The organism is Agrilactobacillus yilanensis, from assembly GCF_003946725.1.
GTDB classification, from domain to species: domain Bacteria; phylum Bacillota; class Bacilli; order Lactobacillales; family Lactobacillaceae; genus Agrilactobacillus; species Agrilactobacillus yilanensis.
This window is the reverse complement of record NZ_RHOY01000017.1, coordinates 1-56,831: the sequence shown is the minus strand read 5'-3', so window position 1 is coordinate 56,831 and position 56,831 is coordinate 1. Positions and strand designations below refer to the sequence as shown.

General features: G+C 42.8%; 65 protein-coding genes, 6 tRNA genes and 4 pseudogenes (1 of these 75 running past the window's edge). 13 read left to right on the top strand and 62 right to left on the bottom strand.

Annotated features, from left to right (window positions below):
* Positions 1–1,338: the 5' portion of a hypothetical protein gene (locus tag EKM93_RS13680; RefSeq protein ID WP_225423705.1), read on the bottom strand. It extends 51 nt beyond the left edge of the window; only the first 1,338 of its 1,389 coding nucleotides appear in the window; it begins with the start codon at positions 1,336–1,338; the stop codon falls past the left edge of the window.
* Positions 1,339–1,477: 139 nt separating this feature from the next.
* Here EKM93_RS13680 and EKM93_RS13730 point away from each other — a divergent pair, with 139 nt between their 5' ends.
* Positions 1,478–1,654: a hypothetical protein gene (locus EKM93_RS13730; protein WP_263853580.1), complete on the top strand. Its 177-nt coding sequence runs from the start codon at positions 1,478–1,480 to the stop codon at positions 1,652–1,654.
* 23 nt (positions 1,655–1,677) lie between these two features.
* Here the strand turns inward: EKM93_RS13730 and EKM93_RS13815 are convergent.
* The 5 genes and pseudogenes from EKM93_RS13815 to EKM93_RS10845 form a co-directional block, all read right to left on the bottom strand.
* Positions 1,678–2,151 (bottom strand): annotated as a pseudogene (locus tag EKM93_RS13815) (relaxase/mobilization nuclease domain-containing protein); the annotation flags it as partial.
* A complete protein-coding gene (locus tag EKM93_RS10860) occupies positions 2,117–2,668 on the bottom strand; it encodes a hypothetical protein (protein WP_125715611.1) in 552 nt (183 codons plus the stop codon). The pseudogene EKM93_RS13815 and the gene EKM93_RS10860, both read right to left, overlap by 35 nt.
* Positions 2,669–2,987: 319 nt before the next feature.
* Complete coding sequence (locus EKM93_RS10855) at positions 2,988–5,291, bottom strand: hypothetical protein (protein WP_125715610.1); 2,304 nt, start codon at positions 5,289–5,291, stop codon at positions 2,988–2,990.
* Positions 5,292–5,425: 134 nt separating this feature from the next.
* Positions 5,426–5,677, bottom strand: coding sequence for a hypothetical protein (locus tag EKM93_RS10850; RefSeq protein ID WP_125715609.1), 252 nt, complete (start codon positions 5,675–5,677; stop codon positions 5,426–5,428).
* Positions 5,678–5,829: 152 nt separating this feature from the next.
* Positions 5,830–6,060: a helix-turn-helix domain-containing protein gene (locus tag EKM93_RS10845; RefSeq protein WP_125715608.1), complete on the bottom strand. Its 231-nt coding sequence runs from the start codon at positions 6,058–6,060 to the stop codon at positions 5,830–5,832.
* Positions 6,061–6,251: 191 nt separating this feature from the next.
* Here EKM93_RS10845 and EKM93_RS10840 point away from each other — a divergent pair, with 191 nt between their 5' ends.
* From EKM93_RS10840 to EKM93_RS10835, 3 genes are all read left to right on the top strand, one after another.
* The gene (locus EKM93_RS10840; RefSeq protein WP_225423702.1) at positions 6,252–6,665 is read left to right on the top strand and encodes a helix-turn-helix domain-containing protein; all 414 of its coding nucleotides are present in this window, start codon (positions 6,252–6,254) and stop codon (positions 6,663–6,665) included.
* A gap of 67 nt (positions 6,666–6,732) precedes the next feature.
* Complete coding sequence (locus EKM93_RS13725) at positions 6,733–6,867, top strand: hypothetical protein (protein ID WP_263853579.1); 135 nt, start codon at positions 6,733–6,735, stop codon at positions 6,865–6,867.
* A 56-nt stretch (positions 6,868–6,923) separates the two neighbouring features.
* The gene (locus tag EKM93_RS10835; protein WP_225423701.1) at positions 6,924–8,012 is read left to right on the top strand and encodes a tyrosine-type recombinase/integrase; all 1,089 of its coding nucleotides are present in this window, start codon (positions 6,924–6,926) and stop codon (positions 8,010–8,012) included.
* A gap of 414 nt (positions 8,013–8,426) precedes the next feature.
* Here EKM93_RS10835 and EKM93_RS10830 read toward each other — a convergent pair whose 3' ends face one another.
* Together EKM93_RS10830 and EKM93_RS13670 are read right to left on the bottom strand one after the other, a co-directional pair.
* The gene (locus tag EKM93_RS10830; RefSeq protein ID WP_125715607.1) at positions 8,427–8,894 is read right to left on the bottom strand and encodes a Fic family protein; all 468 of its coding nucleotides are present in this window, start codon (positions 8,892–8,894) and stop codon (positions 8,427–8,429) included.
* Positions 8,895–8,905: 11 nt separating this feature from the next.
* Positions 8,906–9,079 (bottom strand): annotated as a pseudogene (locus EKM93_RS13670) (RNA-guided endonuclease InsQ/TnpB family protein); the annotation flags it as partial.
* A gap of 5 nt (positions 9,080–9,084) precedes the next feature.
* Between EKM93_RS13670 and EKM93_RS10820 the strand changes: the two are divergent.
* Positions 9,085–9,561, top strand: a pseudogene (locus tag EKM93_RS10820) (lysozyme family protein); the annotation flags it as partial.
* Between the two features lie 399 nt (positions 9,562–9,960).
* Here the strand turns inward: EKM93_RS10820 and EKM93_RS10815 are convergent.
* Positions 9,961–10,479 (bottom strand): TetR/AcrR family transcriptional regulator, encoded by a 519-nt coding sequence (locus EKM93_RS10815; RefSeq protein ID WP_125715606.1) that lies wholly within the window; start codon positions 10,477–10,479, stop codon positions 9,961–9,963.
* Positions 10,480–10,633: 154 nt separating this feature from the next.
* Here EKM93_RS10815 and EKM93_RS10810 point away from each other — a divergent pair, with 154 nt between their 5' ends.
* A complete protein-coding gene (locus tag EKM93_RS10810) occupies positions 10,634–11,713 on the top strand; it encodes a hypothetical protein (protein WP_125715605.1) in 1,080 nt (359 codons plus the stop codon).
* A gap of 272 nt (positions 11,714–11,985) precedes the next feature.
* On the opposite strand, the gene EKM93_RS10805 is transcribed toward EKM93_RS10810, so the two are convergent.
* Positions 11,986–13,062 carry a lipocalin-like domain-containing protein gene (locus EKM93_RS10805; protein WP_125715604.1) on the bottom strand — a complete coding sequence of 359 codons (1,077 nt, stop codon included), beginning with the start codon at positions 13,060–13,062 and terminating at the stop codon, positions 11,986–11,988.
* A gap of 111 nt (positions 13,063–13,173) precedes the next feature.
* On the opposite strand from EKM93_RS10805, the gene EKM93_RS10800 reads away from it, so the two are divergent.
* Entirely contained in the window at positions 13,174–13,704 is a 531-nt protein-coding gene (locus tag EKM93_RS10800; protein WP_164507069.1) for a TetR/AcrR family transcriptional regulator, read from the top strand.
* A gap of 180 nt (positions 13,705–13,884) precedes the next feature.
* On the opposite strand, the gene EKM93_RS10795 is transcribed toward EKM93_RS10800, so the two are convergent.
* Together EKM93_RS10795 and EKM93_RS10790 are read right to left on the bottom strand one after the other, a co-directional pair.
* A complete protein-coding gene (locus EKM93_RS10795) occupies positions 13,885–15,036 on the bottom strand; it encodes a carotenoid 1,2-hydratase (protein ID WP_164507068.1) in 1,152 nt (383 codons plus the stop codon).
* Positions 15,037–15,058: 22 nt separating this feature from the next.
* Entirely contained in the window at positions 15,059–15,772 is a 714-nt protein-coding gene (locus EKM93_RS10790) for a hypothetical protein (protein ID WP_125715601.1), read from the bottom strand.
* Between the two features lie 145 nt (positions 15,773–15,917).
* Here EKM93_RS10790 and EKM93_RS10785 point away from each other — a divergent pair, with 145 nt between their 5' ends.
* Positions 15,918–16,475: a TetR/AcrR family transcriptional regulator gene (locus EKM93_RS10785; RefSeq protein WP_125715600.1), complete on the top strand. Its 558-nt coding sequence runs from the start codon at positions 15,918–15,920 to the stop codon at positions 16,473–16,475.
* A gap of 92 nt (positions 16,476–16,567) precedes the next feature.
* Here the strand turns inward: EKM93_RS10785 and EKM93_RS10780 are convergent, their stop codons facing one another.
* Positions 16,568–17,113, bottom strand: coding sequence for a TetR/AcrR family transcriptional regulator (locus tag EKM93_RS10780; protein WP_125715599.1), 546 nt, complete (start codon positions 17,111–17,113; stop codon positions 16,568–16,570).
* A 141-nt stretch (positions 17,114–17,254) separates the two neighbouring features.
* Here EKM93_RS10780 and EKM93_RS10775 point away from each other — a divergent pair, with 141 nt between their 5' ends.
* The 3 genes and pseudogenes from EKM93_RS10775 to EKM93_RS10760 all read left to right on the top strand — a co-directional run bounded on the left by EKM93_RS10775 (position 17,255) and on the right by EKM93_RS10760 (position 20,121).
* Complete coding sequence (locus EKM93_RS10775; protein ID WP_125715598.1) at positions 17,255–18,034, top strand: hypothetical protein; 780 nt, start codon at positions 17,255–17,257, stop codon at positions 18,032–18,034.
* Positions 17,965–18,669, top strand: a pseudogene (locus EKM93_RS13840) (transmembrane-type terpene cyclase). Before EKM93_RS10775 ends, EKM93_RS13840 begins: the two are co-directional and overlap by 70 nt.
* Before the next feature lie 219 nt (positions 18,670–18,888).
* Positions 18,889–20,121, top strand: coding sequence for a site-specific integrase (locus EKM93_RS10760; protein WP_225423700.1), 1,233 nt, complete (start codon positions 18,889–18,891; stop codon positions 20,119–20,121).
* Positions 20,122–20,306: 185 nt separating this feature from the next.
* On the opposite strand, the gene rpsI is transcribed toward EKM93_RS10760, so the two are convergent.
* The 35 genes from rpsI to rpsJ all read right to left on the bottom strand — a co-directional run bounded on the left by rpsI (position 20,307) and on the right by rpsJ (position 38,502).
* Positions 20,307–20,699 (bottom strand): 30S ribosomal protein S9, encoded by a 393-nt coding sequence (rpsI, locus tag EKM93_RS10755; protein WP_125715595.1) that lies wholly within the window; start codon positions 20,697–20,699, stop codon positions 20,307–20,309.
* Positions 20,700–20,714: 15 nt separating this feature from the next.
* Positions 20,715–21,158 carry a 50S ribosomal protein L13 gene (gene rplM, locus EKM93_RS10750; RefSeq protein ID WP_125715594.1) on the bottom strand — a complete coding sequence of 148 codons (444 nt, stop codon included), beginning with the start codon at positions 21,156–21,158 and terminating at the stop codon, positions 20,715–20,717.
* A gap of 127 nt (positions 21,159–21,285) precedes the next feature.
* Positions 21,286–22,029, bottom strand: a complete 744-nt coding sequence (gene truA, locus EKM93_RS10745; RefSeq protein WP_125715593.1) for a tRNA pseudouridine(38-40) synthase TruA — start codon at positions 22,027–22,029, stop codon at positions 21,286–21,288.
* Positions 22,030–22,038: 9 nt separating this feature from the next.
* Entirely contained in the window at positions 22,039–22,833 is a 795-nt protein-coding gene (locus EKM93_RS10740; RefSeq protein WP_125715592.1) for an energy-coupling factor transporter transmembrane component T family protein, read from the bottom strand.
* A 1-nt stretch (position 22,834) separates the two neighbouring features.
* Positions 22,835–23,698 (bottom strand): energy-coupling factor ABC transporter ATP-binding protein, encoded by an 864-nt coding sequence (locus EKM93_RS10735; RefSeq protein WP_125715591.1) that lies wholly within the window; start codon positions 23,696–23,698, stop codon positions 22,835–22,837.
* Positions 23,674–24,507, bottom strand: a complete 834-nt coding sequence (locus tag EKM93_RS10730; protein WP_125715590.1) for an energy-coupling factor ABC transporter ATP-binding protein — start codon at positions 24,505–24,507, stop codon at positions 23,674–23,676. Before EKM93_RS10730 ends, EKM93_RS10735 begins: the two co-directional genes overlap by 25 nt.
* A gap of 190 nt (positions 24,508–24,697) precedes the next feature.
* Positions 24,698–25,078, bottom strand: a complete 381-nt coding sequence (rplQ, locus tag EKM93_RS10725) for a 50S ribosomal protein L17 (protein ID WP_125715589.1) — start codon at positions 25,076–25,078, stop codon at positions 24,698–24,700.
* A 21-nt stretch (positions 25,079–25,099) separates the two neighbouring features.
* Positions 25,100–26,038: a DNA-directed RNA polymerase subunit alpha gene (locus tag EKM93_RS10720; RefSeq protein ID WP_125715588.1), complete on the bottom strand. Its 939-nt coding sequence runs from the start codon at positions 26,036–26,038 to the stop codon at positions 25,100–25,102.
* Between the two features lie 84 nt (positions 26,039–26,122).
* Entirely contained in the window at positions 26,123–26,512 is a 390-nt protein-coding gene (rpsK, locus tag EKM93_RS10715) for a 30S ribosomal protein S11 (RefSeq protein WP_125715587.1), read from the bottom strand.
* A gap of 25 nt (positions 26,513–26,537) precedes the next feature.
* Positions 26,538–26,903, bottom strand: coding sequence for a 30S ribosomal protein S13 (rpsM, locus tag EKM93_RS10710; RefSeq protein WP_125715586.1), 366 nt, complete (start codon positions 26,901–26,903; stop codon positions 26,538–26,540).
* A gap of 25 nt (positions 26,904–26,928) precedes the next feature.
* Positions 26,929–27,045: a 50S ribosomal protein L36 gene (gene rpmJ / locus EKM93_RS10705; protein ID WP_057823560.1), complete on the bottom strand. Its 117-nt coding sequence runs from the start codon at positions 27,043–27,045 to the stop codon at positions 26,929–26,931.
* A gap of 38 nt (positions 27,046–27,083) precedes the next feature.
* The gene (gene infA / locus EKM93_RS10700) at positions 27,084–27,302 is read right to left on the bottom strand and encodes a translation initiation factor IF-1 (RefSeq protein WP_035452983.1); all 219 of its coding nucleotides are present in this window, start codon (positions 27,300–27,302) and stop codon (positions 27,084–27,086) included.
* Positions 27,303–27,425: 123 nt separating this feature from the next.
* Positions 27,426–28,079, bottom strand: a complete 654-nt coding sequence (locus EKM93_RS10695) for an adenylate kinase (protein WP_125715585.1) — start codon at positions 28,077–28,079, stop codon at positions 27,426–27,428.
* A 13-nt stretch (positions 28,080–28,092) separates the two neighbouring features.
* Complete coding sequence (secY, locus tag EKM93_RS10690; RefSeq protein WP_125715584.1) at positions 28,093–29,391, bottom strand: preprotein translocase subunit SecY; 1,299 nt, start codon at positions 29,389–29,391, stop codon at positions 28,093–28,095.
* On the bottom strand, positions 29,392–29,832 hold the full coding sequence (gene rplO, locus EKM93_RS10685; protein ID WP_125715583.1) for a 50S ribosomal protein L15: 441 nt from the start codon (positions 29,830–29,832) through the stop codon (positions 29,392–29,394).
* A gap of 31 nt (positions 29,833–29,863) precedes the next feature.
* A complete protein-coding gene (rpmD, locus tag EKM93_RS10680; protein WP_125715582.1) occupies positions 29,864–30,049 on the bottom strand; it encodes a 50S ribosomal protein L30 in 186 nt (61 codons plus the stop codon).
* A gap of 12 nt (positions 30,050–30,061) precedes the next feature.
* Positions 30,062–30,565, bottom strand: a complete 504-nt coding sequence (gene rpsE, locus EKM93_RS10675; protein ID WP_125715581.1) for a 30S ribosomal protein S5 — start codon at positions 30,563–30,565, stop codon at positions 30,062–30,064.
* 19 nt (positions 30,566–30,584) lie between these two features.
* A complete protein-coding gene (gene rplR, locus EKM93_RS10670) occupies positions 30,585–30,944 on the bottom strand; it encodes a 50S ribosomal protein L18 (RefSeq protein WP_125715580.1) in 360 nt (119 codons plus the stop codon).
* Positions 30,945–30,984: 40 nt separating this feature from the next.
* A complete protein-coding gene (rplF, locus tag EKM93_RS10665; RefSeq protein ID WP_125715579.1) occupies positions 30,985–31,515 on the bottom strand; it encodes a 50S ribosomal protein L6 in 531 nt (176 codons plus the stop codon).
* A gap of 19 nt (positions 31,516–31,534) precedes the next feature.
* Complete coding sequence (gene rpsH, locus EKM93_RS10660; RefSeq protein WP_125715578.1) at positions 31,535–31,933, bottom strand: 30S ribosomal protein S8; 399 nt, start codon at positions 31,931–31,933, stop codon at positions 31,535–31,537.
* Between the two features lie 27 nt (positions 31,934–31,960).
* Entirely contained in the window at positions 31,961–32,146 is a 186-nt protein-coding gene (locus tag EKM93_RS10655; protein WP_125715577.1) for a type Z 30S ribosomal protein S14, read from the bottom strand.
* Between the two features lie 12 nt (positions 32,147–32,158).
* Entirely contained in the window at positions 32,159–32,701 is a 543-nt protein-coding gene (gene rplE / locus EKM93_RS10650) for a 50S ribosomal protein L5 (protein WP_125715576.1), read from the bottom strand.
* A gap of 24 nt (positions 32,702–32,725) precedes the next feature.
* Positions 32,726–33,034 carry a 50S ribosomal protein L24 gene (gene rplX / locus EKM93_RS10645; RefSeq protein WP_125715575.1) on the bottom strand — a complete coding sequence of 103 codons (309 nt, stop codon included), beginning with the start codon at positions 33,032–33,034 and terminating at the stop codon, positions 32,726–32,728.
* Between the two features lie 37 nt (positions 33,035–33,071).
* Positions 33,072–33,440 (bottom strand): 50S ribosomal protein L14, encoded by a 369-nt coding sequence (gene rplN / locus EKM93_RS10640; protein ID WP_125715574.1) that lies wholly within the window; start codon positions 33,438–33,440, stop codon positions 33,072–33,074.
* 24 nt (positions 33,441–33,464) lie between these two features.
* Positions 33,465–33,740: a 30S ribosomal protein S17 gene (rpsQ, locus tag EKM93_RS10635; protein ID WP_125715573.1), complete on the bottom strand. Its 276-nt coding sequence runs from the start codon at positions 33,738–33,740 to the stop codon at positions 33,465–33,467.
* Positions 33,741–33,761: 21 nt separating this feature from the next.
* A complete protein-coding gene (gene rpmC / locus EKM93_RS10630) occupies positions 33,762–33,956 on the bottom strand; it encodes a 50S ribosomal protein L29 (protein ID WP_125715572.1) in 195 nt (64 codons plus the stop codon).
* Positions 33,946–34,380 (bottom strand): 50S ribosomal protein L16, encoded by a 435-nt coding sequence (rplP, locus tag EKM93_RS10625; protein WP_125715571.1) that lies wholly within the window; start codon positions 34,378–34,380, stop codon positions 33,946–33,948. Before rplP ends, rpmC begins: the two co-directional genes overlap by 11 nt.
* Positions 34,380–35,042, bottom strand: a complete 663-nt coding sequence (rpsC, locus tag EKM93_RS10620) for a 30S ribosomal protein S3 (RefSeq protein ID WP_125715570.1) — start codon at positions 35,040–35,042, stop codon at positions 34,380–34,382. Before rpsC ends, rplP begins: the two co-directional genes overlap by 1 nt.
* 12 nt (positions 35,043–35,054) lie before the next feature.
* A complete protein-coding gene (rplV, locus tag EKM93_RS10615; protein WP_125715569.1) occupies positions 35,055–35,408 on the bottom strand; it encodes a 50S ribosomal protein L22 in 354 nt (117 codons plus the stop codon).
* Between the two features lie 16 nt (positions 35,409–35,424).
* Positions 35,425–35,706 carry a 30S ribosomal protein S19 gene (gene rpsS, locus EKM93_RS10610; protein ID WP_125715568.1) on the bottom strand — a complete coding sequence of 94 codons (282 nt, stop codon included), beginning with the start codon at positions 35,704–35,706 and terminating at the stop codon, positions 35,425–35,427.
* A 43-nt stretch (positions 35,707–35,749) separates the two neighbouring features.
* Positions 35,750–36,580: a 50S ribosomal protein L2 gene (rplB, locus tag EKM93_RS10605; RefSeq protein ID WP_125715567.1), complete on the bottom strand. Its 831-nt coding sequence runs from the start codon at positions 36,578–36,580 to the stop codon at positions 35,750–35,752.
* Between the two features lie 20 nt (positions 36,581–36,600).
* The gene (rplW, locus tag EKM93_RS10600) at positions 36,601–36,885 is read right to left on the bottom strand and encodes a 50S ribosomal protein L23 (RefSeq protein WP_125715566.1); all 285 of its coding nucleotides are present in this window, start codon (positions 36,883–36,885) and stop codon (positions 36,601–36,603) included.
* Positions 36,885–37,508, bottom strand: a complete 624-nt coding sequence (gene rplD / locus EKM93_RS10595; RefSeq protein WP_125715565.1) for a 50S ribosomal protein L4 — start codon at positions 37,506–37,508, stop codon at positions 36,885–36,887. Before rplD ends, rplW begins: the two co-directional genes overlap by 1 nt.
* Positions 37,509–37,529: 21 nt before the next feature.
* Positions 37,530–38,162, bottom strand: a complete 633-nt coding sequence (rplC, locus tag EKM93_RS10590) for a 50S ribosomal protein L3 (RefSeq protein ID WP_125715564.1) — start codon at positions 38,160–38,162, stop codon at positions 37,530–37,532.
* 31 nt (positions 38,163–38,193) lie between these two features.
* Positions 38,194–38,502: a 30S ribosomal protein S10 gene (rpsJ, locus tag EKM93_RS10585; RefSeq protein WP_125715563.1), complete on the bottom strand. Its 309-nt coding sequence runs from the start codon at positions 38,500–38,502 to the stop codon at positions 38,194–38,196.
* A 271-nt stretch (positions 38,503–38,773) separates the two neighbouring features.
* Between rpsJ and EKM93_RS10580 the strand changes: the two genes are divergently transcribed.
* Complete coding sequence (locus tag EKM93_RS10580; protein ID WP_125715562.1) at positions 38,774–39,331, top strand: cysteine hydrolase family protein; 558 nt, start codon at positions 38,774–38,776, stop codon at positions 39,329–39,331.
* 119 nt (positions 39,332–39,450) lie between these two features.
* Here EKM93_RS10580 and fusA read toward each other — a convergent pair whose 3' ends face one another.
* The 3 genes from fusA to rpsL form a co-directional block, all read right to left on the bottom strand.
* Positions 39,451–41,544 (bottom strand): elongation factor G, encoded by a 2,094-nt coding sequence (gene fusA / locus EKM93_RS10575; RefSeq protein WP_125715561.1) that lies wholly within the window; start codon positions 41,542–41,544, stop codon positions 39,451–39,453.
* 74 nt (positions 41,545–41,618) lie between these two features.
* Positions 41,619–42,089, bottom strand: coding sequence for a 30S ribosomal protein S7 (rpsG, locus tag EKM93_RS10570; RefSeq protein WP_125715560.1), 471 nt, complete (start codon positions 42,087–42,089; stop codon positions 41,619–41,621).
* Positions 42,090–42,117: 28 nt separating this feature from the next.
* Entirely contained in the window at positions 42,118–42,531 is a 414-nt protein-coding gene (gene rpsL / locus EKM93_RS10565; protein ID WP_125715559.1) for a 30S ribosomal protein S12, read from the bottom strand.
* Positions 42,532–42,813: 282 nt separating this feature from the next.
* Here rpsL and EKM93_RS10560 point away from each other — a divergent pair, with 282 nt between their 5' ends.
* Complete coding sequence (locus tag EKM93_RS10560) at positions 42,814–43,512, top strand: prepilin peptidase (protein ID WP_164507066.1); 699 nt, start codon at positions 42,814–42,816, stop codon at positions 43,510–43,512.
* Between the two features lie 68 nt (positions 43,513–43,580).
* Here the strand turns inward: EKM93_RS10560 and rpoC are convergent, their stop codons facing one another.
* The 11 genes from rpoC to EKM93_RS10505 all read right to left on the bottom strand — a co-directional run bounded on the left by rpoC (position 43,581) and on the right by EKM93_RS10505 (position 56,829).
* Positions 43,581–47,225 carry a DNA-directed RNA polymerase subunit beta' gene (gene rpoC, locus EKM93_RS10555; protein ID WP_125715557.1) on the bottom strand — a complete coding sequence of 1,215 codons (3,645 nt, stop codon included), beginning with the start codon at positions 47,223–47,225 and terminating at the stop codon, positions 43,581–43,583.
* Between the two features lie 33 nt (positions 47,226–47,258).
* On the bottom strand, positions 47,259–50,846 hold the full coding sequence (rpoB, locus tag EKM93_RS10550; protein ID WP_125715622.1) for a DNA-directed RNA polymerase subunit beta: 3,588 nt from the start codon (positions 50,844–50,846) through the stop codon (positions 47,259–47,261).
* Between the two features lie 244 nt (positions 50,847–51,090).
* Positions 51,091–52,353 (bottom strand): peptidase U32 family protein, encoded by a 1,263-nt coding sequence (locus tag EKM93_RS10545; protein ID WP_125715556.1) that lies wholly within the window; start codon positions 52,351–52,353, stop codon positions 51,091–51,093.
* Between the two features lie 12 nt (positions 52,354–52,365).
* Positions 52,366–53,289, bottom strand: a complete 924-nt coding sequence (locus tag EKM93_RS10540; RefSeq protein ID WP_125715555.1) for a peptidase U32 family protein — start codon at positions 53,287–53,289, stop codon at positions 52,366–52,368.
* Positions 53,290–53,444: 155 nt separating this feature from the next.
* Complete coding sequence (locus EKM93_RS10535; protein WP_125715554.1) at positions 53,445–55,946, bottom strand: ATP-dependent Clp protease ATP-binding subunit; 2,502 nt, start codon at positions 55,944–55,946, stop codon at positions 53,445–53,447.
* A gap of 349 nt (positions 55,947–56,295) precedes the next feature.
* A tRNA-Pro gene (locus EKM93_RS10530) sits at positions 56,296–56,369 on the bottom strand.
* Positions 56,370–56,385: 16 nt separating this feature from the next.
* A tRNA-Gly gene (locus EKM93_RS10525) sits at positions 56,386–56,457 on the bottom strand.
* Between the two features lie 24 nt (positions 56,458–56,481).
* Positions 56,482–56,555: transfer RNA gene (locus EKM93_RS10520), tRNA-Pro, on the bottom strand.
* A 6-nt stretch (positions 56,556–56,561) separates the two neighbouring features.
* Positions 56,562–56,635 (bottom strand) — tRNA-Arg (locus tag EKM93_RS10515).
* A gap of 7 nt (positions 56,636–56,642) precedes the next feature.
* Positions 56,643–56,728, bottom strand: a tRNA-Leu gene (locus tag EKM93_RS10510).
* Positions 56,729–56,757: 29 nt separating this feature from the next.
* Positions 56,758–56,829: transfer RNA gene (locus tag EKM93_RS10505), tRNA-Gly, on the bottom strand.
* Between the last annotated feature and the right edge of the window lie 2 nt (positions 56,830–56,831).

Genomic DNA, 56,831 nt, shown 5'->3' with positions numbered 1-56,831 from the left:
GGAATCATCTAATGCTTTGGCGGCGCGATCGTGGATATATTGCCAAGCAGAACGATTTTCGGTGTATTTGCTACCCATCGTTTCGTTGTAAACTTCACGCTTTTGGCGCGGGTCAGTAACGCCGCGGGTTTTAACAGTGGCCGCGGCAAAGGCGCGATCACGAGTGATTGAATCATGAAGCTGTTCGGCGGTTTGCATGCCAACGGGTGTGACGTGCCACTTTTCGAGATCAGAGGCAATGCGGTCTTGCTTAGCTTGTTGCAAGTCCGCCTTGTGTTGAACTGTCGCCTTAGTGACGCGGTTTTCTTGCATCGTTGTACGTACAATTGTACGTAGGGTGATGCGTTGCTTGTAGAGCAAACGATTCATAAAGACTTGCTTGAGAGCACGTGCCAAAACCATGAGTTTTGAGTAGCTAGTGGCACCGCCAGAGACAACAGCGCCAGTTTTATCGACCGTGTTTGCTGGTGCGGTCATTTCACCATCAGATTCGTAATCGTCCATTGCGGTGCGAGCTTGCTTAACAACCGCCGGGTCATGAGCGCTACGATTCTTGAAAAGTTCGCCGTAGCTAGTCCCAAAATCGCGTTCTAGCAAGGCAACTTTCGCCTTGGTTGCCCGCGCGGAAACGTCCGCAGGGTCAGGGGTGCCGCCAGTTTCCGATGCCTCGGCGTCACGGCAAGCAGTGTTGAAGTCGTTATGGTCTTGTTCCGACCAATCTGAGACGGGCTTTTGAAGAAAACCGAAGTTGTTGTTTTCTTCACTGTCGCTTTGCACCGAAGCGTTGCCTTCTGCAAAGCCTGTCACTAGGCGAGTTGCCAACGCTTGGCGTTTGCGGGACAAGGCCAAGCCCCGCGCGGCTTGTTCGTCATCGTCTTTGGCTTGGGCATCGGCAGCTTTTGTGTCGGCAATTACCGCCTTAGTGTCATTGATCTGTTTGGCAACGGCAATCACTGGCGCAGTTTCCGGCGCCGGGGTGGTGTCATGGTGTCCGGCCAGATCAGACTTCATCAAGTCGGCGTAATGGTTACGCGCAACGTTAGTTTCAGCAGTGGTCTTCTTGTACAATTCTTCATCATCAAATTCATCATCAAACATTTTAGGTTCCTCCTTACGAGATTCCGCGTTAGCAACATTTTCAGCCATTCGCAATTCAACGGCCGCTACGTCAACAACAACGGGTGTTGGTTTGACCTTAGCCGTTTTGACTGCCAGCTTCGCCATTAGGGCATCAGCTTCGGACTGTGGAGCTGGCTCAGGTACTGGGTTTAGTTCAGTAATGGTGGCAGTAACAGCTTCACGGCCATAGTCACGACCTAAACCACGAGTTGACTTCACGGCGCCCGTCTTCTTATCAATCAACTGATAAAACCCACGGACTTTCTTTTCTTTACCGTCAACGTCAATATGATAAGTCCACGCCTTGGCCTTGCCGCGTTCAGTGATCGTGATGCCATATTCCGATTGAAGTTCGTCTTTGAAGTCATCAACCGAGACGGCGTGTGACTTGGCGGTATCTACGGCGTCTTTGACAACTTGTTGCCAAGGCGATTTGACGGGTAACGAGTCGCGATCAGCCGTAAAAGCTGACTTTACGGCGATTGGATTCACCCACGGTTTGCCCGTGACCGGTTCAGATTCAGAAGCCAGATAGCCATCGAGTTTCTTTCGCAAACTAGCAACTGAAAAATTGTTCGTTTGCACTGTTTTGCCGTCAGTTTTGATGGCGTTCTCTAGGCAATGCACATGTACATGACCGTTTTTGCCGTCTGCTTGCGTGGCTAACACGTATTGCGCGCCATCAGGTTGAGTTGCTTTCATGAAGCCATCAGCGAGCTGTAAGGCTTGTTGCGCCCGTTCTTGAAGCGTTCCCGTTAGCTCATCATCAGCAAAGCTGATGATAATCGAGTTAGCTTGGGTTCGCCGTTTCGGATTTTTCGCTCGAAGCAAAACGTTGTGAAACTGCCGCTGTAAGTAGCCGCCAGATTGATCAGCGGTAACATCACCAGTCTTGGGGTCATGAATCAAATTGACATTTTGACCGCCAGCCGCTAAGACTCGATCAACGCCGTCACGATGTGAAGGCTTGTCAAAAAGATAAGTTAGGCGGCCGATACTAGATCGAATTGGAGTGCTCGTCAGAACGGCCATTATGAATCACTTCCTTAGTTTCCTTGACAGTTTGGCGCAACGGTGTGACAACATCACGTTGCAAACCGAGCAAAAATTGAATCACTGTTGCACCAACTTTGTCGCCATTTTTTGACGCCACGTTTAATGACTTCGCCACTTGATTAACATTGCGTCCCATCATGTTCGTTTGATACAAAAGTTCGTCCAGTTTGGCGTTCAAATCTTCCAACAACCGGCGCGTCTGTTCGAGCTGTTCTGCGCCGGTCTTATCGCCAGAAAACAACGCTATTGTCAGTGCCGAAATCTTGCCAGAGTGTTCGCGACTTAGAACTTGCAACGCAGATCGTGATTCGGGATTTTCAACATACTTCAGTAACAAAACTTCGTCCTGCATTGCCCGCCGGTAGCATTCAGCGGCGGTAGTCAGCCCGTAAGTTTTTTTGAGGTAATCCACGGCCAGTTTGTCGGTCGCGGTAGCCTCAATACGATAGCGGGAACGGTGACGCGTTGTGGTGCTTTCTGCTTCGGCAGTCATAACGAAAACCTCCTTAGTGCAAACCCGGTAAAGAAGTAACGCAAGCAGTTATATTGGGGCTCCGCCCCAACATATGCTGGCTTCGCCAGCAGCTTGCGGGGGCTTCGCCCCTCGACCCTATTTGCGACGCCAATCTTCGATTTTTGTTGCAAAGTCCAAACCCGTTCCGTGACCAAAACATGCAATCTAAAGTTGCAATTTTTCTCACGTTAGCGCATCGAAACACGCCAGCTTTCGTAGTGGTTTTGGTTGCGATCAAACGACCGGGATTCAGGCTGGGGGGCGGGCTGAAAGTTGCCGGGAAAAGTACGTTGCCGAATCACATTTTCGCTAAAACTACCGCGAGTTGTTCCGCCGTTTTTATGTGCGAATCGGCGTAGTGAACCGGGCGATAATTGTCAAAGACATCGTCCGGGTCAGGTTGCAAAGCAACCGCATCTTCGAGCTTCGCACTGCCATAAAGTGACAGCATCGCGGCAACAACTACTGGGCGTTGTTTCGGATTAGGATAACGGCACAAGATTGCATCACGATGGGCGCCGTTCCAGCCAAGCAACACTTCTTGAGATTGCTTGGGAGTGAGGGCGACGTAAGCCTTAAAAGCTGTGTACCAATGTGAATCAATATAGCTAGTTTTCCCGTTGCCGCCACCCATTAGCTCATCGCCATAAAGGGCTTTAAGATCGCGTTCAGCTTGAGATTGTTCGCGCAGGGTGTATTGCGCCACTCCGAGCCGAAAGTCAGCCCATGAGATACCAAACTGCTTTTCAGCGCCGCGCATCGTTTCTAAGACTGCGAGTTTCTTCATACGCAAGCGCCAGTCAGCTGTCCAAACAACATTTCCCGCGTCGTCCATCTTGGCCATTACCGCAAGACGCAAACGTCGAACATCGAAATACTTACCAGACGCGAGCTTTAGTGGGTGTTTGAGGCGTGAGATTTGGTAACGAACTTCTTGTAACCCATAGCCAGCGTTATTCTTACTAAAGTTGTCGTACCGCGTGCGGCCATCTTTGATGTCATCTTTAACAGCTTTTACTTCAGCAGGCGTTGCGTGGTCGTCAACATAGTGTTCGTAAGCCAATTCTAGTGCTTCAAGCTCGGCTAGATTAGCGCGAAGCTTTTCTAGGTCACGCTTAGCTTGGGTCTCCCACATGGTCAGACGTTCAAGCAAGCCAGCTTTACCACGATGCGGCCAAACGGTACGCCGTAGCAGCGATTTTACGACTGTTTGGCGTTCGCTGTCGCTAAACTCTAGCGAAACCGAATCGATTAATCGGGCATCAAAGCCAGCGCCTGCAAGCGTAGTTTTATTGAAGTACAGGGCTTGTTCGGCCGTCATCTGCCGCGTACTCGCGACAACATCATTATTAGTGTTTAAGACGTGCATTGCCGTGTAGAAGCTAGGAACGGAAGACTGGTCTTCTTGCCCTTTGTAAACGGATTGCATGAATGCGCCAGCAAGATCAGTCGTCAACACGCGGTTAACAATCGACCGTGCAAGTCGGAACAAGCCAGTTTCGCGGATAAGATGCCGCCGAGCGATGGCCTTCATCGTTTCGCAGTAAACCTCAACCGCCCAGTCGTCCATGTCCTGCATGAGAAAGCTGTAAAGTTTTGGCGAAACCTCATACTTCGTTGATTCGGCTAAAGCATCGATCAGCCCCCGGCCATAGGCGCGCTGAAGCTTGAAAGCCGCCGCACTAAGCTTTAGATCAGGGTTCAGCTGGCACCACTTCAAGAACAAGTCTGCGGCCGCCGCTGTCATCTTAAATTCAGAAACGCGGTTACCATCGCCATCCGTCCAGATAATATTCGATGGCAAAGACGCGTCGTCTTTGTGCAACGTGCGAATCGTGTCTAGATCAAGCGGCGTGTCGGTTACAAACGTCACGTGGGAATGGTCGTGATACAATCCTTGCTTAACGTGTGACAAAATCAGTTTGGGACAGTCTTCCATGCCAACGTCTTCGGTTTTGTGCGTGATTTCCATTCTCATCTGTGCGCCGAGAATCCGGGGCGTGGTGCCGTTAGCGCCAGCCAGCGTGTAACCGTGGCGACGGGCGCCGTCAACAAACCATTTGCCAAGGGTTGCCAAGTGTTTTCCGTGGTTTTGGATTGATTCATCAAGTTCGCCAAAATCCGCGTTAGGTTGTGTCAATGTTGCCTGATAGGCATAAATTTTATCGCGTCCAGCAATGGCGGCAATCGCAACGACAGTTTCAGCTAACTTCCTATTCTTCATAATGTTGCGTGACGACCGTTGCATTTCGGCGTAGGGCGAATGACTCATGCCTGAGGTGATTAAACCGAACGCTTGGCTGTGGCCGTGGTCATGGCTAGAAACGGTCGCAAACGTCTTCTGGCCGTATGAGCCAGTGCTTAGCACCGCTTTACAGGCGGATAGTTGACTTGGCGTGATGTCGCCACGGTTCGTGTGGATCGAGTTACGCTTACCTTTACCTTTACGGCTCTTGTCGATCTTCAACAACTTAAGCTCAACTCCGCGGACCATCGCGGCGCAATGCGCTTGTTCGCTACGATTAACAATCGACCAGCTGGAAAGTAATTCTTGTTTGCTGGTGAAGTTGCCTTCATGCAAACGATGACTGTTCTTTGCCATTGCCACGTCCTCCTTTCAATAGTAGTTTTGACGCTAAAACGGATTTCAAAACATCGCAGATAACGTTGATATATCAGTGATGCGCGATTAAGTTCTCTGTATGAACCGTCGTGATGAATTTTGCTAGGTTTTCGTCAGGCAGGTTCGTATTGGCCGCGTTCCTTCCAGTCACGAATAGTGGCCAAAGATAAATCGTGAGCTTCAAGTTCCGCCAAATAGTCACTGTGAGTGCCTACAAGCGACTGCAAAGCATCATATTGACCTAAGTAGTAATCGCGCTTAGATTCAAATTCGGCGTCGTCAAAATCATAGTCACCAGTAATGGCATCGCGGCGCTGTAAAGCGCCAGTCAGGTTGGCGTATAATTCTTCAATTGCAGTTTTCATATAGTAATCCTCCTCTGGGTGTCTGTCAGGATTCACGAGCTCGAAGCGATCAGATGCTTCACTTTTTGATTCGTGAACGGCGGGGTGATTTGCCCCCGCCGACGTTACGGTTATTGTCATCATTGCCCGCCCGGCGTGATGTAACTTATCAACTAAGCTTTGCGAACATGTGAATCAATGAACGCTTCCAAGTCACTACGCTTCACGAGCGTAGTGCCATCAATTACCGAGTAAGGCAGCCCCTCACGGAACCATTTTTTGAGGGTATTTCGACTTATCGACACGGCCGCCATTGCCTCAACCATTTTATAGTAAGTGAGATTTTGCTTGGCGACGCCACGCTCAAGCGCGTGCAGTCGTTTTTCGATCGTGTTTGTAGTCATAATAAATCCTTCTTTCTATTTAGGCACATTTCAGTACACGGCTTTAAAAGTTAGCGCCGTCGGTTAGACGGCACATTTCAGCACATTTATATTATGACAGGTGCCAAAGTAAATTGCAAGCGATTGACGAAAACAACTGTACATTTCAGCCACGGTGATTTAAGCTATATTGTGAAAGGAGGTGAGACGCTTTGGTTAATTTACAAAAAAGCGCATCACGAATCAAGGATATAAGGCTCAAGTTAGGCTTGAGTATGCAGGCTTTTGCCGAAGCCATCGACGACAGGGGCGTCAGAAGCACCGTCTCGAATTGGGAGAACGGCGCAAATCAGCCCAGTCCCGAGCGAATGAAGAAGATCGCCGAATTGGGCCACGTGAGCATTGCTTACTTACGCGGTGACACCGACAGCCCCAGTATAGATGAGTGGCCGTCTGAGTTGATGAGCATCGCGGCATACGTCACGGCGCAACAACGCGACATTGAGCAAGCTTACGAAGATTTGGGTAAAAACATCGTTAAGGCCGCCAATGGCGCCGACGATGCCAAGATTAAAAAGCTTGTTGCAATCATTGAACGGGCCAATCAAGAATTACAGTCATTATAGGAAACAACTTCTCCAATTGTCATCATTGCCCGCCCGGCGTGACCGACAAAACAAGGAGATAAACACAATGACGATCAAAGAAACTAAATCTGGCAATTTCCACGTAGAAGTCTTCTATCCAAAGGCAGTTCGCGACATTCTGGCGAACGGCAAAACCCGGTTCCGTGCAACGGTTCCAACTCGTGACGGGCCGACCGATTAGAAGACAAGACTAACAAGCAAATTCAAGAAGTCCTTGAAACTGGAACTGACCGAGCAATGACAACGCGGGGCAAGATTACGTTCAAGGATTTTTATGAAACGGAATGGCTACCGCGATATGTGACCGGTGGCACCGGCCGCACTCGAAAAGTGCCATCGGAAGGCACCGTGACTGGCACCAAAGGCATTTTCCGGTTGCACCTGTTACCCCTTTTCGGCAAATATTCGCTGAACTGGCTTAACGAAAACCCAAATTTTGTAGTAACGGAGTTAACGATTTTGTCTGAGCAGTATGCCAATATCAAAATTGTAAAATCTTACATGGGCCAACTCTTTGAGATTGCCGAAGTGGCGGGATTTATCGAGTTTGACCGCATCTCTAAACCGCTAAAATTCATTGCGGCACCTAAAAAAGAGCGACTCGAAAAAGGCCGCGTTGCCGAAGGTCTAGCGCTAACGGCCAACGAATTGCTTGCTTGGATTGACGCCGTCAAAGCTGATCTCGACCACGGCAAGTGGTGCGAACGAGACTATGTGTTGTTCATGGTTACTATGCAGCTTGGCGATCGAAAATCAGAATCTTATGGTTTGGATTGGCAACACGTCGATCTAGAAAATGGCTTTATTTATGTAACGCAAGCACTCAAGAGCAGGAAACTTGGGCCTACCAAGGGCCGCAAAGAAACTAAGATTCAGATTTCAGACGAGTTTGTCGATTTGTTAGCAACGTGGAAAGATCATCAAGCGGACGAACTAGCATCAGTTGGCATTACCGGGCTAACCGGTGCACAACTTGTTTTCACTGCGCCAGACTCACAAGGTCACATGAACCGACCGCTACACGCTGATTTTCTTAACAACAAGTTGAAGTACGTTAAAAAAAATCGACACCCAGATTTAGCACATCTCAACCCGCACAAACTGCGCCATACGTACGCAACACTAGCCTTAGAAGGTGGTGCCTCGATGAAGACTATCTCAGAGGCCCTCACCCACTCTGATGAAGCCACTACCCGAGTCTACGTCAACACGCCAAACGTCGTTGGACTAACAATGAACGATTCATTTAAGCGTCGGCTTGCAGAGGCCCGCGCAGAAGAAATTGCAAAGGAGAAAGCCCATGAGCTTAAGCGATTGGGCCGATAATCACGCCCAACAACGTAAGAACTCACCGCCAAACTTGAGGGTTGAGCGCACCTCACCGCTAAATCGGCCCAAAATCGGCCAAATTTCACACGAAAAAAGCAACCAACCCATAATTGGGCCGATTGCTTTTCGGTAAAAATATTCGTCTGAACGCCGGTGTAACGGCGTTTCTCGCAGTGAATTAACGCTTTGAGAACTGACTAGCCTTACGAGCCTTCTTGAGACCTGGCTCCGCGTATAAATAACAACATTAATTAAAATTCGTTTTAACATCACGGTTTATCCCACTTTTTATAAAAGTGCTATTTCAACGGATTTTAACTAATTTTATGGTATTCGTACCTAAAATCGTACCCAAATACTAACTGCAACCCAGAACGAGACTACATTAATAATGTAACGGTACACTCTTACCTAAAAATCGTTGATTGCGTCCCTCATTATATTCAAGAAATATTCTTTTTCAGGCGCTTCTTCAACACAATATAGAACGAGAGACTTTCTTACATAGCTAGCATGGTCTCTTAAAAATTTTGAATTCAAAGGAGACCCTTTAGCATTTGCAAATAAACCGGCAAACCGCGTCACCGTTCGAGTATTTCCTTCTCTAAATGGATGGATTAGCCATAATCGAGTAATCAAATCTGAGAACAACGAAATCATATCTTCCACACTAATTTCAGACCATTCTACTTGATTCAACTCATAGATAACCGTCTCAATTTGAAGCTGAATTGATTTGATATCTCCATAATTTAAAGACACACCACCTAAAACTGCTTCTTCTTTGTAAATAGGTATTGTTCTGATTGCTCCTGCCCATTCATAAAGATCGCCAAAAATATATTTATGAACAGCAAGAAATGTTTCATAATTAAGCAGCTTATCTTCAAACCAACTTCGGCGATACTCATTGCTAAGGCGTGATTGCGAAGCAGGTTTTTACTTCTCAACTCTTCTGTCACCACTAAATCGTGGTTCTTGATAAGTGTAGTGGACACAGAGTTTAAAAAATCTTGCCTGCAGTTGGTTATGTCTCGTTGTATATTGGCAACAAGAATTCTTTGCAGTCATCGCCTCTGCTGATGACGAAGATCAGTCTGCCTCTGCGATCACAGCCGATGCAATGAACTTATCCGCTGAAGTCTACAAGCACAAGCTGACGGTCGAAAAGTATTGCAAGGAGTTTGGCATTTCAGACCAAGTGATGGTGATACTCGCCATCATGCAGGTCGAATCTGGCGGCAAAGGTGGCGATGTGATGCAGGCTAGTGAATCACTGGGACTGCCTGTCAACACGTTAGACACCGAAGCGTCCATCAAGCAAGGCGTGAAGTATTTCGCGTCGCTGCTGAAAAGCATGAAAGCTGCGGGCGTAGATCTCAACACCGCCATTCAAAGCTACAACTACGGTGGCGGCTTTATCGACTACGTTGCCAAGCACGGCAAGAAATACACGCTAGAGCTAGCGACGGCGTTTGCCAAAGAGAAGTCTGGGGGCAAGAAAGTCACCTACACCAACGCGGTTGCCAAGGACGGCTGGCGATATGACCGTAGACGATCTGGCTATCTACCGCCTATACTTCGTGACCGGGGCCATTTACAACCTCTTAATTGCGTGGTTCGAACGTGACACCAAAGAAACACCCGAAAAGCTTGCCAGTATTGCGGCGAACTATCTCCGCAACGGTGTCCTCAATCCGAATGAATTATAATGAATTATAATTTACTTAATACATCATTTTTAGGTTACATACATTCGCTACTTTGCTAATGGGACACTGAATCTAGATATTGCCGGTTACTCAAATATTCAGGAACCGGGTTCAATGATTTACAAGTTCCCATACATTGGTAAAAAGGATTCCCGCGCCAGCATCTAAGGTTCCGCGATAAAAGCCCAGCAACCTGCCTGATTTTGGCGATTGCTGGGCTTTTTGCAACGGCACTAAAACATATTGGCTAGCCGTTGGACAATTCGGTGTTGCCGTTCACGAGAGAACGCCTCACCAGACCACGCATAATGACGAATGGTCGTCAAAGCATAACTCACCAGGATTTCTTGTTCAAGCTCGTCATCGGTATGCCAATACGCCCGGATTCGATCGGATAATAGCCTCCCGAAGCGATGCTCAAAGTCGAACTCTTCTGTATGGATTGTGAGCAAGGCGCGCAGCAAGCGCCCTTCATGCTCATCACTAATCAGCATATCCACCATGTCTTGCAGATCTGCCTCACGATTCGTCAACCGTTCGTTCAGAGACGTCTCATACTGTGCCAACAGGGTATCAGCTAACTTTTCCGCCAAATCATATTTATCTAAATAATGGGCGTAGAAGGTTTTGCGGCTAATGTTGGCTGCGGTCGCAATTTGGCTGACGGTGACCTTGTCAAAGCCATCAGTCACCACGCCGTCAATAAAGGCCTGCTCAATCCACTGTAATGTCCGTTCAGTTCGTAGGTCCATCTAATCCCACCACTTTCGTATTTAGGTAACACTTTTGCCTAAATTATAACATAACTCACATTTCACTCGTAGTTGACCGTACACAACTTCGCCTCCCCCAGCTATGCTTTACCTATCAACCAAAGGAGGTCATCTGACCATGAGAGCACGTTTAATGGATCAACCAGAAGATTTTAAGCAACTAGGTATTAACCCCAACAAGGTAGAATTGTGGGAGGAAGCCCGCCGCGAAACCCCAGCCCCAGGTCACAATGAGGTTTGGTACTTTGATGCTACCTTCGAGGATGGGACCAAGAGCGTCGTCGGGTTCCGGCCCAAAGACCCAGCTAAGATGGCAGAAACAACGGATTCGCCAAACGTTAACATTCTAATCACCACACCAAAGGGTGAAACCAAGTCCGATTTCCACTACTTCACAGACGCTGAATCCACCACCGGCGATACTGAAGGTTGCGACTTGAAATACGGGACCGATACCGCCAAAGGTGATTTTAAGCAATACGATATCCATGTTGCCCCAACGAATGGGGTTGGCTGCGACTTGCACTACGAAGCGTTAACTGACCCATTCCGGCAAGGCACCGCTATCGTTGCGTTCGGTGATCACGACGAAGACCACCATACCGATCTGGCAGTACCGAAAAACAAGGTCACCGGCACCATCACCTATGATGGCGTGGAACACGTTGTCGTAGGTCTTGGTTACCACGATCACCAATGGATGTCCCAAAACCCGATTGCCTTGTATCACCACTGGCTCTGGGGGCGCATGTACACCAACCGCTACACAGTATATATCTATGATTTCGTTGCCTCTAAGCGGTACGACTTTGCCAAGCTACCGATGTTCGGCTTGCTAGACAATGAAACAGGCAAATTGTTGTTTGAAACAGACGGCCACTTCACGCTGGACAAAACGCTGTACATGCAAGCACAAATTGGCCGTGAATATCCAAAAAACAGTCACTACCTCTTCACCAATGAAGATGGCTCCAGTGTGGATTTGGATATCACCTGGCAAGATGAGATCGAAGTGCGTGACATGTACACCAACATGCCCGAAGCAGCCAAGAAGCAATTCGATGCCATCGATGCAGAGCCGGCTTACATGCGTTACTACGCCAAAGGCACGGTAATCTACACCGATGCAAGTGGGAGTAAGTCAACTAGCCGTGGCGATATGATTTACGAGTATGCCTACCTGGGCAAGCCTGATGCCGAAGCCCATGTCTGAACTTGATATCAATTAACAGCAATCGCCGTACAGAGAAGCCAATCTCTTGTACGGCGATTGTTGTTAGATATGCATTTGTGGTGAAATTTCATGCATTTCGCGTCGACTATTGGTTTAGTCAGAGTCTCAATGTTTTGTGCGGTGTCTGGCATCAGTAAGTCAAGCGGAGTCGTCAATGTCATTGTAAATAGCCATCCCCAATCACCATTGGGTCAGCATTTCCCCGGGCAATCCCAAAAAGGTCGACCTAGTATGATCGACCCTTAAAACTGCTATTCGGTGATCGTTTTCCCGAAGTACATCAGTTCCCAAATTCCCTTGGGGTTGACTTGCCGATCAACGGATTGACCGGCAACAAATTTTTCAACGCTGATTTCACCCGTGAAGCGCAAGTAGGCGCCATCAAAGCCCGCTAGTTTGGCCAAAAACTTCTTGATACCGGAAAGCTGATCAATCATCTTAAACCCAGAAATCGTCTTTGTTGCCGCATAAGTAACAACATAGTCCGCAACGGGAGTGGTGACCTTATACCGAAGCGTCTGCTGTACGGGCTTCTTAGTCGTGGGATCAATGATGGTATCACTATCCTCAACCGTCATATTACTCTCATCGCCACTGACCAGCTCCCCGTGGTCGGCAATCATCATGACTGGCAACTTCTGGTATCCAAACGCTTTTTCGGCAGTGGTTTCAGTCGAAATCACCTGGTAATCGCCAACCGCCGCGCGTCCCCAATACCAATGATGCATCAGTTTGAGCATTGATTCATTGCCCCAGTTATGGTCATGGTAGCCTGTGCCCGTCAGCGTACTTGTCTGACCGTCAAGCTCGATTGTCGCATTGACACGCGCTGCGGGTACAGAAGGCAACCACGCAAAGTAATGGTCACCAAACAGATTGGCGCCAGCAGCTGGACGCCATGACGGCAAGAGATTATCAAAAGTGAAGTCAGCTTGAATTTGCGCATTGTCAAAATGAACCTCGTAGTGCTTCAAGTCGCCTTCAAGCGTACACTGACCGATTTTGACCTTACAGTGATCCGTTGCCGCTTCAAACGCCGTGGCACTAACATCAACACGATACGTCGTCGTTTGACCAGACTGATCTGTCCATTCAAGTGAAACCCAGGGCTTCAGTTCAGTCCCGAAGTTCATCGCATCTTTGGTCATGAAGGTCAAGACGACACTACTACCATCATCCATTGACGCATCAAGATACCACCATTCAAATGATTTATCTTCCGGCTTCGTCCGCATTCCATCTTCCCAGGGTTCGACCCGGTTAGGCTTGACACCCCAGTATTCGTAATCTTCGGGTTGGTTTGCCGCACGTGCGATTTGTATTGCCATATTGCTTTCCTCTCTTGTCTAAGCATCTTTACAAGTGAGTATGTTAATGATAACTTGTACAGATGTCAATGTTTCAACAGAAAGTCATACACATTTAAGGAAGTGTCAACTTTGTACTCCGGCCATAACCCATCAGCAATTCGTTCACGAGATATGATCGTCGACGCGATGTTTCAGTTATTGAAAACAATCCCCTTCACCAAAATCAATATCCGTCTACTAACCGATACCGCAAATGTATCGCGTCAGACCTTCTACTCGATTTTTGTGAGCCGCGAAGAGGTAATCCAGTATCGCCTACAAGTTATCTTTCAAGAGTATGAAGTGGCGCTTAACGGGCTACCCTTGACGCTACATTCATTGGCAACATTGTTCTTTCAGTTTTATCAAGCACACGCCGAGCTTTTCAATACCTTACTAGACAACCATCTTGACGAATTACTGACGGTCAACGCCAGGGAATGCATGCAGGCACTCAAACTCACTGATAGTGCCACTCAGTCATACACAAACGGTTTTATTGCCGCTGGACTCACACAATTGCTCAGTGACTGGCATCTCAAGCAAGACGTACCCCTTTCAGAGCTCGTCACCTTGACGGAACAACTACTGAATGCCGCAACAATTACCAGAACCCAATAACTTACCAGCAAGCAAACACCATTCTTCACTTTGAGTTTGGACGGTGTTTAGTTTACATATCAAAAGCGCTGATAATCATCGCAAAAAGATCAGCAACGTTTCCCCGCAATTCGCGCGTAATTCGTTACTGATCTTTTAGTGTCATTATTCGGTACTCGTCATTGATTCACATTGAAGGCCTTAGACACCGGCGCGTGGGTCTTCACGACCAATGTAATTGTATTCATAGATCATGTTGCCTTTGCTTTGCGAAACTTCGCCATTCTTCGTCAGCACAACTTTGCCATCAGCGAAGAAGCGCATGTATGTCGGCTGAACGCCGGCTCGATCGAAGTCTTCCTTGGTACCACCCACGACCTTTTGCATGTCAGTGACACCTGCTTGTTTGGCACGTTCGATGGCTTCCGCTTTATCTGCTGGTGCATCACCGTACGAATCTCGAGTCTCCAGAATTTCTTTCCAAGTAACCGAGAACTCGGCTTGGGCATCACCATTGTCAAAGAGATAGCGACTAGTCTTGGGGAACCTCTTACCAACTGACATCTCTTGCAAATCGGTCTGCACTTGAATATTGCCATTAGTTTCAAAGACAATCTCGCCAGTTTGGTTATCCGCAACGATGAAGTATGGTACCCGAGTGAAATCAAAACGCTCACCGCAAACGAAGTCGTAGATGTACACAATATACTTCTCCGTGTACATCCGGCCCCACAGCCAGTGGTGGAAAGCAGCAAACGGTGAGATGTTCATCCACTGGTGATCGTGATAGCCCACACCGTGAACCTCTACCGTCTTATCATCATAGGTAAGCGTACCTGTCACTTCGCACTTCGGTACACATAAATCAGTGTAGAAAAATTCATCGTTATCACCAAGTGCCAACGCTGAGGTCCCTTGGCGAAATGGTGCTGTCAATGCACGGTAATGCAAATCGCAACCTAATGTTGCTGTGCTTTCGATATGAATATCATAGTCCTTGAAATCACCAGTACAGTAGTCAGGGCCAAAGTGAACATCACATTTGTCCTTGCTCATGGAACTATCCTCAATGCTGGCAAACGCAAACTCTTGCGTGGTCTCACCATTTGGTCGGGTGATGTCCAAGTTCAAGTTGGGGTCAAAGCCCTTTTGCCGCATCCCCTTAGCGGACTTCGGACGAAAGCCAATAATCACTTTGCTGCCGTCGTCAAGGTTGGCATCAAAGTACCAAACCTCGTTATTGCCAATATCATCAGTGTTACGAATACCGTCTTCCCACGGTTCTACCTTGGTCGGATCAATCCCAAACTTCTTGAAATCTTCTGGTCGATCCATCAAACGTGCTTTTGCCATAATATTTGCCTCCTTCAGCTGTTTACTTCGATTGTGACAAGCGTGCTGCGGCGAGCTTGCAACCATTACGGAACTCGATTGCATAATGCTCAACGTGTTCTTCAACATAAATGTCTGGTGCACCAGCTGGATACCAAATCATCAAATCAGCAATCATGCCCTCATCGGTATCTTTCATCTGCTGTAAGACGTAGGTAAACGGTGTCCCATCACGCAACGGCCCCGCACCCGCACTTTGAATTGGATACTGGTCGTCGATGAACCCACGCACAAAGTCCGGCGCGTCTTCTAGCTTCACGAACGTCGGCAGTGTTTCGGTTGGCCTGCCGCCCATAGTCTCAATATTGCCTTGGTCTAACGCATAGTGTTCCGGGTGTGCATAGAAACCCTGCTCAAAGACAATTTGCTTTGGTGAGTCCTTGACCGCGGTCATGACGTGCTGAACCGATGCGAAAAATTCCTTACTGTGAATGCCGTTGACTGTCAACTTTAAGCGGCCATAGTTGAAGTCACCAGGCTGCTTGGCAACGTAGCCTTTGATCAAACGGTCAGATTCTTCAACTTGGTCGTGGATGAGATCCAGCATCTTCTCTTCAAACAAGAGTGAGCGTAAATTCAAAGCAACTCGCTTGGCTGCCTCAAGCTCCCACTCATCAACGCGGACGTTATCAGAAACTGCATCCTTGTAGTCCTCATTCAAATCGACGGTGATTTCCGCCTCTTTAATCAATTTCATGCAATCTGTCCTTTTCTGTATGATATGATACAATTGTAGGACATTCCACGATGCATTCAAGAGACCATCCTGCTACGATTCAATACCATTTGTTCCAAATGAAACAAAATCGGGTGTTTTGTAACAGGTAAAGGAGCAAATAAATTTGGACAAGCGACTAATTGAAAATCAACGTGTCAAGCAAGACATCGAACAAACCCTGCTTGACTTGATGCAGCAAAAACCTTTCTCTGAAATTTCTATCACCGAGATCACGACTGCAGCAAATGTAGCTCGGACTTCTTACTACCGCAATTTCACGTCTAAAGAAAGCATCCTAGAAGCATTTGTTGAAGCACTGCACCAAGAAGTCGGCGCCACAATCAATAATTCCAAAAATGCTAAGCTTATGTTCACGGCCTCCAACGTTGTGATCAGCTTGACACTATACGCGCATTACCGAGAGCAACTGTTAACGCTGTATGATCAAGGCTTCGGTCATTTCATCCAAGAAGAGATCAACCGGTATGCCGAAGACATTTTAGGCGACATGCCTGCCACCTCACTAGATCGCTACCGTATCTACTTCATTGCCGGAGGAATGCTCAACACAGCAATTCAATGGCTAAGAAATGGAGCCAAAGAATCTCCCGAACAGATAGCAAACACATTTGTACAATTAGTGGCACAAGACTTGACCAAGCCACTCAATAAATGTGACTAGCGATTTCTTCATCAGTCACTACACGTCAAAGGCTCACCTACCGCATATCATTTTGCTGCGATAGGCGAGCCTTTTATCGTGGATTCATCAAACTAGTTAAGCATGATATTCATCTGTTTTAACCCTTTTCGCAACTCATCGAGTGAAGGTGCATGACCATTATTCAGAACATAGTCAACATCGCTCATCGCCAGATTAACCATTAAATAAATCGTGAAGCTATTCTCTGAAAAGGAGATAACCCGACTGTAATGGGCCTTAAACAGTCTGCGACAACGCGCATCGAAACTGTTGGTTCCCAATGGAATCAGCCTAACTTTCTGGATAATGTCACGATTGGCGTTGAAATATTCAACAAAGTGCTCATTCATGAATTGATATTGATGAAAATTTGGATTGTTGTGTTGCCTCAAGCTCTCAACCAGAAAATCTTCAATGACCTTAAGTTGGTCATCAATAACCGCGGCTGCTAGCGTATAAAGACTTTCATAGTGCGAATAAAAAGTAGTTCGTTCAATCAAACATGCATTGGCTAGCTTTGTAATCGTCATATCCTCAAATGACACACTAAGCAGTTCCTGAATGAAAGTACGCTTAATCTCATTGTCTGTACGTTCAAATCGATGATCCCCCATCATTAATGACCTCCATCGTTTTTTCAACATGTGTAGTTTAGCATAACACAAATAGTGATGTTGTCGTTCAGATTTTACTCATTACTGGCTATTATTTGTTTGTACACAACATCGTGGACAGAATATCGAAAGGAAGTTACTTAAATGACAGCATTGAAAATTGAAATTACAATCGACGGTACCCTAGTGACGCAATCTGAACTAGCAAAAGTTCAGGAGTTACGCATCAAGCATGTCTTACAAGAAATGAAAGCGTTGGGCGCTGACATCGAACCATCGGCAACCGAAATCAACTACCTGCCATATCCTGATGCGAAAGCTCTGCTTTTAGATACCAAATCCAAATACGCTGATCTCGAAGCAATGAAAGCATTGTACAAAGAACCATTGGCAGCTGCCAATGATTTTTGGAAAGATGTTGCCTCTCATTCAGACGGCAATCAAAATCTCCAAGAAGGCAAAGTCTTCATGCACATTGAAGGCGTTTCGATGCCACAACTGCAACAAGTACTGGGAAGCGAGCTAGGAAGTGATTTTGCCGCAATCATCAACCCGGAACACTTCTACTCCGTGGGCGACACAATCAAAGGTCAGCATATCATTGAAACCTTTGGCATGTTTGGTGAACCAACGGAAATGCTTCTTTTCCCCGAAACTGGCGATTTCAAACCCGTCACCCCGGACCCAAGTTATCCGATTCAAATGAACGGGTACACCACCCTGGCCGATGGGGATGATCTTGGACTTGGTTGGCGCGCATTCCATCAAATTCGGCCAACCGCTACCGGATTTGATGCGATTTTAGCCGCATATCTTCCCTCCGCAGCGCCGATTGACATGATCAATGGTCACAAGTGGCATCTGGCCATCGAATTTTCAGAGATGATCAAGTACGTTGTCAACAATGGGATGCCAAAAGCCTGACGATTACCTTACAACTCATTAGTGACATTTGCTGGTCAATCGTCTATATCAAATTGATTCGCGGTGGCTTCCGCGATCACACTTATGGCATGCCCATATTTGCTTTAGGCTTAAATATATGCTGGGAGCTACTTTACACCGTCGATGGATTCACGAATACAATGACCGCACCACAGACTTAGGTCAACTTAGTTTGGGCAATGCTTGACGTGGTAATTATGAGTACCTACTTCAAATATGGCAAAGCAGAGTTGCCTGCCACTCTTCGTCAACATGCCAGATGGTTGATGCTTGCAGTACTGCTCATAAGTGCTGCTAGTCAACTCGCGTTCTACTTGGAATTTGGCTCGCATTGGGGAAGCATCTACTCGGCCTTCACTCAAAATGCGATTATGTCCGTACTTTTCTTGGCGTTGGTCATTCACCGAAACAGCACCCGTGGCCTAAGCAGACTCGCCATCTATGCTAAGTGGCTTGGCACGCTTGCACCGACTATTCTCGGCGGGGTCATCGAACAAGTCGATTGGTTCGTACTCATCGTGGGAGGGATTAGCTTCATTTTCGATTTATTTTTGATTTTCAGATTCGATCGTTTTGGTAAGAACCGATCGGTTGCAAAATCAAGCTCACATTAGCCTGACTTTGATGTGTTGCCTTTAGGAGCAGATTCTTAGTGGCATCTGTCACGCGGCATCTCAACTCGACTATATATTCATTCGCGCTCAAACCATCGGTATTCTAGCCGATGGTTTTTATTTTGCACGATTTACAGATTTTTTTGAATTCGGTTTCATATCTAACCTTCTTTTCCGTCTGTTACTAAGAAGCATTCAAAATATCAGGAGGTTATCACGATGAGTAGCGAACGTGAAGTGTCAAAGATGTTTATCAGGTACGTTCAAGACGGGTTAAAAAACGAACGTATCGACCGATACCGCGCTAGCCATAGACAGATTAAAGCTACACCACTTGAAGACTGGTTACTTGAAGAGATCATGGAACCTTACCACCTTCAAGATTTCACCTTAACACCATTCAAGGACTTCTACCGTGAAGTCTGGTGGCCGCTATACGCTGCTGGCGCAACCGGACGCATTCGCATTATTCCTTCCGAGGAAACCCAAGCGAATACGCGCAACATTTTCCGGCTGCATTTGCTTCCGATGTTCGGCGAGTATTCCATGACCTACTTGAATCTCAATAAGCAGTTCGTCATGCAAGAGCTGGCAATTCTGTCAGAGAAGTACGCAAACATTCGCACAGTCAAGTCTTACGTCAGCCAGATGTTTGATACCGCCGAAATGGTGGACTTCATCGACGTGAACCGGCTAGAAAAAGCCATCGCCTCCATCGGCAGTCCCAAGAAAGAACGGCTCGCCACTCGTCGCAAGATGACTGGCGAATCACTTTCCGCTGATGAAATGGTGGCTTGGCTCGACGCTGCCAACGCAGATCACGACAACGGTAAGTTGAGTGATCAAGATTATCTGCTGCTTCTCCTTACGCTCCACCTCGGAGATCGCAAGGGCGAATCATACGGATTGCAGTGGAAGCACGTTGACTTTAACACCGGCTATGTTCTGATTGTTCAGGCACTCAAGAAAAGCGGTAAAGTCGGCCCAACCAAGGCCAAGAAGGAAACTTCGCACGCCTTACCACCAGTTTTGATCCCGATGCTGAAAGAATGGCGCGAGAAACAAGCCATTGAACTCGCAGCAGCGAATCTCGAATCTGGGCCAAACCAGTTTCTGTTTACCTACACGAACTTCAAAGGGGGAATCAACCAACCATTGCACGCCGACTATCTCAACTATCGGTTGAATTCAATCTATAAGCGCCATCCTGACCTCATTCGGGTCACTCCGCACAAGCTACGGCATACGTTCTCTACGCTTGCACGACAAGGTGGCGCCAGCTTGCAGTTAATATCCGAAGCGCTGTCACATTCCAGCATCAAGACCACGCGCGTGTATGTCAACACGCCTGATATTGTTGGCTTGGATGTTCATGATAAGTTCGCTGAACAGATCGCACAAGCTAGAAAAAACTCACTTACACAGGAAATGAAACTCAACGAAACTCATTAAAATTGACGCACAAAAGAACGTAAGACTAGGACACACGCCCTAAAAGTTCTTGAAGCCAGGACGCCTCATACGAAAGGCGCACACAAAAAAAGTGGCTCGCCCTAATTGGGAGAACCACTTTCCATGTTCGAGACATACTTAAAACGTTATCGTACCAACGTTTCCAACTCGACAGTATAACGCTATTAACGTTTTGAAAATTGTGAAGCTTTACGAGCTTTCTTAAGACCTGGTTTCTTACGTTCCTTCATACGAGGGTCACGAGTTAACATGCCTGCGCGTTTCAAAGGACCACGGAAATCTGGATCTACTTCTAATAAAGCACGAGCGATACCATGTCTAGTAGCACCGGCTTGGCCAGAAAAGCCCCCACCGTTAACATTTACTAAAATGTCATAACTACCATTTGTTTCAGTGATATCTAAAGGTTGTTTCATATCAGAGATTAAGTTTTCGAATGGAATATAATCTTCAACGGGACGATTGTTCATAACAATCTTACCTGTACCAGGTACTAAACGAACACGAGCAACTGAGTCTTTACGACGACCAGTGCCTGAATAAGATACTTGAGCCACTATAATTCCTCCTTATTAAATTAAATTTGTTAAATCTAAGGCTTCAGGTTTTTGAGCTTCATGTTTGTGGTCAGGACCAGCATAAACATGTAACTTCAAGAATTGTTGATGACCCAAGCTATTTTTAGGTAACATGCCTTTGATAGAATTTTCAACTAAACGAACTGGTTTAGTAGCTAATAATTCGCCAGCAGAAACAGATTTTAAACCACCAGGGTAATCGCTATGACGGTAGTAAATCTTGTCAGTTGCTTTACGTCCAGTTAATTTAAGTTTGTCAGCATTCACGATGATCACATTATCACCCGTATCCACATTAGGGGTGAAAATAGGTTTATTTTTACCGCGTAAGATTGAAGCCACAACTGCTGATAAACGCCCTAAAGCGATATCTGTTGCGTCAACAACATACCATTTACGTTCAATATCATTTGGTTTAGCCATATACGTTGTACGCACGATTGATTTCCTCCATTTTTCGAGTCGATGTTTGACACTCAATAAGTTTCCGGGGCTTATCGTGGGGCAAACAATACCGTTTACTAGTTTATCTAAAAACCCACTCTAAGTCAATAACTTTCACACATTAATAGTAAACTTTTTTTAGATACAAGCCACTGGCCGGTGCAGTGCCTCTAGCTTGTTGTCGATCTTTAACCTCATATAGTCGCAAGAAATCATGAACATCCCGACGACCGTTACCAATTTCCAGCAACGTTGCCACCATAATTCGAACCATATTATATAAAAAACCATTGCCATAAAATTCCAACTGAATTTCATTTTGTGCGGGCACATCCAATAAAGTAGCATCATAAATTGTGCGCACCTTATCCTTAATCACCCCACCAGAAGCCGCAAAACTTGTAAAATCATGTGTCCCCTTTACATCTTCTAAAGCCGTCTGAATCCGTCCAAGATCTAAAGGATACGCATAATGGCCTGTATAATGACGGGTGAATGGATTCGTATAATAACTTCGAGAAACTCGATAAAAGTAACGTTTTCCAGTGGTGTTGAACCGGGCATGAAAAGCTTCAGTGACGATCTCACTATCCAAAATTTCTGTATCCAATGGCATTAATGAATTTAACGCCTTTAACATATTTTCAGCCGGGATATTTCCTGGGTAATCAAAATGGATCACTTGCCCTAAAGCATGGACACCGGCATCCGTTCTACCAGAGCCATGAACCGTAACCGGCTGGCCTTTAGTCATCTTAAATAATGCTTTTTCTAAAACGCCTTGGACTGTACGTTGCTTTGGCTGGCGTTGAAAACCAGAGAACTCAGTGCCATCATAAGCCATTGTTAGTTTATAACGTGTCATGTTTACCTCTTATTTCCGAACTAAAATTAAAATTACCGTTAGCACTGCCATAAAAACTAAGGCGCCTGTATCTCTGCGATGCCAATGCAAAACACGATAACGACTACGGGGCGCATCGCCATTATAACCTCGAGATTCCATCGCCACGGCCAAATCTCCTGCCCGCGAGAAGGTATTCACAAATAACGGGATTAAAACTGGAACTAGCGCTTTGATTCGCTTGAACAAGCCGCCTTCGCTAAAATCTACACCACGAGCACGCTGCGCATTCATAATGGCTAAAGTTTCATCCATTAATGTGGGCACAAATCGCAGGGCTAACGAAATCATTAGTGCAATTTGATCCACTGGTACATGCAGCTTTTTTAACGGCATCAGTAAATACTCAATCGCATCGGCGATCATCAACGGCTGTGTTGTCAAAGTCAATAAAGTTGAAATTAAAATAATCATCATGAATCTTAAAAAGACATACAAGCTGCTGGTCAGCCCATACTGGCTAATCGCAAATGGTCCAAATTGCCAATAAATCGTCCCACCACGGGTTAAAAAGAGCTGAAACAGCACAGTTATCAAAATCAGGAAAAAAAGTGGCCTAACACCCTTAAAAAAGAATTTTTGATCCACCTCTGAAAAAGCAATAATGCCTAAGGTGAATAAGATCATTACGCCATAGCTCCATAAATTATTAGCCAAAAAAATAATGCCAATAAAATAAAAACTAATGACGATCTTTGCTCTTGGATCTAAGCGATACAACCAAGTATTTCCTGGGACATAACGGCCCAAAATCATTTTATCCATATCATTTCCCCTTATTTTCTAACTGCGGGGTAAGTCCCTCGATCAGTGCCGCTGTTGTCATGGGTAATTCGGACATTTCAAAGCCCTGTGCTTTTAAGGCCACCGCAAATTCAGTCGCTTTCGGCAAACCAATGCCATGGGCCAGGACAAACTCTGGCTGATTAAACAACGCTTTTGGTGTGGTATCTTGAATCACTTGACCTTTTTCCAGAACAATCACATGGTCCGCATAATTAGCCACATCATCCATTTGGTGAGTGACTAAAATAATCGTTAATTGCTGTTCTTTTTGTAGTTGTGCAAACAGCGTCATCATCTCACGGCGACTTTTAGGATCTAAGCCGGCTGTGGGCTCATCTAAGACTAATACGCTAGGTTTTAGGGCTAACACCCCAGCGATGGCTACACGGCGCATCTGACCACCAGAAAGGTCAAATGGTGAGACATCAAAATATTTATCCTCTAAGCCCACCGTCTGCAACATCTCACGGGCAATTTCCAAGCTTTCTGATTCTGAAACACCAAAATTCATTGGGCCAAAAGCAATATCTTTACCCACCGTTTCCTCAAATAACTGATGCTCCGCGAATTGAAAAACAATACCGACTTGTTTGCGTAGCGGTTTTAAATTTTTGTTATTTGTTTGATTCGTAATGGTGCGGTCGCCAATGACCACTGTACCTTCACTAGGTTTTAAGAGCGCATTTAAGTGTTGCAGCAGTGTAGATTTCCCACTGCCGGTATGCCCAATGATTGCTGTATAAGAACCAGATTGAATTGTCAAATTGATATTTTTTAAGCCTAGGTTGGCGATCGGTGTATTCATGTCATAAATATAACTCACATTTTTGAACGTAATGTCCATAATTGTTGGATCAACTCCTTTGAGCTTAAAAAAGTACCTGGCAACTTAATACCAGCTTGATTCAATTTCACGGCTAAATCCATGGCAAAAGGCAAGGTTAGTCCAGCTTCTTGCAATAGCTCATGCTGAGAGAAAATCTCTCTTGGTGTCCCTGAAGCAATTAAATGGCCGCCCTCCATTACTAAGATTCGATCCGCTAAAGCGGCTTCTTCCAAGTCATGGGTGATTGATAACACCGTATTTTTAGTCTGTTTTTGCAGGTCTTGGACAATATGTATAATGTCTTGTCGACCCTGAGGATCTAGCATACTGGTTGCCTCATCTAAAATAATAATTTCAGGATTTATGGCAATTACACCAGCTAAAGCGACCCGTTGTTTTTGACCGCCAGATAGCCTTGCTGGTTCTTTTTGCGCATAATTCGTCATATTCACCGCTGCTAATGCTGCCGCTACCCGTTCATGCATGGTTTCAAAAGGAATCTGCCGATTTTCTAAACCAAAAGCCACATCGTCTTCTACAGTAGCCCCGACAAATTGATTGTCCGGATTTTGAAAAACGATCCCAATCTTGCGCCGTATATCCCAAACAGTCGCTTCTGACAGCAATTGACCATCAATGATAACTTCGCCTTTGGTAGGCGCTAAAAGACCGTTTAAATTACGGGTCAAGGTGCTCTTACCACTGCCATTATGACCAACTATTGCGATCCATTCTCCGGCGGCAACGGTAAAGTTAATATTTTGCAGTACATCTTCGCCATCTTTAGTATAGCGATAATTTAAATCCTTAACTTCAATACTGTTCATAGCTTTGTCCTTAAAATAAATTTTAGTAACATGATACCACAATCCCAGTTTGCTAGAAATCAGAGTACAAAAAAATCATTCGCAGATGAAACATTTTTACAAATGCTTTCGAGCTAGACTTGGTTTGACCCATCATCGTAACGCTCTATCATCAATGGAATGATCAATTAGTTAAAACTATTTTGTTGCCTTACACAAACTCAATGATAGCCATTGGTGCGCCGTCACCACGACGAGGTTGTGTTTTCATAATACGTGTGTAGCCACCTTGGCGGTCAGCATAACGTGGTGCAACATCACTGAATAATTTTTGTAAAGCAGATTGAATTACAACACTTTCATCTTCTTCACGGATATCAGCAATTTCATCACGTAAGTAAGCTGCAGCTTGACGACGAGCGTGTAAATCGCCACGTTTGCCTAAAGTAATCATTTTTTCAACCGTCTTGCGGATTTCCTTTGCACGTGTTTCAGTTGTAACAATGCGTTCGTTGATAATTAAATCAGTAGTTAAATCGCGTAGCATCGCTTTTCGTTGTGCAGAGGCACGACCTAATTTACGATAACCCATTATTTAACCCTCCTTTTGTCGTTAATCTTCTTGTTTTAAGGATAAACCTAAATCATTTAATTTATTTTTAACTTCTTCTAGAGATTTGCGTCCCAAGTTACGTACCTTCATCATATCTGCTTCTGTCTTATTTGTAAGCTCTTGAACAGTATTGATCCCAGCACGTTTCAAGCAATTGTAAGAACGAACCGATAGATCCAATTCTTCAATTGTCATCTCTAACATTTTTTCTTTGTGGGTTTCTTCTTTTTCAACCATGACTTCAGTGTTTTTAGCTTCATCAGTCAAGTTCACAAAGATGTTAAGATGATCCGTTAAAATTTTAGCTGCCAAACTAATCGCTTCACGTGGATTAATTGAACCATTCGTCCAAACATCAAGTGTTAGTTTGTCAAAATCATTACGTTTTCCAACTCGAGTGCTTTCAACTTGATAATTTACACGATCGATTGGGGTAAAGATAGAATCAATTGGTAAAACACCAATAGGCATGTCATCTGTCTTATTTTGATCAGCAGGCACATACCCACGACCTTGTCTCACCATCATTCGAACGTGAAAGTGTCCACCTTCGGCAATTGTGCAGATATATTGTTCAGGATTAAGGACTTCAATGTCACTATCCGTCATAATATCAGCTGCAGTTACCTTAGCAGGGCCTTCAACATCAATTTCAACTGTTCTTTCATCTTCACTATGAGATTTAAGAGCCAGCTTTTTAATGTTTAAGATGATCTGTGTCACATCTTCAAGAACGCCATTGATAGTTGAAAACTCGTGAAGTACACCGTCAATTTGAATACTGGAGACGGCAGCTCCAGGTAATGATGAAAGTAGAATTCTTCTAAGAGAGTTCCCTAATGTTGTCCCATAACCACGTTCTAAAGGCTCGATAACGAACTTTCCGTAATTAATGCTTTCATCAACCTTAGCAATCGTTGGCTTTTCAAATTCGATCATTCTTGTCAGTACCCCTTTCGAAATGAACAGTGTTTATCAGATTTACGTTTAGAAATAATATTGACAATCTATAACCGCACCCAACTAAACACGACGACGTTTTGGTGGACGAGAACCATTATGGGGTACCGGTGTAACGTCACGAATAGCTGTTACTTCCAAACCTGTAGCTTGAAGTGAACGAATTGCAGCTTCACGACCAGAACCTGGGCCTTTAACCGCAACCTCTACAGACTTCATGCCATGTTCCATAGATTCCTTAGCAGCAGCTTCTGCAGCCATTTGTGCAGCAAATGGTGTAGATTTACGACTACCTTTAAAACCTAATGCACCAGCTGATGACCATGCAACAGCGTTGCCTTGCATATCAGTGATCATAACTAAAGTGTTATTAAAAGTTGAATGAATGTGAGCAACACCAGATTCAATATTCTTACGAACGCGGCGTTTGCGAGATGATTTTCTTGTTGCCATTAGTTAATCAAACCTCCTTTGTCTATTATTTCTTCTTCCCAGCGATGGAAACCTTAGGACCTTTACGAGTCCGAGCATTATTCTTAGTGTTTTGTCCCCGAACAGGTAAGCCACGACGGTGACGCATCCCACGATAAGAACCAATTTCTTGTAGACGTTTGATGTCCAAGCTAGTTTGGCGACGTAAGTCACCTTCGATACGGTAGTTATCAACAACTGCACGGATCTTGTCTTCTTGATCAGGTGTTAGTTCACTTGTACGAATATCTTCAGAAACTTCAGCTTTAGCTAAGATTTCTTGAGCAGTAGTGTTGCCAATACCATAGATATAAGTTAACGCAATTACGATGCGTTTGTCTTTAGGTAAATCAATACCAGCAATACGAGCCATATTGCCACCTCCTATTTATTAAATATTAACCTTGACGTTGTTTGTGTTTTGGATTTGCAGAACAAATTACCATAACACGGCCTTTTCTTTTAATAACTTTACAATGTTCACACATTGGTTTTACTGATGGTCTTACTTTCATTACGACATCCTCCTTTATAAAGATGCATCCTAACTGACTTATTTAAAGCGATACGTGATTCTGCCTTTAGTTAAGTCATAAGGTGATAATTCAACTGTTACACGGTCACCTGGTAAAATTCGAATGTAATGCATTCTGATTTTACCAGAGACATGTGCCAAAATTGTTGCGCCATTTTCCAATTCAACTTTAAACATAGCATTAGGTAAAGTATCGATTACTTTGCCTTCAACTTCAATAACATCATCTTTAGCCAAGCCATAAACCTCCTTATAAAACTGAACGCATAAAAATGGTGAGAGCCTCAGCACTCACCGCCGTGTCATACCGAGTTAGTATACCATATTACAAATATTTTACAACCAATTCGATTATAAGAATTAGTTTAACTTCGCTAAGATTTCAGTTATTTCCTTGAACACATCATCAATATCTTGTTGACCATTGACAGTATACAATAAACCTTTTGCTTTATAAAAGTCAATTAAAGGAGTATTCATCTTAATATTCACATCCAAGCGATTCTTGACAGTTTCTGGCTTGTCATCTTCGCGTTGGAAGAATTCATGATGGCCGCAGCGATCACAAGTCCCTTCAACCTTAGGTGGATTATAAAGCTTGTGGTAAGTTGCACCACAATTTTTACAAATAAAACGGCCAGATAACCGATCAACAAGTGCTTTAGGATCAACATCAATATTGATAACTGCATCAATTGGTTTGTTCAATTCTGCAGTGATATCTTCTAAAGCCTGGGCTTGTTCGATTGTTCTTGGAAAACCATCCAACATATAACCCGCATCAGTATCTTTTTGTGTTAAGCGTTCTTTTACGATTGCTTCAGTAATTTCATCAGGTACTAAGTTACCTTGATCAATATAAGCTTTAGCTTTTAAACCGATCTCTGTTTTGTTAGCCATAGCATCACGGAACATATCCCCTGTAGAAATATGTTGAATGTGATAAGTATCTACGATTCTTTCAGCTTGTGTGCCTTTCCCGGCACCAGGTAATCCCATTAAAATTAAATTCATTTTATTGTACTCCTTAGTTTCGGATAAATCCGGCGTATTCACGTTTCATCAACAAACCATTTAATTGCCGGTTTGTTTCAATTGCAGCTTGTACGACGATCAATAAACTTGTACCGCCTAAACCAATAGATTGAGGTAAACCCCAAATATTAGTCGCCAATTGTGGCAGCAAGGCAACGATACCTAAGAAAAGTGAACCAACAGTAGACAATTTCATTAACATTTGAGATATATACTTTTCAGTAGCCTTACCTGGCCAAACACTTGGAATATAACTACCTTGTTTTTGTAAATTCTCAGCAACTTTTTCTGGATTAACCTGAACAAAAGCGTAGAAGAACGTAAACAAGATAATTAAGACCGTATATAAGATCGCGCCTGGCGTGGTTTGCATACTGAAAATACTTTTCAAGATCTGGAACCAAGTATCTTCACTATGGTTATTTTGAAATACTAACAAAATAGTGGACGGCATAACAATAAAGGAACTGGCAAAAATTACTGGAATAACCCCAGCAACATTTATTTTAAGCGGTAAGAATGATTCACTGCCGCCACCAACAACACGGCGAGTATACCGAATTGGAATCTTACGATTTGCTTGCTGAACATATGTTACAAAAGTGACAATTGCTAAGACTGCTATAACTAGTATTGCTAAAAACAGCCAGCCTTTCCATTGTTCACCACGACCAGCATTAACAACTTGTTCGCGGTAAAGTTGGTAAGCCCCAGATGGTAAACGCGCAATAATCCCACCAAAGATAATCATTGTAACCCCATTACCTAAGCCACGATCTGTGATTTGTTCACCCATCCAAGTAAGCAACATCGTACCACCCGTTAAGATGATACCAATAATAATAAAGGTTTTAACTCCAGGGTTTTTAACTAAGCCAATACTGCTCAGTGCATTAAACCCTGCGGTAATCCCAATAGACTGAACAAAAGCTAAGGCGATTGTTAAATAACGCGTCACCTGATTTAACTTCCGTCGGCCCACTTCCCCTTGTTTACTCCATTCAACAAACTTAGGCACAATGTCCATTTGCAGCAGTTGAATGACGATTTGTGCAGTGATGTATGGCGAAACCCCCATTGAGAAAACTGAGTAGTTACTCAACCCACCACCACTAACAGTATCTAAAAGGGAAATAAAACCTGTCTGACCAATTGAGTTCAAAGCTTTAGCATTTACACCAGGTACCGTAATTTGCGTACCCAGTTGATAAATGATTAAAATGCCCAGGGTAAATAGGATTCGGTTACGAATTTCTTTAACCTTAAAAGCATCTCTCAATGTTTTGAACAATTAAATCACCTCAATGGTGCCGCCAGCAGCTTCAACTGCTTCTTTCGCAGCTTGAGAGAATTGATTTACTTTGATATCTAACTTAGTATTCAATTCACCCTTAGCAAGTAACTTAACTCCTGATTTCGTGTTTTTGATAACACCATTTTCGTGTAAGAATTCTGGTGTGATTTCTGTACCAGCATCAAATCTGTTAAGATCTTGAATGTTGATAACAGCGTATTCTTTGCGGTTAATGTTGTTAAAACCACGTTTTGGCATACGTCTGTACAATGGCATTTGGCCACCTTCGAAACCTAGACGAGTTTTACCACCGGAACGTGCCAATAAACCTTTTTGACCACGACCTGCTGTTTTACCAGTACCAGAAGAAGTCCCACGACCAACACGTTTGCGGTTATGACGAGAACCTTCACTAGCTTGCAATTCATGTAATTTCATTTAAGTCTACACCTCCTTGACAAAAAAATGATTAACCTTCAACAACTTCGACACTAACTAAGTGCGCAATTTTCAAAATTGCACCACGTGTTGCAGCATCGTCAGGCTTAATAACAGAACTACTAATACGACCTAAACCTAATTCCTTAACGATTTGACGTTGAGAAGGAATGCGGTGAGCCGCACTGCGTCTTAATGTAATTTTTAATTGAGCCATTCGTCTGACCTCCTAGCCTTCTAAACTTTCAACAGAAATGCCACGAAGTGCAGCAACTTCAGAAGCAGTCTTCAATTCCTTCAAAGCTTCCATCGTTGCGCGAATAACATTAATTGGTGTGTTACGACCTAGTGACTTACTAGTAACATCAGCCACACCACTTAATTCCATGACGGCACGAACAGCACCACCAGCAGCAACACCAGAACCGGCTTCAGCAGGTTTTAACATGATACGACCTGCATCATAGCGACCGATTACTTCGTGAGGAATAGTTGTACCAACGATTGGTACTTCAATCAAATTCTTTTTAGCTGCATCTGCGGCTTTACGAATAGCTTCAGGAACTTCTTGTGCTTTACCAGTACCAAAGCCCACATGACCGGCTTTATCGCCAACAATAACGATTGCTGCGAAACGTAAGCGACGGCCACCTTTGACAACTTTGGTTACACGGTTAATAGAAACAACGCGATCTTCTAAATCTAAATGTGTTGGATCAATATATGATGCCATTGACAGTTAACCTCCTTTATTAGAATTCTAAACCATTTTCTCTTGCAGCGTCAGCTAAAGCTTGCACACGGCCGTGGTATAAGTAGCCGCCTCTATCGAAGACAACTTCTTTCAAACCTTTTTCTTCAGCCCGTTTGGCAATTAAAGTACCAACCGCTTGTGCTTGTTCAGTTTTAGTTCCTTTTGCATCAAGATCTTTATCTAACGTGGAGGCACTGACTAGCGTCACACCCGCTACGTCATCAATTAATTGCGCGTAGATGTTTTTGTTAGAACGGAATACGTTCAAGCGTGGGCGCTCAGCAGTACCAGAGATTTTGTTACGGACACGCATATGACGTTTTTGACGTGTTTTATTCTTATCTGGTTTTGTAATCAAAACTTTTCACCTCTAAATATATAGTCAGCGCTATGCTGCATTACTTACCTGTCTTACCTTCCTTACGACGGACATATTCGTCAACATAACGAATACCTTTACCCTTGTAAGGTTCTGGTGGGCGAACGGCGCGAATCTTCGCGGAAAATTCACCGACAACTTGTTTACTAATACCACTAATTGTGATTTCAGTGTTTGATGGAACTTCTACTTTAATGCCTTTAGGTGCATCCATTTCAACTGGGTGTGAGTAGCCTACGTTTAAGACTAACTTAGTACCTTTAAGTTGTGCACGATAACCAACACCGATCAGTGACAATTTCTTAGAATAGCCTTCTGTTACACCGATAATCATGTTGTGCAAGTTTGCACGCATAGTACCGTGTAAAGCTTTATAAGAATCATTTGGACGATCAAGTTTGATTTCTTGACCTTCTTGTTTGATTGTAATTGCTGGATCAAAGTGTCGAGTTAATTCACCTTTAGGGCCTTTAACTGTATAATTCTCGCCTTCATTTGTAACTGTTACATTTTCAGGCAAGTCTATAGCTTTATAACCAATACGACTCACTTAATAACACCTCCTCGAATTACCAAATATAAGCTAATACTTCGCCGCCGACGTTCTTTTGGCGAGCTTCTTTATCTGTAATAATACCAGTAGAAGTAGAGATAATAGCGATACCTAAACCATTTAAGACCTTAGGTACGTCATCAGCTTTAACATAACTTCTTAGACCTGGTTTTGAAATACGTTTTAAACCTGTGATAACACGTTCGTCATTTTTACCATATTTTAAGAAAATGCGAATGACGCCTTGTTTATCATCTTCAATTACTTCGTAATCACGGATGAAACCTTCACGCTTCAAGATTTCAGTTAAAGCTGTTTTAACTCTAGATGCAGGAACATCTAAAGAATCATGTCTAACCATGTTTGCATTACGGATACGTGTTAAGTAATCAGCAATCGGATCAGTAAGAGACATATTGCGTTTCCTCCTTTTATTTGAATTTTACCAACTTGCTTTTTTCATGCCAGGAATTTGACCTTTATGAGCTAACTCACGTAGGCAAACACGGCATAATTTAAATTTGCGATAAACAGAATGAGGACGGCCGCAACGTTCACAACGAGTGTATTCTTGAGTAGAATATTTAGCCGGTCTCTTATTCTTTGCAACTAGAGATTTTTTAGCCAATGTGGAACCTCCCTATTTAGCGAATGGCATACCGACTTTTTTAAGAAGTTCTAAGCCTTCTTCATCAGTATTTGCAGTTGTTACGATAACAACATCTAAGCCACGGACTTTTTCAACTTTATCATAATCGATTTCTGGGAAAATCAATTGTTCTTTGATACCTAATGTATAATTACCACGACCATCAAATGACTTAGCACTGACACCATGGAAATCACGAACGCCTGGTAAGGAGACATTGATCAACTTGTCTAAGAAGTCCCACATACGTTCACCACGCAAAGTTACTTTGGCGCCGATGGCCATACCTTCACGCAAACGAAAACCCGCAATAGATTTCTTAGCGCGGGTAATCAATGGTTTTTGCCCAGAGATTAATGTTAATTCATCAACAGCGCGATCTAAGTTTTTAGAGTTAGATACGGCATCGCCAACACCCATGTTCAAAACGATTTTTTCAATCTTAGGTGTTTGCATTACTGATGTATAATTGAATTTTTCCATTAATGCTGGTGTAATTTCTTTATTATATTTCTCTTTTAAACGGTTTTCCATTTAAATTTTGTCCTCCTTTCGATATTAATCGATTTGTTCACCAGAACGTTTCGCAACGCGGACTTTTTTGCCATCTACGTCTTTAAAGCCGATACGTGTTGGTTTGTTATCTTTAGGGTCTAATAATTGCACGTTAGAAACGTGAATTGCTGCTTCAACATCAGCAATACCACCATCTGGATTAGCGTTAGAAGGTTTTTCATGTTTTTTGATCATGTTGATACCTTCTACAATGACGCGATCCTTTTTAGGTAAAACCTTAGTAACAGTGCCTTCTTTACCTTTATCTTTACCGCTGATAACACGGACTTTATCGCCGGTTTTAATATACATTCACCTGACACCTCCATATCTGTTAAGGTTTATACGATTAAAGAACTTCTGGAGCTAATGAGACAATCTTCATGAAATCATTGTCACGTAGTTCACGTGCGACTGGGCCAAAGATACGAGTGCCTCTTGGGCTTTTATCGGCGTTAATAATAACAGCTGCATTTTCATCAAAACTGATATAAGAGCCATCGGTACGACGCGCACCTGACTTAGTGCGAACGATAACTGCTTTTACGACATCGCCTTTTTTGACAACGCCACCTGGTGTTGCTTGTTTAACTGTAGCAACGATAATATCACCAATGTTGGCGAACTTACGGCCAGAGCCACCTAAAACCTTAATTGTTAAGATTTCACGAGCACCAGAGTTGTCTGCGACTTTCAAACGACTTTCTTGTTGAATCACTTGTGCAGCCTCCCTTCATTAAAATTACAATGTAACAGATTTCTCAACAATTCCTAGTAAACGGAAGCGTTTGAGTTTGGACAATGGTCGAGTTTCCATGATACGAACAACATCGCCGATTTTAGCTTCGTTATTTTCATCATGTACATAATACTTTTTAGAATAGCGTACACGTTTGCCGTACGTTGGATGTGTTTTGTAAGTTTCAACAACAACTGTGATAGTCTTATCTGTCTTATCAGAAACGACACGACCTTGATAGACTTTACGATTATTACGTTTAGTATCTGTTTCGCTCAAAATTTCTCGCTCCTTTCGCGTTTACTTATTGATTTCTTGTTGTTTCAAGACTGTCTTAATTCTTGCAATATTTTTACGAACTTGTTTCAATCTTGCAGTGTTTTCCAATTGGCCAGTGGCTTGCTGGAAATGCAAGTTGAAAAGTTCTTCTTTATATTCTTTTTCTTTGGCAAGCATTTCGTCAGCGGTTAATTGTTTGATATCTTTAGCCTTCATCTGATTCGCCACCTACTTCCTCACGCTTAACAAATTTTGTTCTGATTGGTAATTTGTTTGAAGCTAAGCGTAATGCTTCACGAGCAGTTTCTTCTGAGACACCAGCAATTTCAAACATAATTTTTTCACGTTTTACTGGTGCTACCCAACCTGCTGGTGCACCTTTCCCGGAACCCATACGTACACCAACGCCTTTAGCAGTGTATGACTTATGAGGGAAAATTCTAATCCAGATTTTACCACCACGTTTAGTATATCTTGTCATGGCGATACGTGCAGCTTCGATTTGACGGTTAGTAATCCAGTGAGATTCTAAAGCTTGTAAGCCGTATTCACCGAAATTAACTTCTTTGCCACCTTTGGCAGCACCGCGCATCTTACCACGAAATTCACGACGGTATTTCACACGCTTTGGTACTAGCATTATCGTTTTCCTCCTTCCGTTGTGTTTGTAGGTTTGTCAGGTAAAATTTCACCCCGGTAGATCCAAGTTTTAACACCTAATTTACCATAAGTTGTTGCAGCTTCTTGCCAAGAGTAATCAATATCAGCACGTAATGTATGCAAAGGTACAGTACCTTCTGTATGCCATTCTTTACGCGCAATATCAGCACCATTTACACGGCCTGAAATTTGAATCTTGATCCCTTTAGCGCCAGAACGAATTGTTCTTTGGATAGCTTGTCTTTGTGCACGACGGAAAGCAACACGTGCTTCTAATTGACGTGCAACGCCTTCGCCTACAAGCTTAGCATCTAAATCAGGTTTTTTAATTTCAATAATGTTGATATGAACTTTACGACCTGTTAAATTGTTTAATTCTTTCCGTAGGTTTTCTACTTCAGAACCACCTTTACCAATTACCATACCAGGTTTAGCAGTGTGGATAGAAATATTAACACGGTTAGCAGCACGTTCGATTTCTACTTGTGATACAGAAGCATCGATCAAACGCTTTTCAATATATTTACGGATTCTTAGATCTTCGTGAAGGAAAGTTGCAAAATCTTTTTCTGCGTACCATTTTGCATCCCAGTCACGGATGACGCCGACACGGAAGCCGATTGGATTAATCTTTTGTCCCAAGTTATTCCCTCCTTAGTCTTCTTTTTCTGATACTACCACTGTAACGTGGCTTGTACGTTTATTAATTGGTGATGCTGAACCTTTAGCACGAGGACGGAACCGTTTTAAAGTTGGGCCTTCGTTTACGTAAGCTTCACTAACGTATAGGTTTTCTGCATCCAAGTCAAAGTTGTGTTCAGCATTTGCGATAGCTGATTGTAACACTTTTTTGACGATTGGAGAAGCACCACGTGGTGTAAAATCTAAAATAGCAATTGCTTCTGCTACGTTTCTTCCACGAATCGTATCGATTACAAGACGAGCTTTACGAGGAGCGATGCGGACCGTTTTAGCAGTTGCTATAGCTGATGTAACTTGATCTGCCATTTATATATCTCCCTTCTTATCTTGCTGACGTTTTCTTATCGTCAGTTCCATGACCGTGGAACGTACGTGTAGGTACAAATTCACCTAATTTATGACCAACCATGTCTTCTTGAACATAAACAGGAACGTGTTTTCTCCCGTCATAAACAGCGATGGTATAACCAATAAAACTAGGGAAAATTGTTGAACGACGTGACCATGTGCGGATAACTGTCTTTTTTTCTTGATCAGCTTGTGCATCGACCTTTTTCAAAAGATGAGCATCAGCGAATGGTCCTTTTTTAAGGCTACGACCCATTATGAAACCTCCTTATTTAATAAGCTAATAACTGAAATACTAATTATTTAGTACGATGACGTACGATGAATTTCTCTGATTTAGCCTTAGCATTACGTGTCTTCTTACCAAGTGTCTTCTTGCCCCATGGTGATAATGGAGAAGGACGACCGATTGGTGCTTTACCTTCACCACCACCGTGTGGGTGATCGTTAGGGTTCATAACAGAACCGCGGACTGTAGGACGAATACCCATCCAACGTTTACGACCTGCTTTACCAATGTGGATTAATTCATGTTGTTCATTACCAACTTCACCGATTGTAGCGCGGCAAGTAGATAAGATCATCCGAACTTCACCAGAAACTAAACGAATTAATGTATATTTACCTTCGTTGCCTAATACTTGTGCAGAAGTACCAGCAGAACGAATTAATTGGCCACCCTTGCCTGGTTTTAATTCAATGTTATGAATTAATGTACCAACAGGAATATTTGAAAGTGGTAAAGCGTTACCTGGTTTGATATCTGCATCAGGACCAGAAACGATCTTATCACCAACGTTTAAACCTTTAGGTGCTAAAATGTATGCTTTCACACCGTCTTCATAATGGATCAAAGCGATGTTTGCTGTTCTATTTGGATCATATTCGATTGCATTTACGTGTCCGATAACATTATCTTTCAAGCGTTTAAAATCGATAATACGATATTTTTGTTTATGTCCCCCGCCACGATGACGAACTGTAATATGTCCGTGTGCGTTACGGCCAGCTGTATGACTTTGTGATTCTAATAAAGACTTTTCAGGTGTTGTCTTTGTGATTTCAGCGAAATCAGAAGCAGTCATATTACGGCGGCCGTTTGTGGTTGGTTTATATTTAATAATTGCCACTGAACGTCCCTCCTAGTTAATTAATCTTCGAAAATCTTAATTGGTTCTGAATCGGCAGTTAAAGTTACGATCGCCTTGCGACGTCTGTTTGTGTAACCTTCGTAACGGCCAACGCGCTTTTTCTTAGGATGAACATTCATAATATTAACTTTAAGAACCTTTACGCCAAAGATTTCTTCAATTGCTTTACGGACTGCAACTTTATTTGCATCCTGAGCAACATCAAAAGTATATTTGCGATCATCCATTGCATTCATTGAAGCTTCGGTAACAACCGGGCGCTTAATAATGTCTCTAGCTGTCATTATGCAAGCACCTCCTCAATCTTATCTAATGCTTTTTTAGTCAAAACTAATTTGTTATTGTTTGCAACATCTAATACGTTTAATTGATCTGCAGCTAATACTGAAACACCTTCGATGTTACGTGCAGATAAAGCAACGTTTTCGTTATCAGCTTCAATAGCCAATAAAACTTTACCGCTTAACTTCAAGTTGTTTAATACTGCTGTAAATTCTTTTGTTTTTGGTGCATCTAATGCTAATTCATCAACAACGATTAAATCACCATCAAGCACTTTTTGAGAAAGAACAGATTTGATAGCTAAACGACGAACTTTTTTGTTCAAGCGGTAGCTATAATCTCTTGGTGTTGGGCCAAATACGACACCACCACCACGCCATTGTGGTGAACGGATAGAACCTTGACGTGCACGGCCTGTCCCTTTTTGACGCCATGGCTTACGACCACCACCGCGAACGGCAGATCTATTCTTTGTAGAATGTGTGCCTTGACGTTGACCAGCGCGTTGCATCAAGATTGCATCAAAAACCACGTTGTTGTTAGGTTCAATACCGAAAATGGCATCTTTCAACTCAACTGTTCCGTTTTCAGAACCATCTTGTTTGAATAATGTTACGTTTGACATAATTAGCCTCCTTCCTTATTTTTACTTATCGCCTTTAATAGCGTTTTTGATTGTAACGTAAGCATGTTTAGCACCTGGTACGTTACCTTTGATTAAGATTGCATTCTTGTCAGTATCAACACGAACGATTTCTAAGTTTTGCATTGTTACTTTGTTATTACCCATACGACCTGGTAATGGTTTGCCCTTAAACACTCGGTTAATGACAGCGCCCATTGAACCAGGTACACGGTGATAACGAGAACCGTGGGTTTCAGGTCCACGTGATTGGTTATTTTTCTTAATGTTACCTTGGTAACCATGACCTTTGGTGATACCAGTGACATCTACGATATCGCCTGCTTCAAAGGTGTCGACCTTAACTTCGTCACCAACTGTGTAATCCCCTAGCTCGACATCTCTGATTTCTTTAATGAAGCGCTTAGGGGTCGTGTTTGCTTTTGCTACATGACCTTTAGCAGGTTTGTTTGACAAAATATCGCGCTTGTCGTCAAAGCCTAATTGGATCGCTTCATAGCCATCACTTTCAACTGTTTTAACTTGTAAAACAATATTAGGTTCAGCTTCGATAACAGTAACAGGAATTAATTCGCCATTGTCGCTAAATACTTGTGTCATACCTACTTTTTTGCCTAAGATTCCTTTTCTGGTCATGAGTACACCTCCATATATGTTGTATTTTTAATTATAATTTGATTTCAATGTCTACGCCGCTTGGTAAGTCTAACTTCATTAAAGCATCAACTGTTTTTGGCGTTGGATTGATGATATCAATCAAGCGTTTGTGTGTCCGCATCTCGAATTGTTCCCGAGAATCTTTGTATTTATGTGGTGCACGGATCACAGTGTATAACGTTCTTTCAGTAGGCAATGGAATTGGACCAGAAATTGCAGCCCCAGTTCTTTGAGCCGTTTCAACAATCTTATCAGCAGATTGATCAAGAATACGGTGTTCATATGCCTTCAAACGAATACGAATTTTTTGTTTTGCCATTGTGTTACCTCCTTCGTCTATTATCATGAGTAGACTAGCTCTGTGAAAATTTCCAACCACCCGTGGCAATGTATCCGGGCGTGTCGCAACCTTTCACGTCTTAGCTAATCCCCTATTCTCTAAATAGGGGGTGCTACTTATACTAAAATCAGCACTTTTTTTATTTTACTTGAAAAGGGCTAAAATTACAAGCTCTTTTTTATATTCTTTTAAAATTGACAGTTATCCTTTAAACCGTTATGGTTAATTCAAAAAAATTGAGGTGTTGTTTATGTCTAATCCCCGAGCACTACTGATTATTGATTATACAAATGATTTCGTTGCCGATAAGGGCAGCTTAACCTGTGGCTTACCTGGTCAAAAAATTGATGCGTTCATCGCTCAACGTGCTCAGACCTATTTAGCTCAAAACGATTTTGTTTATTTACCAACAGACTTACACCAAGCTCATGATAGCTATCATCCCGAAAGTAAATTATTCCCGCCCCATAACTTGGCCGATACTTGGGGACGCGCATTATACGGCAAAACCGGTGCGTGGTTCCAAGCGCATCAAACCAGCGATCATGTTCAAGCTTTTGCCAAAACACGCTACAATGCGTTCACAGGCACTGACTTAGATCTGCTGCTGCGGACACGACATATTACTGAAATTGAACTTGTCGGTGTCTGTACAGACATTTGCATTTTGCACACGGCTATTGGCGCCTACGACTTAGGTTATCAATTGACCATCCCTAAAGCCGGTGTGGCCACCTTTAATCCGCAAGGTCATCTCTGGGCCTTGGATCATTTTAAAAACGTTCTTGGCGCAACCGTTTTAGAATAACGGATTATTTTTTAAATTGCAACTAAAAAGGCTCAATCATTTTGAGGATCTCCTCAGCATGATTGAGCCTTTCTATATTATATAGAAGAAAAAGTAAAATTATTCAGTTTCCTGAGTAATTATCCAGCGTTACCGCCGTTTTTCTTGATGATTTCTTCTTGGATAGACTTAGGTACAGCTTCATAATGATCAAATGTCATTGTGAAAGTCCCACGGCCTTGTGTTGCAGAACGTAAAGTAGTTGCATAACCGAACATTTCTGATAATGGTACAAAGGCATTAACTACTTGGGCATTCCCACGTGCTTCCATACCTTCGACACGGCCACGACGTGCAGTAACTTGGCCCATAACATCACCTAAATATTCTTCAGGGGCAACGACTTCAACTTTCATAAGTGGTTCTAAGATAACAGCGCCAGCGCCTTTAGCGGCATTACGCAAAGCGATTGATGCTGCAACTTTGAAGGCCGCTTCAGAGGAATCGACTTCATGGTAAGAACCATCATATAAACGAGCCTTGATATCGATTAATGGATAGCCGGCTAAGACACCATTATCCATAGATTCTTTCAAGCCTTGTTCTACAGCTGGAATATATTCTCTAGGAACAACCCCACCGACAATGGCGTTTTCAAATTCAAAGCCTTTGCCTTCTTCGTTTGGTGTGAATTCAATCCAAACATCACCATATTGACCTTTACCACCAGATTGGCGTACAAACTTACCTTGAGCAGAAGTTTGTTTTGTGAAGGTTTCACGGTAAGCAACTTGTGGTTCACCGACTTTAGCGGCAACCTTAAATTCACGTTTCATACGGTCAACCATGATATCCAAGTGCAATTCACCCATACCAGCGATTAAAGTTTCACCAGTTTCAGGGTTTGTTTCAGCTCTGAAAGTTGGATCTTCTTCAGCAAGTTTTTGTAAGGCGTTATCTAACTTGTCACGGTCTTCTTTAGAGTTTGGTTCGATGGAAACTTGAATAACTGGTTCAGGAATTTCCAAAGATTCCAAAATCAATGGGTGGTTAATGTCTGTTAAAGAATCCCCAGTTGTTGTATTCTTCAAGCCGATCGCAGCAGCGATATCACCAGAGAATACTTCTGGAATTTCTTGACGGTGATTGGCGTGCATTTGTAGCAAACGACCAACACGTTCTCTTGTATCTTTAGAAGCGTTCAAGACATATGAACCAGATTCCAAAGTACCAGAGTAAACCCGGATGTAAGTTAAACGACCAACAAATGGGTCTGTTGCAACTTTAAATGCTAAAGCAGCAAAGTCTTTGTCATCGCCAGCGATCAAGTCAACATCTTCACCAGTTTCAGGATCAGTTGCATGATATGGTCTTACATCTAATGGGGATGGCAAGAAGTCAACAACGGCATCCATTAACATTTGAACCCCTTTGTTCTTAAATGCAGAACCTGCAAGAACAGGGAAGAATTTCAAATCAATTGTTGCCTTACGGATAGCAGCCTTTAATTCGTCGATACTAATATCGGCACCTTCAAGGTATTTATCCATAATTTCATCATCAACATCAGCAATAGCTTCTACTAATTCTTGACGACGTTTTGTAGCTTCTTCTTTGTATTCATCAGGAATATCAACTGTATCCCATTGTGTACCTAATTCGTCTTCATCATACAAATCGGCTTTCATTTCAAGTAAGTCAATGACCCCTTCAAAATCGTCTTCAGCACCGATTGGCATTTGAATGGCATGTGCATTAGCTTGTAGACGATCGTGTAATGTACTTACAGAATAGTCAAAGTTAGCGCCCATCTTATCCATTTTATTAACAAAAACTAAACGTGGTACGCCATAAGTTGTAGCTTGACGCCAAACGTTTTCAGTTTGTGGTTCAACACCAGATTGTGCATCTAAAACCGTAATAGAACCATCTAACACACGTAAAGAACGTTCAACTTCCATTGTGAAGTCCACGTGCCCTGGTGTATCGATGATATTGATACGTGTATCTTTCCATTGCGCTGTTGTAGCTGCAGATGTGATTGTGATCCCACGTTCTTGTTCTTGAACCATCCAGTCCATTTGGGAAGCCCCTTCGTGGGTTTCACCAATTTTATGAATTTTACCTGTATAGTAAAGAATCCGTTCAGTAGTTGTTGTCTTACCAGCATCGATGTGGGCCATGATACCGATGTTACGTGTTTTTGCCAGCGAGAATTCACGGGTATTTGCCATGAAACAGTTTGCTCCTCTCATAAACAAGGCTACTATAGAAATAATTGTCTATAATAGCCATTAGAAATTTAAAATTACCAGCGATAGTGGGCGAAGGCACGGTTGGCATCTGCCATCTTGTGCGTATCTTCGCGTTTTTTAACAGCTGCACCAGTGTTGTTAGCAGCATCCATGATTTCGTTAGCTAAACGTTCGTCCATAGTGTGTTCACCACGTAAACGTGCATAACTAACGATCCAACGTAAGCCTAAAGTTGTCCGACGTTCAGGGCGAACTTCGATTGGTACTTGATAGTTAGAACCACCGATACGGCGTGCTTTAACTTCAAGAACAGGCATAACGTTCTTCATAGCTTGTTCAAAAACTTCTAAAGGTTCGTTACCTGTTTTTTCTTTGATGATGTCAAAAGCATCATATAAAATTGTGGAAGCAGTACCACGCTTACCATCAATCATTAAACGGTTAATTAAACGACTTACTAATTTTGAGTTGTACATTGGATCTGGCAAAACGTCGCGTTGTGCGATATGACCTTTTCTTGGCATTTTATAACCTCCTAGAATTTATAGTGTTTTATTTTTTCGGTCTCTTAGTCCCGTATTTTGAACGACTTTGCATACGATCAGTAACGCCGGCAGTGTCTAATGCACCACGAACGATATGATAACGCACACCAGGTAAGTCTTTGACACGGCCACCACGAATTAAGACAACACTATGTTCTTGTAAGTTATGGCCAATCCCAGGAATGTAAGCTGTGACTTCGATCAAGTTTGAAAGACGTACACGGGCATATTTACGTAAAGCTGAGTTTGGTTTCTTAGGTGTCATTGTGCCGACACGAGTGGCAACCCCACGTTTTTGTGGTGCAGGGTTTTTAACCATTGATTTTTTCATACTATTGTAGCCAAAGTTTAAAGCAGGTGAATCAGACTTACTAGTCCGGCTCTTGCGACCATGGCGTACTAATTGATTAACTGTAGGCATTAATTATCCTCCTCAAGAATTTGCCACCTCTAAGATGCGTTTAAGTCCACACATCCAGGTGTTCTTTTTTTAAGCAAAAAAATAAGCAATAAATTGCATTGATGGCTTCACTGTCAGCCAGCACGTTATTATCTAATAAAATATTAACACTGCACAGAAAAGTACCTAAATCAATATACCAGTAACTCTAAGCTCTGTCAACTCTCTATTCAACAAATTCCTACCAAAAATTACGGCACTTTTTGCGTAATGTCCTTTATCTAATAGCGAGGAGAATTTATTTTGATTTATTTTATTTTGTTTCTGATTGGCAGCAGTACTTGTTCCTTTTTGACGTGCATCGCCCAACGTTGGCCCCAACGTAGTGCTTTAACCGGTCGTTCCTGTTGCGATACTTGCGGGAAAACTTTAAAAGTTTGGCAGCTTTTGCCTGTCCTAGGATTTTTAATTCAACGCGGCCGGTGTTATTTTTGCAAACAAAAAATAGATCCTGTTTTTTGTTTGAGTGAGCTGATCTGTGGCGGTGTTTTTATAGAACTTTATTGGCTAAACCTCACAAACAGTTTGCTGGTTGTGATGCTGATTTATAGCTGGTTTTTTATTTTAGTTCTATTAAGTTTGATGGATCATTTCTATCAATTTATCTTTCCTATTTTACTGTTACCATTGCTACTCAGTGGCTTTGGGTTAACGGCGCTACCATGGACAGCCAAAGACTTATTAGGTCTCATTATTTTCAGCACCAGCCTGAGTGTCTTCGCTTATTATACCCACAGCTTAGGTTGGGGCGATGTAGAATTATTGATTGTTATCACCGTTGTCTTTGGGTTTAAAATGGTCACTTTTACGTTGTTTTTTGGTTCTGGTCTAGCGCTTTTAGTGAGTATTCATTTAATTTTACAGCGCCGTTTTAAACAGCAGCGTTTGGCATTTTATCCTTATTTATCACTGGGTTTGTTTATAAGTTATGTTATTTTGTAACTGAATCAACCCCAAAAAAATAAGCGGTTTGCCTCACTTAAAATGAGGCAAACCGCTTATTTTAGTAATTAATCTTCTTTATCAGCGTGCAATTGTTTTTCCAAATCAGAGATGGAATAAACATTTTCAGAAGTTGCGCCGACTGTTTGTGGTTCCATATGACGATACTTAGACATGCCGGTCCCGGCAGGAATAATCTTACCGATAATGACATTTTCCTTCAAACCAACTAATGGGTCATTCTTACCGCGAATAGAGGCATCCGTCAAGACACGTGTTGTTTCTTGGAAGGAAGCAGCGGATAAGAAACTGTTGGTTTCCAGAGAAGCCTTAGTAATCCCTAATAGTACTGGACGACCAGTCGCTGGGATACCACCATTGATCAAAGTATCATGGTTTTGAGCTGTGAAATCTGCAATGTCTAGCAATGTACCTGGCAAGATTTCCGTATCACCTGGATCTAAGACCCGAATTTTACGTAACATTTGCCGTACCATTACTTCGATATGCTTATCACTGATTTCTACCCCTTGCATACGGTAAACTTTTTGAACTTCACTTAGCAAGTAGTTTTCAGTAGAAATTTCATCACGGACTTTAATTAATTGTTTAGGATCAATTGAACCACCTGTTAATTTATCCCCACGTTCAATATGGTCGCCTTCTGCAACGACAATATTAGAAACGTACGGCACACTATAAGTTCTAGTGTCTGTTCGGCCTTCAATCGTAATTTCACGGGTATGTTCTGCTGGATTTTCATCCACAGCAGTGACTTCCCCAGTAACTTCAGTAATATTTGATAACCCTTTAGGATTCCGGGCTTCAAAAATTTCTTGGACACGGGGTAACCCTTGTGTAATATCTTCGCCGCCAGCAACACCGCCGGTATGGAAGTTACGCATTGTTAATTGTGTCCCGGGTTCGCCGATAGATTGGGCAGCAACTGTACCAACTGCTTCACCGACTTCAACTTCTTGACCAATTGCCAAGTTACGGCCGTAACATTTCTTGCAGACACCATGTTTTGTATTACATGTGAAGACAGAACGAATGGTAACCGTTGTTACGCCAGCATCCACAATCTTTTGTGAAATATCTTCAGTCATTAATTGATTCCGACCAATAATTTCTTCGCCAGTTTCTGGATCAAAGACAGACTTCATTGTATAACGGCCAACCAAACGATCATATAATGGTTCGATCATTTCGTTACCTTCACGGATCGCACTAACTTCTAAGCCGCGATCTGTGCCACAGTCTTCTTCACGGACAATAACGTCTTGGGCCACATCAACTAAACGACGTGTCAAGTAACCAGAATCGGCAGTCTTCAAGGCTGTATCGGTCATCCCTTTACGAGCCCCGTGGGTACTCATAAACATTTCCATAACGGATAAACCTTCACGGAAGTTTGAAGTAACAGGGACTTCCATCATCCCACCGTTAGGCGCAGCCATCAAACCACGCATCCCAGCTAATTGCGTAAAGTTAGAGATATTCCCCCGGGCACCGGAGTCACTCATCATTGAGATAGGGTTAGAAGCATCAAAACCATCTACTAATTTTTGTTGGATGTCATCTTTGGCATCGTTCCAAATACTAATTACCCGATTATGACGTTCTTCATCAGTAATCAAACCACGACGGAATTGTTTAGAAACTGTTGAAACCTTCTTATGCGCTTCGTCAACAATATCGCCTTTTTCAGCAACGGTTGGGACATCGGCAACACCGACAGTTAATCCAGAATGGGTACAAATTGTGTAACCCAATTCTTTCATATCATCCAACAATTCTGAAGTTCGTTGTACTTTATAAACTTTGAAGACTTGGGCAATAATGTCACTTAAAAAGCCCTTCTTAAATGGTGGAATCAAAGCTTCATTTGCAATTTTGTCTTCAATGTTTTCCCCGTTGGCCACGATATATTCATCAGGAACACCGTTAACCAAGTTATTATTTGTTGGTTCATTCAAATAAGGGAAGTCTGCTGGCAAGATCTTGTTAAAGATTACTTTACCAACAGAGGTAATCATAACACTTTCACGTTGTGCTTCTGCAAAAGGCTTTTCAGGCATACCAGCAATTGATAGACCAATAATAGAATGCAAGTGCACTGTTCCATTACGATAAGCCATTTCAACTTCATTGGCATCCTTGAAGATCATCCCTTGACCTTCGCGGTTCTTTTCTTCAAGTGTTAAATAGTAGTTCCCTAAAACAACGTCTTGAGATGGGGTAACAATTGGTTTCCCGTCTTTAGGTGCCAAAATATGATGGGCTGCAAGCATCAACATCCGTGCTTCTGCTTGTGCTTCATCGGATAAAGGCACGTGGACAGCCATTTGGTCCCCGTCAAAATCGGCATTATAGGCTTCACAAGCTAATGGATGCAACCGAATAGATTTACCATCTACTAGGACTGGTTCAAAAGCTTGGATCCCTAATCTATGCAACGTTGGTGCCCGGTTTAATAGTACTGGACGTTCTTTGATAACGTCTTCTAGTACATCCCAAACATCATCATCTTGACGTTCAATTTTACGTTTTGCATTCTTGATATTAGACGCAATTTCGCGTTTAACCAATTCACGCATTACGAAAGGTTTGAACAATTCCAAAGCCATTTCACGAGGTAACCCACATTGATAGAACTTCAATGTTGGGCCAACGTCGATAACAGAACGACCAGAATAGTCCACCCGTTTCCCTAATAAGTTTTGACGGAAACGACCTTGTTTCCCTTTTAACATATGGGATAGAGATTTTAATGGTCGGTTCCCTGGTCCAGTAACTGGACGGCCACGACGCCCATTATCGATTAAAGCGTCAACGGCTTCTTGAAGCATCCGTTTTTCGTTTTGCACGATGATGTTTGGTGCCTTTAAGTCCAGCAAACGTTTCAAACGATTATTACGGTTAATTACCCGACGGTATAAGTCGTTCAAATCACTCGTTGCAAACCGGCCACCTTCAAGTTGAACCATTGGCCGCAAATCAGGCGGAATAACCGGAATACATTCCATAACCATCCATTCTGGTTTGTTGCCGCTCTTGCGGAAAGCATCCAAAATATCTAGGCGATGGATAGCCCGAATCCGTTTTTGACCTTGAGCTGTCTTTAATTCTTCTTTTAGTGTTTTAACTTCTTTTTCTAAATCAACATCTTGCAGCAATTCTTTGATCGCTTCAGCGCCCATTTTAGCATTGAAAGCTTTGCTGCCATATTGTTCTAATTTGTCCCGATATTCGCGTTCTGTTAATAACTGTTTCTTTTCTAAAGCCGTATCTCCAGAATCAATCACAACATAAGAAGCAAAATAAATGATTTCTTCCAATGCTCTAGGGCTCATGTCTAAGACAAGACCCATCCGGCTTGGAATCCCTTTGAAGTACCAAATATGTGAAACAGGTGCTGCTAATTCAATGTGACCCATCCGTTCACGACGCACTTTAGAACGTGTTACTTCAACACCACAACGATCACAGACAATACCCTTATAACGAATCCGCTTGTACTTACCACAAGCACATTCCCAGTCTTTTGTTGGGCCGAAAATACGTTCATCAAACAAACCATCACGTTCTGGCTTTAAAGTCCGATAGTTGATTGTCTCTGGTTTTTTAACTTCACCGTAGGACCAACTGCGAATTTTGTTAGCGGAAGCTAATCCGATTTGCATACTTTCAAATTTATTGACGTCTATCAATGGCCGACCTCCTAATTTATTTGACGGTGTTTTTTACTTTTGGTCGTTATCCGCCTTGGCAGCCGCTTTAGCAGCTTCTTCCTTAGCTTTCTTTTCTTCTTGTTCTTTAGCGTATTTTGTCAATGCATCCACATTGGAAACATCATCGTCTTCGTCATCCATATCCCGAAGTTCGATTTCAGCTTTGTCTGCATCTAACACTTTCATATCTAAGCCTAAAGATTGTAATTCCTTAACTAAAACTCGGAAGGATTCCGGTACGCCTGGTTTTGGAATTGGCTCGCCTTTAACGATCGCTTCATAGGTCTTAACCCGACCCACAACGTCATCTGACTTATAAGTTAAGATTTCTTGAAGGGTATAAGCTGCCCCATAAGCTTCAAGTGCCCAAACTTCCATTTCACCAAAACGCTGGCCCCCAAATTGTGCTTTACCACCTAAAGGCTGTTGCGTTACTAATGAGTATGGGCCGATAGAACGTGCATGCAACTTGTCATCAACCATATGGGCTAATTTCATGTAATACATGACCCCAACTGAGACACGGTTATCAAATGGTTCCCCGGTACGACCGTCATAAAGAATGGTCTTACCATCAGAAGCCATCCCTGCTTCTTTAACAGTCCGCCACAAATCATCTTCACGGGCACCATCAAAGACAGGTGTTGATACATGAATGCCTAAGTTTCTAGCAGCCATGCCTAAATGCAATTCCAAGACTTGACCAATGTTCATCCGTGATGGTACGCCCATTGGGTTCAATAGGATATCAACCGGTGTCCCATCAGGTAAGAATGGCATGTCTTCTTCAGGAACAACGATTGAAACCGTCCCTTTATTCCCGTGACGACCGGCCATTTTATCGCCGACTTGAATTTTACGTTTTTGCGTGATGTAAACCCGAACCATCATATTGACACCAGGTGATAATTCATCCCCAGCTTCACGGGTAAAGATTTTAACATCTTGAATGATCCCGCCGCCACCATGAGGCACACGTAATGAAGTATCTCGAACTTCACGGGCTTTTTCACCAAAAATGGCATGCAATAGACGTTCTTCAGCAGATAATTCAGTAACCCCTTTAGGTGTTACTTTACCAACTAAAATATCGCCGTCCCGAACTTCAGCACCAATTCGGATAATCCCAAATTCGTCTAAGTTCTTCAATGCATCTTCACCAACGTTAGGAATTTCACGGGTGATTTCTTCAGGGCCTAATTTAGTGTCTCGTGCTTCAGATTCGTATTCTTCAATATGGATTGAAGTATAGACATCTTCTTTAACTAAACGTTCAGATAAAACGATCGCATCTTCAAAGTTATACATATTCCAAGTCATGAAGGCAATCAATGGGTTTTGGCCTAAAGCTAATTCCCCATTTTCCATAGATGGACCATCTGCGATAATCTCGCTCTTGTCCACCCGATCGCCAGCCTTGACGATTGGCCGTTGGTTATAACTCTTACCACCGTTAGAACGACGGAACTTCATTAATCTATAATCATCAACAGAGCTGTCATCCCGACGAATACGAATTGTTTTAGCATCAACATATTCAACAGTACCAGGTTCTTTAGCTAACATTGCTGTCCCAGAATCATGGGCAGCGACATATTCCATCCCAGTCCCAACAAGTGGGGCATGTGGATTAACCAATGGAACGGCTTGACGTTGCATATTTGCACCCATCAAGGCCCGGTTGGAGTCATCGTTTTCCAAGAAAGGAATACATGCGGTTGCCACGGCAACTACTTGTTTTGGTGAAACGTCCATGTAATCCACACGTTCTGGTGTTGTTTCAATGTTGTCATCTTTGTAACGTGCTAACACACGTTGATCTTGGAAACTACCATCATCATTTAATGGTGAGTTGGCTTGGGCAACGATGTAAGCATCTTCTTCATCGGCCGTTAAATAGTCGATTTTGTCCGTTACTTTATGGTCTGTCCAAGAAACCCGTCGATAAGGGGTTTCAATGAAACCATACTTATTGACAACGGCATAACTGGCCAAACTGTTAATTAACCCAATATTAGGGCCTTCAGGGGTTTCAATTGGGCACATCCGACCATAATGGGTATAATGCACGTCCCGGACTTCATAACCGGCACGATCCCGTGTCAAACCACCAGGGCCTAAGGCAGATAGACGCCGTTTATGGGTCAATTCACCTAACGGATTGGTTTGATCCATGAATTGAGACAATTGAGAAGATCCGAAGAATTCCTTAATTGAAGCAACAACAGGTCTGATATTAATCAATTGTTGCGGTGTTACTGTAGAAGTATCTTGAATAGACATTCTTTCACGGACAACCCGTTCCATTCTAGAAAGACCAATTCTAAATTGATTCTGCAATAATTCACCGACAGAACGAATCCGACGATTACCTAAGTGATCGATATCATCCGTAGAACCGATACCTTCTTGTAAATTAAAGAAGTAATTCATAGATGCCAAAATATCAGCCGGAATAATATGTTTCACTTTTGGATCAATGTGGCCGTTACCAATAACATTGACAACTTGATCCAAATTCTTTTTAGAATAAACTTTAATAATTTGTAATATTACAGGATCTGTCAAAACACCTTCATCATTAGCTTGGAAAGTATAAGTTTTGAAATCGTCCCGTTCTAAATAATCACTTAATTTATCCATTACTTGGCGATCAATTTCGTCACCCTTTTGGGCAATTATTTCACCAGTATCTGGATCAGCCAAAGTTTCAGCAAGCACTTGACCCATTAAGCGTGTTTTTAAATTTAATTTCTTATTGATCTTATAACGACCAACTGACGCTAAATCATAGCGCTTTGGATCGAAGAAACGCGCATATAGCAAGGACCGTGAACTATCCGCAGTCTTTGGTTCGCCAGGGCGAAGACGTTCGTAAATATCTTTTAAGGCTTCTTCAGTTCTAGAATCTTCATTATTTTTATGAACATCTTTTTCCAAAGTCAGCATTAAAGATTCATTTTCACCAAAAATATCAATGATTTCAGAATCTGAACCAAAACCTAAGGCACGGATTAATTCACTCATTGGAATCTTACGTGTCCGATCAATACGAACGTAAGAAATCCGCTTTGCGTCCGTTTCATATTCTAGCCAAGCCCCTCGGTTAGGGATCACAGTTGTACCGTACATTGTCCGGCTATTTTTATCAATTTCAGAATTGAAGTAAACCCCAGGTGAACGTACTAATTGTGAGACGATAACCCGTTCAGCCCCGTTGATAATAAATGTCCCTTGTTCCGTCATCAATGGGAAGTCCCCAAAGAAAACATCTTGTGTCTTAATTTCACCAGTTTCATGGTTCGTTAATTTTAAGGTGACATGTAACGGTGCAGAGTAGTTGGCGTCATGCTGACGTGCTTCCTCCACCGTATATTTAGGTTCCAAAAGTTGATAGTCTACAAATTCTAGTGATAAGTTACCTGCAAAGTCATCGATTGGCATGATGTCGTCAAACATCTCACGCAAACCTTCATCTAAAAACCATTGATAGGAATTCGTTTGAATTTCAATCAAATTTGGCAATTCCAAAACTTCTTTAATTCGTGCGAAGCTTCTACGCGTGCGGTGTTTGCCGTAATTTACTAAGTGTTCTGCCAAATCATTCACCCTTTCTTCGAAGTTCATGGCCCGCTATTTTGTTAAATTATTAAGATTTGTTTAAGAAAATAAAAAATAACGGTTTTTGAGCAAAAAAAAACCAAAAACAGCTAAAACCTTTTAACTATTTTTGTTTTTATATGAAGACCGCTATGGACAATAGATCACAGCAGCCTTTGCTTACCTACCACAGTTATATAAATCAGATAATAGTATATAATTATTTCTTTACAATGTCAAATGCTTAATTCGTCACTTTAACATTAGCCTTTACTTCCTTAGCTCGGATGAAGTCCCCCGGATGTACGGGATAAGGGCAATGGAAATGGACTGTCTGCATTGCATGGGGTGCCCGTTGAATATCGTGATGCCATTCATCCGTTAAATCTGTCACCGTTTGCCGATAGTGCGTAAAGTTAGGCCCATAAAATTCAATTTTATCGCCAATACCAAAGTTATTACGTTGCTGTACTGTTACAATCTGTTGATCACGATCATAGCTTAACACTTGGCCGATAAATTTATAATGCGGCTGTTGCCGTCTTGGACCAAATAACTCGTCATCTTCTGTTGGTGTCCCAAAGTAAAAACCAGTGGACATTTCCCGTTGTGCCACTTTCCACAATTCGTCCACCAATTCTGGATCCATTTGATAGTTTACCGGATCCGCACAGTAATCTGCCACCGCTTTATGATAAACATTAGCAACAGTTGAAACATAATGCACTGTCTTCATCCGGCCTTCAATTTTAAGACTATTTACCCCAGCGTCAATTAGTTCCGGAATGTGCTCAATCATTGACATATCTACCGCACTCATTGAGAAATCTTCAATTTCACCATCTTGATTTTTGCCCAGGGTCGTTTGTTTCTCACCTAAAGTTGGCATTTCAAACAGATCATAGCGCCAACGGCAATTTTGCGCACAACCGCCACGATTAGCATCCCGTAAGCCCATATGATTGGATAAAACGCAACGCCCAGAGTACCCGATACACATTGCGCCATGGACAAAGGCTTCAATTTGAATATCTGTATGCTTTCTGATCTCTTTAATTTCAGCTAAACCCACTTCTCGAGCCAAGACAATACGCTCCAAGCCTTCATCTTTCCAGAAGTTTAAAGTTTCCCAATTCGTTGCTGAAGCTTGTGTGGATAGATGCACCGCTAAGCCAGGCGCCTGGGTAATTGCAATTTCGATTAATGACGGATCTGATACAATCACCGCATCAATGCCATTATCCCGAACTTCTCTGAAATAAGCGCCAGCACCTTCTAAATTGCCTTCATGGGCCACAATATTAGCGGCAACATAAACTTTTGCGTGGTGAGCATGGGCATAAGTTGCGCCCTCAGCCATTTCTTCAAAAGAAAAATTTCCGGCTCTAGATCGCAAACCATACGCATCGCCGCCGATATAAACGGCATCGGCACCATAATCAATTGCGACTTTTAACTTTTCCATTGTTCCAGCAGGTGCTAGAACTTCTGGTTTATTTTCTATCATGTAAACACCTCATTATTTCACGTCATCAGGATCAATATCAAAGAATCCTGTATCTACTGCCCGATTTGCCGGTTGATTTTGTTGGACAAGTTCATCTAACTGCAAACATTGCGCCGCCGTAAGCTGGCCTTGTTCAAAGCTTGTTCGTGCGGTATCAAACGCTTTAGCGATCGTTACAAAACCAGTTTCGTCCGCATACAAGCCATCTAAGAACCAATGATTAATTGGTAATTGCGCAACTTTCAAAATTCTTGGCATTAAATCCACATCATTATTGGCAAAAACATGGGTACCATTAATATCTTCATAAATGGCATAATGGCTCTCCGGTTTACGAGGCTCTGAAATAAACAGCCCCTTTTCCCGATCCAATTTATCTTGATGCGCCTGAACAAAATTAAAATAGTTGGTCAATAATGGCCGACCGGATTGATGAATGGCTGCCGCACCGTAAACTAATAATTGAATTGGTGCCTTCAAATTTGGTACTAATTGCTGTAATTCCTGATAAGGCACCTCATTAGCAATCACCGCACCGGCTGCACCGTGCTGATGCCAAAAGTTAACCTGTCTGGCATTAGTTACAAGATCAGCGCTATCATACCAATAATCTAAAGCGATTTGATTCTTTTGTAAAATCCGGATTGCCCCGGGATCACCAATCGTCACCCGATCTACTTTTTCAGCAGCTAAGAACTCTAAATAGTTTTGCACATTTACAATTCGATCGTTGTGGAAAATAGCATTGACAGCAACCACTATTTTTTTGTTTTGACTGTGGACAAGTTGAATCAGTTCAGTGAGTTCTGAACGCTCAAAACTATGGGGTAAGCGCAGTCCGAAATAATCTTCCCCGGCATATATGGTATCAATACCAGCCTGCATCAGTGCTGTTGCTTGTTGCAATGAAGCTGGGCTCGCAATAAGTTCTATCATAAACTAAGGACTCCTAATTGAATTTTATACTAAAATTAACACATCTTATCCACAATAACACGATTTCTTATTAAAAAATAGGGAAATACCTAAAAAAACAGCCCCGGAATAAAATCAAATTTTATTCACAGGTGCTGTTTATAATAGATTGTATTTTAAGATTTCACTTTATCCACATCTTCAGAATTATTGTCTTCAGCTTTAGGTTCTTTTACTGAGACCGTAATTTTACCTTTAGAAGCACCGATGGTAATACTATCGCCACTCTTAATCTGCCCCGTCAACAACGATTCACTGATGCGATCTTCAATCTGCGTTTGAATAGCCCGGCGAATTGGCCGTGCCCCATAAGTTGGGTCAAAACCTGCTGCCGCAACAGCATCCAACGCTGCGTTTGTAATTTTTACTTTAATTGTCTGTTCTGCCAAGCGTTTCACAACCGTCTTAGACATAATCTTAACAATTTGCCGTAATTCCGCTTTATCTAGAGAATGGAAGACAACTGTTTCGTCGATCCGATTTAAGAACTCTGGCCGGAAGAAGCGTTTCATTTCTTCCAGAATCCGACTACGCATTGCTGTGTAGTCTTGTCCAGCAGCCTTGGCACCAAAACCGACTGATTTTTCGTCTCGAAGTGCGGTTGCACCTAAGTTAGACGTCAAAATCAAAATTGTATTTCTGAAGTCAACGCGCCGGCCTTTGGCATCCGTCAAATAACCATCATCTAATACTTGCAATAGCACATTAAAAATATCGGGATGGGCTTTTTCAACTTCATCAAATAAGACAACTGAATAAGGCTTGTTCCGAACTTTTTCGGTTAATTGACCACCTTCATCATAGCCGACATAACCTGGAGGGGAACCAATAAGCCGTGAAGTTGTATATTGTTCTTGATATTCAGACATATCTACTCGAATAATATTATCTTCAGAGCCAAAAACAGCTTCGGCTAAAGCTTTAGCTAATTCTGTTTTCCCGACACCAGTTGGCCCTAAGAATAGGAATGACCCAATTGGTCGATTTGGATCCTTCAAGCCACTGCGGGCCCGACGAATCGCCCGTGAAATTGCTGAAATTGCCTCTTCTTGACCAACAACGCGTTTATGCAAAACTTTTTCAAGATTCACTAAACGAGCGCTTTCGCTCTTTTGCATTTGCGTTAATGGGACACCGGTCCATTCAGAAACGACTTGTGCCACATCTTCACCAGTCACTTTGACATCTTTACGAACACCGTCAGATTCATCGTCACTCGTCTCAGCCAATTTTTCTTTAAGCGCCATTTCATCTTCACGATAGTTTGCCGCTTTTTCAAAGTCTTGATTTTCAATAGCTTTTTCTTTTTTGCTAACCAAGTCATCCAATTCTTGTTGCAACTGATCGCTTGGTGACAGATTATCAGCCGCATTTAAGCGAACTTTAGCAGCAGATTCATCGACTAAATCAATCGCCTTATCTGGTAAGAAACGACCGGTAATATATCTAGAAGATAAAACAACGGCTTCGTGTAGTGCTTCGTCCGTTATCGTAACACCATGATGTTCTTCATAACGGCTTCTTAGACCCTTTAAGATCTCTTCAGCTTCTTCAGGTGTTGGTTCATCAACTGTAATTGTTGCAAAACGCCGCTCTAAAGCAGCATCGCGTTCAATATATTTTTGATATTCATCTAGAGTTGTGGCCCCAATTAATTGGAGTTCACCTCTGGCCAAAGCTGGTTTCAAAATATTAGAAGCATCAATGGCCCCTTCAGCACCACCGGCACCAATTAAAGTATGCAATTCATCAATGAACAAGATAACATTGCCATCTTGATAAATCTCATCAATTACTTTTTTCAAGCGGTCTTCAAATTCACCACGATATTTTGTACCGGCTACTAAAGAGCCCATATCCAACATCATCAGCCGTTTATTTTGCATATCAATTGGTACATTATGGTTAATAATTCTTTGGGCTAAACCTTCTGCAATCGCTGTTTTACCAACACCGGGTTCCCCGATCAATACGGGATTGTTCTTTGTCCGGCGGCTCAAGATTTGAATGACTCGACGAACTTCTTTTTCTCGACCAACAACGGGATCCATTCGATTTTCAGAGGCCGCTTGTGTCAAATCTCGTGCCAATGAATCTAGCGTCGGTGTGCCCTTCTTATCAGAATTGCGTTTAGTTGCCGCTGTCCGCCGTTTAATGGTTGCTTCAGAAATCCCCATCTTCTTCAAAAGTACTTGACGGGTCTTAGACAAGCTTAAGCCTAAGTTCGTAATAATTCGAGACGCCAATACATCATCTTCGTGTAATAGTCCTAACAATATATGTTCAGTGCCAATTTTCATCGCACCTAAGCGCTTTGCTTCATCACCAGCGAAGGTCAAAATTTGCTTAGCTTTAGGAGAATAAGGTAAGTAAGTATCCTTTTGACTGGCCGCACTGGCGTTCAATGAGCCATAACCCGTAAAACGTTCAATTTCTTCTTTTACATCTTCTGGCGCAATTGTCAGTTGACGTAACGTTTTACCAGCAACACCATCATTTTCTAAAACAAGTGCTAACAATAAGTGTTCCGTACCCACAGCGTGATGATGGAAATACTTTGCTTGCTCCTGTGCAAGTGCTAAAACATTTTTAGCACTGGGCGTAAATAGATTATCCAAATTTACCCCTCACTTTCATTAGAAAATTAATTCACAACTATACTATTAACTATACCGAATTCATCCACAATATGCGAATTATCTTTCAATATAATTTTAATTTCAAAAAAGAAATTAATCAGTTATTGGTTATCCCTAAGAACAACACTTACTTTTAATAGTTATTCAATTATACATTCACTTCAAATAATTACAAGTCTTTAACTTAAAAATAGTATATTCTGAGAATATTATAGCGATATTAACTTAATAATTAAAGTTATAAAACTGAGTTCATTCAAAAAAAGAGAGCGATCAACGTTAAACTTTGACCGTTCTCTAAGTATGATGCCTATGTTTTGATCCCTAATCGGGAAAACAAGATTTGAACTTGCGACCCCTACGTCCCGAACGTAGTGCTCTACCAAGCTGAGCTATTTCCCGGTAAATGCACAAAAAAAGCGGAAGACGGGATTCGAACCCGCGACCCCCACCATGGCAAGGTGATGTTCTACCACTGAACTACTTCCGCATATTAATTAAATTATTTATTGGATCGGGAAGACAGGATTCGAACCTGCGACCCCCTGGTCCCAAACCAGGTGCTCTACCAAGCTGAGCTACTTCCCGATAAAATGCACCCAGTAGGAGTCGAACCTACAACCTTCTGATTCGTAGTCAGACACTCTATCCAGTTGCGCTATGGGTGCGTATAAATGCCGAGGACCGGAATCGAACCGGTACGGTGATCACTCACCGCAGGATTTTAAGTCCTGTGCGTCTGCCTGTTCCGCCACCCCGGCAAAATAGAAAAGGCATAAAATTTAAAAAAAGCGGAAGACGGGATTCGAACCCGCGACCCCCACCATGGCAAGGTGATGTTCTACCACTGAACTACTTCCGCAT

Bases quoted from the DNA above. Each gene is read 5' to 3' on its own strand.
- EKM93_RS10860 (WP_125715611.1), bottom strand. From the start codon at position 2,668: ATGACTGCCGAAGCAGAAAGCACCACAACGCGTCACCGTTCCCGCTAT.
- EKM93_RS10855 (WP_125715610.1), bottom strand. From the start codon at position 5,291: ATGGCAAAGAACAGTCATCGTTTGCATGAAGGCAACTTCACCAGCAAA.
- EKM93_RS10850 (WP_125715609.1), bottom strand. From the start codon at position 5,677: ATGAAAACTGCAATTGAAGAATTATACGCCAACCTGACTGGCGCTTTA.
- EKM93_RS10845 (WP_125715608.1), bottom strand. From the start codon at position 6,060: ATGACTACAAACACGATCGAAAAACGACTGCACGCGCTTGAGCGTGGC.
- EKM93_RS13725 (WP_263853579.1), top strand. From the start codon at position 6,733: ATGACGATCAAAGAAACTAAATCTGGCAATTTCCACGTAGAAGTCTTC.
- EKM93_RS10835 (WP_225423701.1), top strand. From the start codon at position 6,924: ATGACAACGCGGGGCAAGATTACGTTCAAGGATTTTTATGAAACGGAA.
- EKM93_RS10815 (WP_125715606.1), bottom strand. From the start codon at position 10,479: ATGGACCTACGAACTGAACGGACATTACAGTGGATTGAGCAGGCCTTT.
- EKM93_RS10810 (WP_125715605.1), top strand. From the start codon at position 10,634: ATGGATCAACCAGAAGATTTTAAGCAACTAGGTATTAACCCCAACAAG.
- EKM93_RS10805 (WP_125715604.1), bottom strand. From the start codon at position 13,062: ATGGCAATACAAATCGCACGTGCGGCAAACCAACCCGAAGATTACGAA.
- EKM93_RS10795 (WP_164507068.1), bottom strand. From the start codon at position 15,036: ATGGCAAAAGCACGTTTGATGGATCGACCAGAAGATTTCAAGAAGTTT.
- EKM93_RS10790 (WP_125715601.1), bottom strand. From the start codon at position 15,772: ATGAAATTGATTAAAGAGGCGGAAATCACCGTCGATTTGAATGAGGAC.
- EKM93_RS10780 (WP_125715599.1), bottom strand. From the start codon at position 17,113: ATGATGGGGGATCATCGATTTGAACGTACAGACAATGAGATTAAGCGT.
- EKM93_RS10775 (WP_125715598.1), top strand. From the start codon at position 17,255: ATGACAGCATTGAAAATTGAAATTACAATCGACGGTACCCTAGTGACG.
- EKM93_RS10760 (WP_225423700.1), top strand. From the start codon at position 18,889: ATGAGTAGCGAACGTGAAGTGTCAAAGATGTTTATCAGGTACGTTCAA.
- truA (WP_125715593.1), bottom strand. From the start codon at position 22,029: ATGACACGTTATAAACTAACAATGGCTTATGATGGCACTGAGTTCTCT.
- EKM93_RS10740 (WP_125715592.1), bottom strand. From the start codon at position 22,833: ATGGATAAAATGATTTTGGGCCGTTATGTCCCAGGAAATACTTGGTTG.
- EKM93_RS10735 (WP_125715591.1), bottom strand. From the start codon at position 23,698: ATGGACATTACGTTCAAAAATGTGAGTTATATTTATGACATGAATACA.
- EKM93_RS10730 (WP_125715590.1), bottom strand. From the start codon at position 24,507: ATGAACAGTATTGAAGTTAAGGATTTAAATTATCGCTATACTAAAGAT.
- rplQ (WP_125715589.1), bottom strand. From the start codon at position 25,078: ATGGGTTATCGTAAATTAGGTCGTGCCTCTGCACAACGAAAAGCGATG.
- EKM93_RS10720 (WP_125715588.1), bottom strand. From the start codon at position 26,038: ATGATCGAATTTGAAAAGCCAACGATTGCTAAGGTTGATGAAAGCATT.
- rpsK (WP_125715587.1), bottom strand. From the start codon at position 26,512: ATGGCAACAAGAAAATCATCTCGCAAACGCCGCGTTCGTAAGAATATT.
- rpsM (WP_125715586.1), bottom strand. From the start codon at position 26,903: ATGGCTCGTATTGCTGGTATTGATTTACCTAAAGACAAACGCATCGTA.
- rpmJ (WP_057823560.1), bottom strand. From the start codon at position 27,045: ATGAAAGTAAGACCATCAGTAAAACCAATGTGTGAACATTGTAAAGTT.
- EKM93_RS10695 (WP_125715585.1), bottom strand. From the start codon at position 28,079: ATGAATTTAATTTTAATGGGATTACCTGGTGCCGGGAAAGGCACACAA.
- rplO (WP_125715583.1), bottom strand. From the start codon at position 29,832: ATGAAATTACATGAATTGCAAGCTAGTGAAGGTTCTCGTCATAACCGC.
- rpmD (WP_125715582.1), bottom strand. From the start codon at position 30,049: ATGGCTCAATTAAAAATTACATTAAGACGCAGTGCGGCTCACCGCATT.
- rpsE (WP_125715581.1), bottom strand. From the start codon at position 30,565: ATGGCATCATATATTGATCCAACACATTTAGATTTAGAAGATCGCGTT.
- rpsH (WP_125715578.1), bottom strand. From the start codon at position 31,933: ATGTCTCTTACTGATCCGATTGCTGATTACTTAACACGTATCCGTAAT.
- rplE (WP_125715576.1), bottom strand. From the start codon at position 32,701: ATGGAAAACCGTTTAAAAGAGAAATATAATAAAGAAATTACACCAGCA.
- rplX (WP_125715575.1), bottom strand. From the start codon at position 33,034: ATGTATATTAAAACCGGCGATAAAGTCCGTGTTATCAGCGGTAAAGAT.
- rpmC (WP_125715572.1), bottom strand. From the start codon at position 33,956: ATGAAGGCTAAAGATATCAAACAATTAACCGCTGACGAAATGCTTGCC.
- rplP (WP_125715571.1), bottom strand. From the start codon at position 34,380: ATGCTAGTACCAAAGCGTGTGAAATACCGTCGTGAATTTCGTGGTAAG.
- rplV (WP_125715569.1), bottom strand. From the start codon at position 35,408: ATGGCAGATCAAGTTACATCAGCTATAGCAACTGCTAAAACGGTCCGC.
- rpsS (WP_125715568.1), bottom strand. From the start codon at position 35,706: ATGGGTCGTAGCCTTAAAAAAGGACCATTCGCTGATGCTCATCTTTTG.
- rplW (WP_125715566.1), bottom strand. From the start codon at position 36,885: ATGACAGCTAGAGACATTATTAAGCGCCCGGTTGTTACCGAAGCTTCA.
- rplD (WP_125715565.1), bottom strand. From the start codon at position 37,508: ATGTCAAACGTAACATTATTCAAACAAGATGGTTCTGAAAACGGAACA.
- rplC (WP_125715564.1), bottom strand. From the start codon at position 38,162: ATGACCAGAAAAGGAATCTTAGGCAAAAAAGTAGGTATGACACAAGTA.
- rpsJ (WP_125715563.1), bottom strand. From the start codon at position 38,502: ATGGCAAAACAAAAAATTCGTATTCGTTTGAAGGCATATGAACACCGT.
- EKM93_RS10580 (WP_125715562.1), top strand. From the start codon at position 38,774: ATGTCTAATCCCCGAGCACTACTGATTATTGATTATACAAATGATTTC.
- fusA (WP_125715561.1), bottom strand. From the start codon at position 41,544: ATGGCAAATACCCGTGAATTCTCGCTGGCAAAAACACGTAACATCGGT.
- rpsG (WP_125715560.1), bottom strand. From the start codon at position 42,089: ATGCCAAGAAAAGGTCATATCGCACAACGCGACGTTTTGCCAGATCCA.
- rpsL (WP_125715559.1), bottom strand. From the start codon at position 42,531: ATGCCTACAGTTAATCAATTAGTACGCCATGGTCGCAAGAGCCGGACT.
- EKM93_RS10545 (WP_125715556.1), bottom strand. From the start codon at position 52,353: ATGATAGAAAATAAACCAGAAGTTCTAGCACCTGCTGGAACAATGGAA.
- EKM93_RS10540 (WP_125715555.1), bottom strand. From the start codon at position 53,289: ATGATAGAACTTATTGCGAGCCCAGCTTCATTGCAACAAGCAACAGCA.